Annotated in this window: 39 protein-coding genes; 8 read left to right on the forward strand and 31 right to left on the reverse strand. The window is 40.4% G+C overall.

The window, feature by feature from the left end; translation table 11 throughout:
• Positions 1-104: 104 nt before the first annotated feature.
• The 15 genes from H5203_RS17605 to rppH all read right to left on the reverse strand — a co-directional run bounded on the left by H5203_RS17605 (position 105) and on the right by rppH (position 14972).
• A complete protein-coding gene (locus H5203_RS17605; RefSeq protein WP_145240951.1) occupies positions 105-764 on the reverse strand; it encodes a FlgO family outer membrane protein in 660 nt (219 codons plus the stop codon).
• A gap of 8 nt (positions 765-772) precedes the next feature.
• On the reverse strand, positions 773-1453 hold the full coding sequence (locus tag H5203_RS17610; RefSeq protein WP_145240939.1) for a FlgO family outer membrane protein: 681 nt from the start codon (positions 1451-1453) through the stop codon (positions 773-775).
• A 12-nt stretch (positions 1454-1465) separates the two neighbouring features.
• Positions 1466-2059: a FlgO family outer membrane protein gene (locus H5203_RS17615; RefSeq protein WP_145240937.1), complete on the reverse strand. Its 594-nt coding sequence runs from the start codon at positions 2057-2059 to the stop codon at positions 1466-1468.
• Between the two features lie 51 nt (positions 2060-2110).
• Entirely contained in the window at positions 2111-2776 is a 666-nt protein-coding gene (locus tag H5203_RS17620) for an SPOR domain-containing protein (RefSeq protein ID WP_145240935.1), read from the reverse strand.
• 10 nt (positions 2777-2786) lie between these two features.
• Entirely contained in the window at positions 2787-5732 is a 2946-nt protein-coding gene (locus H5203_RS17625; protein WP_145240933.1) for a hypothetical protein, read from the reverse strand.
• A gap of 25 nt (positions 5733-5757) precedes the next feature.
• Positions 5758-6552 carry a molecular chaperone gene (locus tag H5203_RS17630; RefSeq protein ID WP_182757983.1) on the reverse strand — a complete coding sequence of 265 codons (795 nt, stop codon included), beginning with the start codon at positions 6550-6552 and terminating at the stop codon, positions 5758-5760.
• 8 nt (positions 6553-6560) lie between these two features.
• A complete protein-coding gene (locus H5203_RS17635) occupies positions 6561-7031 on the reverse strand; it encodes a DUF4402 domain-containing protein (protein ID WP_182757982.1) in 471 nt (156 codons plus the stop codon).
• Between the two features lie 10 nt (positions 7032-7041).
• The gene (locus H5203_RS17640; protein WP_145240927.1) at positions 7042-7635 is read right to left on the reverse strand and encodes a DUF4402 domain-containing protein; all 594 of its coding nucleotides are present in this window, start codon (positions 7633-7635) and stop codon (positions 7042-7044) included.
• 119 nt (positions 7636-7754) lie between these two features.
• The gene (locus H5203_RS17645) at positions 7755-8387 is read right to left on the reverse strand and encodes an SPOR domain-containing protein (RefSeq protein ID WP_257326304.1); all 633 of its coding nucleotides are present in this window, start codon (positions 8385-8387) and stop codon (positions 7755-7757) included.
• Positions 8388-8508: 121 nt separating this feature from the next.
• Complete coding sequence (gene galU / locus H5203_RS17650) at positions 8509-9387, reverse strand: UTP--glucose-1-phosphate uridylyltransferase GalU (protein WP_145240925.1); 879 nt, start codon at positions 9385-9387, stop codon at positions 8509-8511.
• A gap of 35 nt (positions 9388-9422) precedes the next feature.
• Positions 9423-10274, reverse strand: a complete 852-nt coding sequence (locus H5203_RS17655) for a thymidylate synthase (RefSeq protein ID WP_182820041.1) — start codon at positions 10272-10274, stop codon at positions 9423-9425.
• 15 nt (positions 10275-10289) lie between these two features.
• Positions 10290-11093, reverse strand: a complete 804-nt coding sequence (gene lgt / locus H5203_RS17660) for a prolipoprotein diacylglyceryl transferase (protein ID WP_145240923.1) — start codon at positions 11091-11093, stop codon at positions 10290-10292.
• Between the two features lie 12 nt (positions 11094-11105).
• A complete protein-coding gene (locus H5203_RS17665) occupies positions 11106-11915 on the reverse strand; it encodes a sulfite exporter TauE/SafE family protein (RefSeq protein WP_182820042.1) in 810 nt (269 codons plus the stop codon).
• A gap of 244 nt (positions 11916-12159) precedes the next feature.
• On the reverse strand, positions 12160-14433 hold the full coding sequence (gene ptsP / locus H5203_RS17670; RefSeq protein ID WP_145240921.1) for a phosphoenolpyruvate--protein phosphotransferase: 2274 nt from the start codon (positions 14431-14433) through the stop codon (positions 12160-12162).
• A 17-nt stretch (positions 14434-14450) separates the two neighbouring features.
• The gene (rppH, locus tag H5203_RS17675; protein ID WP_145240920.1) at positions 14451-14972 is read right to left on the reverse strand and encodes an RNA pyrophosphohydrolase; all 522 of its coding nucleotides are present in this window, start codon (positions 14970-14972) and stop codon (positions 14451-14453) included.
• Positions 14973-15399: 427 nt separating this feature from the next.
• Between rppH and mutH the strand changes: the two genes are divergently transcribed.
• Entirely contained in the window at positions 15400-16071 is a 672-nt protein-coding gene (gene mutH, locus H5203_RS17680; RefSeq protein WP_145240919.1) for a DNA mismatch repair endonuclease MutH, read from the forward strand.
• Between the two features lie 14 nt (positions 16072-16085).
• On the opposite strand, the gene H5203_RS17685 is transcribed toward mutH, so the two are convergent.
• The 6 genes from H5203_RS17685 to rlmD form a co-directional block, all read right to left on the reverse strand.
• A complete protein-coding gene (locus H5203_RS17685; RefSeq protein ID WP_182820043.1) occupies positions 16086-17060 on the reverse strand; it encodes a 2OG-Fe(II) oxygenase in 975 nt (324 codons plus the stop codon).
• Between the two features lie 191 nt (positions 17061-17251).
• Positions 17252-18550: a phosphopyruvate hydratase gene (gene eno, locus H5203_RS17690; RefSeq protein WP_182768047.1), complete on the reverse strand. Its 1299-nt coding sequence runs from the start codon at positions 18548-18550 to the stop codon at positions 17252-17254.
• A gap of 111 nt (positions 18551-18661) precedes the next feature.
• Positions 18662-20296, reverse strand: a complete 1635-nt coding sequence (locus H5203_RS17695; protein ID WP_145240916.1) for a CTP synthase — start codon at positions 20294-20296, stop codon at positions 18662-18664.
• Positions 20297-20434: 138 nt separating this feature from the next.
• On the reverse strand, positions 20435-21247 hold the full coding sequence (mazG, locus tag H5203_RS17700; RefSeq protein WP_145240915.1) for a nucleoside triphosphate pyrophosphohydrolase: 813 nt from the start codon (positions 21245-21247) through the stop codon (positions 20435-20437).
• Between the two features lie 8 nt (positions 21248-21255).
• A complete protein-coding gene (gene relA, locus H5203_RS17705; RefSeq protein WP_182731179.1) occupies positions 21256-23412 on the reverse strand; it encodes a GTP diphosphokinase in 2157 nt (718 codons plus the stop codon).
• A gap of 8 nt (positions 23413-23420) precedes the next feature.
• Positions 23421-24746 (reverse strand): 23S rRNA (uracil(1939)-C(5))-methyltransferase RlmD, encoded by a 1326-nt coding sequence (gene rlmD / locus H5203_RS17710; protein WP_182820044.1) that lies wholly within the window; start codon positions 24744-24746, stop codon positions 23421-23423.
• Between the two features lie 98 nt (positions 24747-24844).
• On the opposite strand from rlmD, the gene barA reads away from it, so the two are divergent.
• A complete protein-coding gene (gene barA / locus H5203_RS17715; RefSeq protein ID WP_145240910.1) occupies positions 24845-27610 on the forward strand; it encodes a two-component sensor histidine kinase BarA in 2766 nt (921 codons plus the stop codon).
• Here barA and H5203_RS17720 read toward each other — a convergent pair.
• Complete coding sequence (locus H5203_RS17720) at positions 27607-28536, reverse strand: hypothetical protein (RefSeq protein WP_182820045.1); 930 nt, start codon at positions 28534-28536, stop codon at positions 27607-27609. The genes barA and H5203_RS17720 overlap by 4 nt on opposite strands.
• A gap of 127 nt (positions 28537-28663) precedes the next feature.
• On the opposite strand from H5203_RS17720, the gene H5203_RS17725 reads away from it, so the two are divergent.
• Positions 28664-29131: a YcxB family protein gene (locus H5203_RS17725; RefSeq protein ID WP_145240906.1), complete on the forward strand. Its 468-nt coding sequence runs from the start codon at positions 28664-28666 to the stop codon at positions 29129-29131.
• Positions 29132-29157: 26 nt separating this feature from the next.
• Here H5203_RS17725 and csrA read toward each other — a convergent pair whose 3' ends face one another.
• The 5 genes from csrA to ribA all read right to left on the reverse strand — a co-directional run bounded on the left by csrA (position 29158) and on the right by ribA (position 34613).
• Positions 29158-29349, reverse strand: a complete 192-nt coding sequence (csrA, locus tag H5203_RS17730; protein ID WP_004587515.1) for a carbon storage regulator CsrA — start codon at positions 29347-29349, stop codon at positions 29158-29160.
• A 689-nt stretch (positions 29350-30038) separates the two neighbouring features.
• On the reverse strand, positions 30039-32639 hold the full coding sequence (gene alaS, locus H5203_RS17735) for an alanine--tRNA ligase (protein WP_182820046.1): 2601 nt from the start codon (positions 32637-32639) through the stop codon (positions 30039-30041).
• Between the two features lie 19 nt (positions 32640-32658).
• Entirely contained in the window at positions 32659-33111 is a 453-nt protein-coding gene (locus H5203_RS17740; protein ID WP_182718042.1) for a regulatory protein RecX, read from the reverse strand.
• An 11-nt stretch (positions 33112-33122) separates the two neighbouring features.
• Complete coding sequence (locus H5203_RS17745) at positions 33123-33911, reverse strand: BPSS1780 family membrane protein (protein WP_145240902.1); 789 nt, start codon at positions 33909-33911, stop codon at positions 33123-33125.
• 78 nt (positions 33912-33989) lie between these two features.
• Entirely contained in the window at positions 33990-34613 is a 624-nt protein-coding gene (gene ribA / locus H5203_RS17750) for a GTP cyclohydrolase II (RefSeq protein ID WP_145240900.1), read from the reverse strand.
• A gap of 255 nt (positions 34614-34868) precedes the next feature.
• On the opposite strand from ribA, the gene H5203_RS17755 reads away from it, so the two are divergent.
• Positions 34869-35951, forward strand: a complete 1083-nt coding sequence (locus H5203_RS17755; RefSeq protein WP_145240898.1) for an energy transducer TonB — start codon at positions 34869-34871, stop codon at positions 35949-35951.
• Between the two features lie 74 nt (positions 35952-36025).
• Here the strand turns inward: H5203_RS17755 and H5203_RS17760 are convergent, their stop codons facing one another.
• The 4 genes from H5203_RS17760 to H5203_RS17775 all read right to left on the reverse strand — a co-directional run bounded on the left by H5203_RS17760 (position 36026) and on the right by H5203_RS17775 (position 38167).
• Entirely contained in the window at positions 36026-36478 is a 453-nt protein-coding gene (locus H5203_RS17760; RefSeq protein ID WP_182820047.1) for a low molecular weight protein-tyrosine-phosphatase, read from the reverse strand.
• 72 nt (positions 36479-36550) lie between these two features.
• A complete protein-coding gene (locus H5203_RS17765; RefSeq protein WP_145240894.1) occupies positions 36551-36766 on the reverse strand; it encodes a TIGR02450 family Trp-rich protein in 216 nt (71 codons plus the stop codon).
• 306 nt (positions 36767-37072) lie between these two features.
• Positions 37073-37591: a hypothetical protein gene (locus H5203_RS17770; protein WP_145240892.1), complete on the reverse strand. Its 519-nt coding sequence runs from the start codon at positions 37589-37591 to the stop codon at positions 37073-37075.
• 69 nt (positions 37592-37660) lie between these two features.
• Positions 37661-38167, reverse strand: coding sequence for a DUF3087 domain-containing protein (locus H5203_RS17775; RefSeq protein WP_182718023.1), 507 nt, complete (start codon positions 38165-38167; stop codon positions 37661-37663).
• A 152-nt stretch (positions 38168-38319) separates the two neighbouring features.
• On the opposite strand from H5203_RS17775, the gene H5203_RS17780 reads away from it, so the two are divergent.
• The 4 genes from H5203_RS17780 to H5203_RS17795 all read left to right on the forward strand — a co-directional run bounded on the left by H5203_RS17780 (position 38320) and on the right by H5203_RS17795 (position 41775).
• Positions 38320-38958 carry an energy transducer TonB gene (locus H5203_RS17780; protein ID WP_182731172.1) on the forward strand — a complete coding sequence of 213 codons (639 nt, stop codon included), beginning with the start codon at positions 38320-38322 and terminating at the stop codon, positions 38956-38958.
• A 26-nt stretch (positions 38959-38984) separates the two neighbouring features.
• Complete coding sequence (locus tag H5203_RS17785) at positions 38985-39536, forward strand: RNA polymerase sigma factor (protein ID WP_182731171.1); 552 nt, start codon at positions 38985-38987, stop codon at positions 39534-39536.
• Positions 39523-40149, forward strand: a complete 627-nt coding sequence (locus H5203_RS17790; RefSeq protein ID WP_182820048.1) for a hypothetical protein — start codon at positions 39523-39525, stop codon at positions 40147-40149. Before H5203_RS17785 ends, H5203_RS17790 begins: the two co-directional genes overlap by 14 nt.
• Positions 40150-40551: 402 nt before the next feature.
• Complete coding sequence (locus tag H5203_RS17795; protein WP_182820049.1) at positions 40552-41775, forward strand: PoNe immunity protein domain-containing protein; 1224 nt, start codon at positions 40552-40554, stop codon at positions 41773-41775.
• Positions 41776-41864 lie beyond the last annotated feature (89 nt).

Consider the following 41864-nt stretch of genomic DNA (forward strand, 5'->3'; position numbering starts at 1 on the left):
TAGGTGCTAGGTGCTAGGTGCTAGGTGCTAGGTGCTAGGTGCTAGGAAATTATAACGGTTTATCCTATTTACAATCAAGCAGTTAAATGGATTTTATAACGATGCTAGTTAATACTCGCGCGTTGTAGGTGAATATCGGCGTTGTTGAGTACGTAATAAGGCAGTATTTTGTTGCTACTGGCAACTACGCGTTTGCTGGTGATATCAATAATACGGGCGTTTACTTCAACACCGTTGCTGCGGTAGATCAAGGTGCCTGATAACACATGACTGGCGATGCGTTGATCCGCTAACTGCTCTATATCGCGTGAAAATACAAAGTCACCCCGTGGGTTCATAGTTATTTGGTCGGTGGTTTTAAAGTCAACAATACCATAACCAAATTTTTGCAGTTGATGAATAAAACTCTCTGATAACTGGTTGCCTAATTGGCTGCTGTTATTAAGGCTGGCATCTAAATCTACAAATGAAGTAACGGCAATCGAGGTATCAAGCTCTGTTTGCATTGTGTCGACTAAGTCTAACGCCATTTGCTCTACATAATTAACCAGTGTTTTATGGTGTTTGTTAGGACTAAACTGCGCTGAGTTATCAAGTGGCTCGGCACTATTCATTTGTACTTGTTTTAGCATTTGAGTAAGGTCATATCGGCTAGTCGTACTTTGTACAGGCTCAGCCGTATTATTGGTCATACTGCATGCGCTGAGAATGCTGATCACACCCCCTACGGTTAATAATTTAGCGCTGTGGATTAGCTTACTCATCATTGGCCTCACTTACTCACTTGTTTTAGCATTACGCCATCAGTGCGATAGCTACTGTCGAGTGCATCAACAACGGATTGCGGAATAAACCCTTGTGCAGAGCCAACTACTGCCTTACTTGTTAAACCAATAATTCGGGCATTGACTAATACACCACCTTGGTGATTTACCATAGTGCCCGCCAGTACGTAGTTGAAGTTTTGATCTTTACTTAGCTCTAAATAATCGCGACTAAATACAAAGTCGCCAGAGGGAGTAACACGCATATAGTCGGTGGTTTTAAAGTCGATCACCGGTACACCAAAACTGTGTAGCTCGTGCATAAAACTTTCGGCGATTTGATTACCTAACAATGTGCCGTCGTTGTAATCATCATCTAAAAAAATAAAGCTTGATACGGCCAGCGGCGTTTTGGTATTTACGTATTGTAAATTTTCAGCCATATCTTGCATTATGCCACGTACATAATGATTAATATTTTTACGTGTTGGGACTGTGACTTGGCTGCTATCGTTCATCACTGGAATATTGTTTTGATAAAATGTATTATTTTGCCCAGGAGCAGCAACCATTCTTTGATCACCCTCTAACTGCGCAGAGTTATCAGTTTGTGCTGTTTTGCCCGGTTCCATCATTTGCGCGCAACCAAAACCCAGTGGCAAACATAAAGTTAATATTAAGCGTTTCATGAGAGCTCCTAATTAGTATTCGCTGCGGTAAATATAACCGTCGCGCTGTTGTATTTTTTCATCGCCCCACATCACATTTATGGGGATCTCTGTACTGGCGGCAGATACAACGCGGCTATCTTGCGTATTTACCATACGGGCGTTAACTATATAGGCATGTTGTTGCCGTGTTAAGGTACCCGTGATAACAAAGTCAATATTCTGACGTTGGCGTAATTTGCTAATGTCGCGACTTAATATACCATCTGCGTTGCTGGCTAAATTAAGGTGTTTTTCAAGGCGATATTCAATAGTGTTATAGCCAAGTTGGGTAAACTGAGTAAGTAAGCTTTCTTGAATTTGCTGACTCAGCCCAGCGCCCTGCCCTTGTGCCAGCTCACTATCTAGCGCGTTGGCTAAGTAAAAGCTAGTAACGGCAATCCGTGCAGAGCTTTTAAACGGCCCTTGCACATGGCTCAATTGACTACTCAAGTCGCTCACATACTGATGCACAGTATAAGGTGCCATTGTTGCTTTTGGGGCATTGGTACTTGGTGCTGGCGGTTTTTCTTGCGTTAAACTACACGCAGTTAGACTCAGCAATAATAAACATAACAAAAGGCGCATAATTGCCATCCTCACTAAACATGGCAATAACAAAGCAAGTATTATGCCTATTTATAATTTTATTGGGTTATCGGTGTAGTGAGTCACCATGCAGTTGAGCTGTTGTAGCTTTAATTTATCACAATCAGCTTGGGCGTTTTTTTGATATTGGTATGCCCCGATTTTTAAGCGGTAATAAGTCATGCCTTTTACCTGAGCAGTTTCGACATTGGTGGTAAATTTATCTGACAATAAACTCGGTACTTTTTGTTGAATTGTTTGCCAGCTTGGAGCTAATTGCGATTGTTGAGTGACCGCAATAATTTGCAGCGCAAAAAGCGCGTTGTTAGTTATGTTTGACTGTGTTGCTATAGATTGCGCAGGCCTATCTAACGGTACTTGCTGTGATGCCAAGGCAGCAGATGAATGGCTATTGTTACCTGTATTCTCGTCATCATTTGCTATCGCGGTTAACTGTGCTATCAATAAATTCAAATCACTTTCAATCAGTAATAACCGTTCGAGATCGGGTTTAATCGCTTGCCACTGTGCAGAGCTAGTTTGTAACTGTTGTAGCTCTTGTTGCGTGATCTGCACATAGGTTTCATGATTAGTTTCAGCTGTGCTGCTGGTACTTTTTTGCGCGCTATCCGTCGTGCTGGTACAGCCAGATAATATAATTAAACTCATTATTAATACGGCTGATTGAATTACACTAAACGATTGTTTGATATTCATTGCTATTCCTTTAATGAAGTATTGTTCGTTGTTCAATATCACACTTCAATCTTTGTTTTATTAATGACTGACAAAGATCCGTAAATTCAGGCTGTACTTGCTTAGCGTATGCTAAAGCGAGTATGTACTTACTTTGCTGTTGGTCATGAATATAAAACACGTCTTGCTGTTGTAATTTTAAGCGCGGGCTTATCAAACGTAAGTATGCCTTTAACATCATTAACGATGAAAAATTCCCCGCATTAACAATAGTCCCCGACACTTCTTCGAGTGATTTTAAAGTAAAATCAACCCCAACCAACACATCCCCTTTTGCTGATAAATCAACTGTTACTTGCTGGGTGTTTTTTAATGCTTTACGTTCTTTAAAGCTATCGTCAACCACAGCCCGATACTGCCCTGGCCGTAGGTCGGTAAACAAATAATAGCCATCATAAGCCGCTTGGGTGTTGGCAACTTCTTTATCGTTTTGATCTAATAGGGTTATTTTTGCATAAGGCTGCACATAAGTGTGATCCCCTTGCTGCTGATACACCACCCCTTCAATTTCGCTGGCGTTATTTAGCGGGTAATCCATGTATTCAATAAATCCTGCTCTTGGCGTGATTGAAAAGCCCTCATTGGCAGGCACAAAAAACGGATCGGGGAAGCTGTCTCTATCAAGCACAATATCTGTGGTGCGATTAGCTGGCATTGAGGTTAACAATGCAATGCCATTTTCATCGGTTATTGCTTGGCGATAATTTTGCAGCCCTTTTACTTTTATACCAGCAACACCATGCTCGTCAGGATCCATAATGCCGTTGTTATTTTGATCTAAAAATACTTTAACCAGTAGACTACCGGTACTGGTTAGACTGCGGTTTGACATAAAGGCGCGATTATTTTCAGCGTCATAACCAAAACTAAAACGGCTATATAAACTAAAAAGCCAATTATCATTACTGTCGTAGTTAATGGTGCTGCTTAAATTAAAATCATCATTTTGCCAATTAAGGCCCAAGTCCGCTGATTGGATATTCTCATTTAGGGTATTTTTAAGTGTGAGCTCGGCTTGTAACTTTGCAGTAATACTGCGATTAAATTCAGCTTGGTAACTTAAAATATCACTGTCTGGCGATAATAAATAATCAAAACCAAAACGGCTATATAAACGCCCTATTCGTCCTTGCACACGGGTTGCCCCATATACTTTGCTTTGCTCATTTACATTTTGCCATTGCAATAGGTTGTTCACAGAGAAGCCTGAGTAACTATAATTAAAACGATTATAAGCTTGTTGTAGGTCGCGACCTGAGCTTGAATGCTGCAATAAAAAGTTGTTTTGATAATTAAGACGACCATAACGATTTTGCATCAACTCACCCGACATATCGAATTGATAACTTTGCAAGTCTTGCTGTTGATCCGAGCGATCTGTAACGGTAAACAGCAGTGATTGATCGGCCAGTTGGGTTCTTGCTGTGAGTTCTAATTCATTTTGTTGTTGGTTATTTTGCTCGTAGTCTAAATTAATCAACATTCTTTCAAACAAGTTGATATTAGTGCCAAAAGCAAATTGATAAAATTCATCGTCCTCACGCTTTTGCGCCATAGCCCCGGTGTAAATCGCGATATTATCAGTCAAACCACGTTCGTATCGCCCTGCCGCTAACCAGCCACTTTGTTGTGAATTACTTTCACTTCCTAGTAATCGTTTACCTTGCTCTGATACTGATATTTCGTATGCAGCTTCTCCTTGCGCCAATTGATTACCGTCAATAAAGTAATATTCTGTTTTGCGTTCAACTTGCCCTTGAGGACCATAAAAGATCAACTCAAAGTTATTTTCACCATACAGTAAATCAATACTATCGAATATATAACGGCCATCTGCAAGGCTTAACTGTTGTTCAATTAAAATGCCATTACGATAAAGCTCAACATCCCAACCAGGCTGGATAGCGCCTGTGAGATTAATCCGATTGTTATCTATTTTGCGATCTAACTGATAATTTGAAAACTTAAAACCACGGCCATATTGACCGTTATAACGACTACCTACTTGCGTTGCAGTGATATCACCAAACTCCAACTCGCTGGCTGCAAAAACACCGAGTAAGCTGTTATTAACATCTTGTTTAGAGAATGTCAGCCGAGAGTCAGTCAATAAATCTTGTTCACGTCCTGCTAAAAAATATTCTGCTGAAAGGTACGCAAAATCTTGTGCGCCTAATAATGAATAACTTGTACGGCTGCTATCATTATCACGACGATAATTTAGCTGTAAATCAGCCACTGGCATTGAAACCGCCTGATAGGGACTAGCCTTCCAAGGTTGTGTAGGTTGGTTATCCCCTTTACGCTGGTTGTTAAACAAACGCTTTTGCCTTTGTTGTTGCGCAGCAACAGGAAACAATTGCTCCGTTGTAAGCTCTAGCGTTAAATTCGCATAATCAGGGATAATAGCAACTGAGAAGGCGCGCTGTAAAACGGCCGCATCAATATAAATATCATCATCAATTAGTAGTTGCTGCGAAGATAGCGTAACGACTTGATTATTAAAAATTAATTGTTTAGGTTCAGTAGCATTTAGTGTAAATAAGTTTGCTTCATTGATAAACCAACCTGAAGCGGTGCCATTTACAATATCAACATTAATAGCCAGTTGTAATATTTCGACTAAACCCGATAACCCCAATAACACACCTTGTTCGCTTTTAATCGCAAATGCTTCACCAAGATATTCACCGTTTAAGTGCAGCGAAAAGAGTAAAAATTCACCGGCGGCAATGCGCTGTGCTGCAGGTTGCCTGTGTTCGGCTATAACGGGCTGCTGTGCACTCACTTTCGGGTGCGGTTGATTTAATTTAGTTTGAATAGCTTTAAGTGTGCGCAACACATCAGCAGTTTGCACAGCACTAGCAAAACTCATTGAGCTTAAAAATAAAAGCCCAAGAGTAAATATACGGATCACTTTATTCGCTTAATAACGCTTAAGATTATTTCCCAATAGCGAGTGTGTATGAAGCAAAATCAACCCCTTTATATTCTTCAGCACCTTGATAATCTAGGAAAATACTGCCCTGTGTTGGCAGCTGTTTATCTTTAAATAGGCTCAGTGTTGCAATGGTAGTATCAACTTCTGGATACAGGCTTAAATTGCTAATTTCAGCCACTTTCTCATTCTCGCCTGATGCTGTTTTTATATAAGCGCTGAGTTTTCCATAACTACTAAAGTTGTTATGTCGTTGCAGTTGAACTTGAATTTTTGGCTTGGTCTGATTGGCATTTTTTATAATCTTTGCCTGAGTGATCGTAACATTAGGTTGTTCTGGCTGCTCACGGTAAACAACGGGAATACTAAAGCTCATAATCATGTTGATCTGTATTCCTGATTTTTGCTCTTTATTTTCGTTAGGTAGAGCTTGAAATAATAAGTGCGAGCGGTATTCGCCTTGCTGCAAATCTTTTGGCTTTCGAATTGCAATTTTAACGGTTTGTTTTTCACCTGCTGCTAAGGTCACTTGCTTAGGGGATAAACGTGTCATTGGCGATAAACTGTTTTCGGTCACTTGCGCTAAATTATTATAACCCCCACCTGGTAAAGCTTGTTTTTCACTCCAAACTACTCGATACGTTCGTTGTTCATCAGAATTATTGATCACCGTGACTTTAGCACTACGCTGGCGTTCATCAAAAGTAACACGGGTAGGTGAAATCAATAAGTTTGCCATGGCCATTTGGCTAAAAAATGCTGTTAGTAGCACACACATCACTGTTAATTTATTGAACATATCAGTCCTTAGTAGTCAATCGAAATTTCTAGGTTAGTAGTTGAGGAGTAGTCGCCATCTGAATAACTTTTACTACTAGGTTTTGTTATTAATGTGCCGCCAATAAACACTTTCGCCTCACCTAAATCATCAGTGATGGTAGATTTTGGAAAGCCATTAAGACGTACTTCAAAATCGGCGCTGCTGCTACCCTGTGCGTTGTGCTGTAAGGTTACAGAATTAACTAATTGCATAGTTAATTCTGTATGTGCAGGAAAATTGGTTAGTAATAGCTCAGCAGGTCGTCCTTTCTCTAGTACATAAATTTTACCCATAGTATTTATGTCACCGTTCGCTTTGATTATCACGGAACTAACATTACTGTTACTTGGTATGACTAACGTGCCAAAATCAAGCGACTGTTGCTCTATGGTATTTGCGAAATGGTTAGGGCTGTAAATTAAAATACTTACAGCCACTGCATAAGGTAAAAGTCGCACTAGAAGCGATTTAATAAGCGACTTCGATTTGGAAAGTACCTGTGTATTCAACATCTTTGTAAGGTACTGTTGTTACTAAGTTATCTGTAGACAATGTGGCACCAATAGCAAATTCAACTTCACCTTTTTCACTGGCGATTAAGTTTGGCGTTGTCTCGTCATAAGCCGTGTTTATGTTTGGTCCACTAGTAATAAAGAACTTCCAACCATCAATTGAGAATTGCGGCTCACCCGCTCCTTTTGATGCAGATTCAAGCCTTCCTGTGCCTGGTTTAGTAATAGTAAGTGCCGCATTAGGTACTACATCTGACACTGTAAAAGTAGCAGGTGAACCTTCTTCAATGACTGAAATTAAAGCATCTCCGTCATCATTTTTAGTGGTTTTAATTGCTGCATTAGGGTTGGGGTTAATTGTCAGTGTCGCAAATTTGACGCCATCAGCTTGTGCTACAGCACGTATAGTACCAAAACTAAGATCTTCCCCCTTACTTAAAACAACAGTGTTTTGTACTTTAACTGTTGCAGAAAAGTCAGCGCTTGTCGCTAATGTAGGAAAAGAGTGAATTAAAGAAAAAGCGCTAATAATAGCAAGAGATCGTTTCATATTAAATCCTTATAAAAATGGGGCATTACCATAAAGAGCCCCTATCATAAGATTTATCGGCAATTAGAACAATTACTTTAAGATTAATTACATAAAAATCAGATAAATAATTGGCTTAGTTAAAGTGGCTCACCAACAAACGGAGCACTCAGGCATTTTTGGCCTAAACTTTGCGCTAAAGAACAAAATAGATTGGCCTCAGTATAATTTTGAAATGGCCCAACTCGTAACCCATACATGGTAACACCTTTATTTTGACGCTCAGTCATTACAAAATCTAATTGGCTAAATGCCTGTGGATATTGCTGCTGTAACTTTGTTATTTGTGTTCTCACTCTTTGCGGTTTTAAATACAGCCCAAGTTGCGCGCCTGGCAGTGAATTGTTATACAGTGGCTGGGGGCGGTTTTCGATAGTTTTTGAGGAGTTAGCAGTATCAGGGGTCTGTATTTTTTCAGCATAATGAGCCACCGTAACATTATCTTCGCGAAGCACCGCTGGGTTTTCTGCAATATCAGTTTGAGAGGAAAGTGCCATTATTAATAGTTGCAAGTCTTCCTCCATCGCAGCTAAACGAGTAATACTCTCTTGTTGCGAGTGCCATTGCTGAACATACTCTTTGACTTGTTGATCAGAAATTAATGCAGGCTGCTGTTCCACCGGGTTAGCATTAATACTACTGCACCCACTAAGCCAGACAGTTGCTGTAACCAACACTGTGGTATACCAAGCTTGCTTTTTAAAACACATCATCTGTTAGCATCAAAAATAAATAATGCCATATTATAAGCAAAGTCAGTGCCAGTTTCAGGATTTTTAAGCAATAAAAAAGTGCCACTAAGGCACTTTTATAAGTTAGGCTCAATAAATGAGCTTAAACTAAGGTTTTAATAAAATCACTTAGTTCATCTTTAAATTCATCACGACGCAGTGCAAATTCAATAGTAGCTTTTAAATAGCCCAACTTACTACCACAATCATGACTACGCCCTTTTATCGCATAAGCAGCAACAGATTCTTTTTCCATCAACATAGCAATTGCGTCTGTTAACTGAATTTCGTCGCCGGCGCCTGCGGGAGTTTTTGCAAGTAATGGCCAAATATTTTTACTTAGCACATAACGACCTACCACAGCCAAATTTGATGGTGCGCTATGCACAGGAGGTTTTTCAACCATATTAAGGATCGCTGCGCTTTGCCCTTGTTCAAGCTTTACGTCGCCTAAATCGACCACACCAAACTTATCAACATCCTGCATAGGCACAGGCTCAACCATTATTTGGCTTTCGCCGTTTGCATTAAAGCGAGTAATCATTTCAGCTAAATTATCTTTTTGAAGATCGCTTTCAACGTCATCAATAATTACGTCTGGTAAAATAACCACAAACGGTTCGTTACCAATAATCGGCGCAGCGCAGTTTATTGCGTGCCCTAACCCTTTTGCTTCACCTTGGCGAACGTGAATAATTGTCACATCTTTTGGACAAATAGCTTGTACTTCAGCAAGTAACTGACGTTTAACCCGCTTCTCTAGCGTTGCTTCTAACTCAAAGCTGGTATCAAAATGGTTTTCAATAGAGTTTTTACTAGAGTGAGTCACTAATACAATTTCTTTAATACCCGCAGCAACCGCTTCATTAACTACATATTGAATCAAGGGTTTATCTACAATCGGTAACATCTCTTTTGGAATAGCTTTAGTAGCTGGCAACATACGGGTGCCAAGTCCTGCAACTGGGATCACTGCTTTCATTATTCTCTCCTTAAAACTATGATGCTTATTAATTGTTACACTGAAAACGGGTATTTAATTGCATCGTGGCATTGATAGCCATTTACCTCAAAGTCATCACGGGTGACCCACGTTTCGATATCTTCGAGTGATTTAATATTTGGATTAATCGTCAACGTAGGTGATGCAAATGGCTCACGCTGTAACTGCACATCGCGCATTAATTCCAGTTGGTTCTCATAAATATGGGCATTAACGATTTTATGATAGGCCTTACCTGCTTTGTGGCCAGTGATCTGCGCGACCAGTGCAAGCAATACAAAACATTGAATTTGATTGAAGTTCAAACCAAGTGGCACATCACAACTACGCTGATACGAGGTTAAATAAAGCGTATCGCCAAGAAGCGAAAAAGTATGCGTGTGCATACATGGGCGCAAACACCCTAACTCAAATTCACCCGGATTATAAAAAGTGATGATCTCGCCTCTGTCATCCACACCATTTTTTAAATTATCAATGACTTTTTTCAACTGATCTAACGCAGTGCCATCAGGGCGTTGCCAATCACGAGCTTGTACGCCATATACTCGGCCCATGTCATCCTCACCTTGGCGGTTCGGATTATTTAACCATGCTTGGTTTTCATTGGCATTAGCATCCCAAGTCATGCAACCTATGTCACGAAATTGCGCAGCGCTACTACAACCACGTAAATAACCTAACAATTCAGCTATCGCCGCCTTGTAGTAACTTTTACGGGTAGTGATCATTGGGAACTTATTATTTGCCACATCATACTCAAGCTCGGCATTGATAACCGTTAAGCAACGAGTTCCTGTACGTTTATTTTCAACCCATACGCCTTCATCAACGATGCGCTGACATAATTCTAAATATTGTTTCATTGTTAACTTCTTTTATTAAGCTTTGCTGGCAACAGCTGGCTGTGGCTTTTTATACGCCCATATTATCAAACCTAGGCCTGCGATGACCATCGGCAATGACAATATTTGCCCCATTGAAATAAAGCCGCCAAATAAACCTAAATGCGCATCGGGTTCACGTACGTACTCAACGCAAAATCTAAATACCCCGTAGCCTAGTAAAAATAATCCGCCTACGCTGCCCGCTGGACGTGGCTTTTTTGTAAACACATACAGAATAATAAACAGCACTAGGCCTTCTAAAAATGCCTCATACAACTGTGATGGGTGACGCGCCAGTGGACCACCAGTTGGGAATACCATAGCCCATGGTACATCGGTAGTTCTACCCCATAATTCGCCGTTAATAAAGTTACCAATACGCCCTGCTAAAAGGCCAACCGGCACTAGCGGAGCAACAAAATCCCCCACTGCAAGTAACTGTTTTTTACGTGTCCAGGCAAACACACAAATAGCGGTTATCACCCCTAAAGTGCCACCGTGGAAAGACATACCACCTTGATCGATTCTAAATAAATACAGTGGATTTTCTAAAAAATAACTAAATTGATAAAACAGTACATAGCCAATCCGACCACCCAGAATGACTCCCAACATACCGTAGAACAGTAAATCACTGACCTCTTCTTTTGTCCACCCCGAGTTAGGTTTAGCCGCTTGCCTATTTGCCCACCACATCGCAAAAGCAAAACCAATTAAATACATTAAACCGTACCAACGTACGCTGAGAGGACCGACAGAGAAAATAATCGGATTGATGTCTGGAAATTCAAGAGCCATAAAAATTAAACCTTAACTAAAAACCATTTGAAGCGCGATAATAACCAGTAACACCGCGAACACTTTTTTTATCGTTGAAACAGGTAAATAATGCGTTGCTTTGGCTCCAATTGGTGCCATAAACCACGAAGTTATTACTATACCTAATAATGCTGGTAAATACACAAAACCTGCAAAGCCATGTTGTAAATCGGTTACTTGCCAACCAGCGCAGATATACCCCACAGAGCCAAATAACGCAATCACAATGCCACATGCTGCCGCGCAGCCTATGGCTTTTTTAATATCAACTGAAAAATAATGTAGTAGCGGCACAATCAATGCGCCGCCACCAATACCAATCAAACCTGATAATCCGCCCATCACTGCACTAATAGCGCCAATAATTGGGCCTCTTGGCATAGGTTTGACCGCGACAGGTTTATTACGAGCAGACAACACCATACGAGCAGCAATAAACACCACACTAACAGCAAAAACGATGCGTAATAACTGTTCTGGAATTAAACTCGCGGCAAAACCACTGATCAGAGCACCAAGTCCAACGCCAGACATAACCCAAGGCGCAATTTCCCATGGCACATTTTGATTCTTATGGTGCGCTAATGCAGATGACGTTGAAGTGAATAAAATAGAGGCAAGCGAGGTAGCAATAGCAATAACCAGTACATGATCAACCGCAACAACATTAAAATGCACTAATAATGAACTCAGTACTGGCACAATAATTAATCCGCCGCCAATGCCTAATAACCCAGCTAAAAAACCAACCACACAACCTAATAGCGCGCAGCTGATAATCAGGATAACTAAATCATGCATCGTACACTCTTATAAAATTGAATTTATTATATGCATATACTAATCGATTATATCGAATCTTTACAGCACTCGTTTTGGTAATACCAATCGTGTTAAGTTATTAGCCATTTATAGCGACAGATAAATAGAGTGATAACAAGGCATAAATTTCGACATGTAGTTGTTCTACTTGAGAAATTTATAACGCAGTTAGCGCTTTATTTGGCACGCTAGAATGGTTAAATATTTAAGTCGATTGGTATAACTAAGAAGCCTGATTTGGGGTATAAAATAATTCACCAAGTTGATGCTCAATCATAAAATTACGCGTTAACCTAAGCACTTGTTTTGCAGTAGATTGTGCTAAACACTCCGCCAGTAATGCTTCCATATCGCTGGCTTTTAAACGTCTTAATACCCATTTAACTTTACTTAATGATGAGTAGTTCATACTCAAGCGTCGATAACCCATCGCAATCAGCAGTATTGCACCTTCAGGATCGCCACCTAATTCACCACATAAACTAAAGGACATTTCATATTGCTGACACTCTTTTGCAACTTTTTGCAGTACTCTTAATACCGCAGGATGATAGGGATTAAATAAATCAGCAACACGCGCATTAGAACGATCGACGGCAAGTAAGTATTGCGTCAAATCGTTACTACCCACAGAACAAAAATCTACTTTTTTAGACCATTCAGGGAGCATAAATACACTTGAAGGGACTTCTAACATTACGCCAATCTCTGGGCGTTCAATGGCTTGCTCTGGGTATTTTTCTTCCAGTTCAAAATAGGCTTGCTCTAACAACGCTAAAGATTCATCAACCTCTTCGGTACCGCTTATCATTGGCAGCATAATTTTTAAATTACCTAAACCAATATTTGCTCTAACCATGGCTTTGAGCTGATCTAAAAAGATCTCTGGGTGGTCCAATGTGACACGAATACCCCGCCAGCCTAAAAATGGGTTTTCTTCAGTAATATCAAAGTAATCAAGTGCTTTATCACCACCAATATCAAGCGTACGCATCACTACAGGTTCTGGATGATAACTGGCTAATACTTCGCGATACCAATTCTCTTGTTCTATTTGTGATGGAAACTGGCCTTTTTGCATAAACCAGGCTTCAGTTCGGTATAAGCCAACGCCATCACAGACTTTGGTGTTAGCTTTTTCAGTATTGAGTTCCAAACCAGCATTGAGCAACAAGCTAATATGCTCGCCATCTAATGTCACTGCATCGCATTCTTGCTCAGCCACAAACTTGTCGTTTAATAGACTTTCTTGGTGCTGTAATTGTAAATACTCATCTTGTAGCATTTGCGAAGGCGAAATATATAATCGCCCTGCGTATGCATCTAAAATCATTGGTTTACCATCAAACTGCAATAACGGTAAATCTTCAATACCCCAAATTGCAGGGATCCCCATGGCACGGGTTAAAATTGACGCATGACTATTTGCCGCACCGTTAACACTCACCACGCCAACTAAATGGCCTTTAGGCACTTCTGCAAGCATGGCTGGGGTTAAAGTATTAGCGATCAGTACTGTATCTTTAGGATAACTTTTTACTGCGTGTTCAGTATTTACGAGGTGGTGCAGTACGCGCAGGCCGATATCTTTAACATCAACCGCACGCTCTTTGATATAAGGATCCTGCATGGCATTGAATTGGGAGATCAATCGTTCGATCACTATTTTCAATGCACTTTTTGCACACCAGCCCTCTTGCAGCTGTGCTTCAACATTCTGCCCTAAACTTTTTGCATCCAGTAGTTGCTGATACACCTCAAATACTGCCAACGCTTCTTTAGGGATGGAATCGCTAAGAGTCATCGACAAGGTGTTAAATTCTTTGCGGGTTGCAGCAACAGCTTGAGTAAATAAGCGGCGTTGCTCAATACAGTTATCGTCTTTTTTTAATTCTATCGATTTAAAGTCAAGTTTCGGCAGAATAACAAACGCCTGCCCTATCGCAATTCCTGGCGCGCTAGAAACCCCTTTTAGCACCGAGGTCTGATGAGAAAACTCATCTTGGCGAAGAACTTCTTTGATTTCTGCATGGGCTAATTGCGACGCTAGTTGCGCAGATAACGTAATTAAAAAAGACTCTTCATCTTGACTAAATACACGGGCAATTTTCTGTTGTACAACAATAACGCCCAGTACTTTTTTTTGATGAACTACAGGCACAGACAAAAATGCGTTGAAGCCTTCTTCGTCCACTTCAGGAGAGAGTTTAAAACGGGGGTGAGACTTGGCAAAGGCAATATTAATAGGTTCTTCTCGTTGTGCTACTAAGCCAACTAAACCTTCGGTAAAACCGATTCTAAACTTACCCACGGCTGCGGGATTAAGCCCTCTGGTTGCCATTAATACAAAATTATCTTGACTGTAATCAGCAAAATAAATGGAGCAGCACTCAGTTTTCATGGCATCTTTCACCATTTCAACAAAACATGCTAGCGCACTATCCAAACTCGCTTGTTGCGAAACGGACTCGGCAATAGCTCTGAGTGTAGCCAGCATAATACTGCTCCTTTATATTATTTACCTTTATGGCGCCAAGTATCTTTGGACTGTTCACGTTTATTAAAAGGCATCGCAAAGGGTGCGAATTCTTTCATAACACGGCGATAAACATCGCGTTTAAACGATACAACTTGCCTTACCGGATACCAATAACTTACCCACCGCCAATCATCAAATTCCGGATGATGTGTTTTTAGTAAGTTGACGTCTTCGTCTTTACAACGCAGTTTCAATAAAAACCATTTTTGCTTTTGCCCAATACACACCGGACTGGAGTCTCGGCGGATCAAACGCTTGGGCAATTTATAACGTAACCAATGTTTTGAACTTGCGACAATTTCTACATCTTCAGGACGCAAGCCGACTTCTTCGTGTAATTCACGAAACATGGTCTGCTCTGCTGTTTCGCCACTATCAACACCACCTTGAGGAAACTGCCAAGAATGCTGACCATAACGTCTGGCCCAAAAGACCTGTCCCTGATTATTGCAAATTACAATTCCGACATTGGCACGAAAACCTTCGGCATCAATCACCTTAGTGCCTCATTTGTAAGTCGATTTTTAATGATTGTTCCACATTACCTGCAATACGGCAAACAATATTCAGAGTTTTACGCATCTTACTCACAGCTTGTGCATAACTTTAATTTATACAGCTCATTTTGCAAACAAATCCACAATAACAGATCCAATAACTTGCCTTTTCCACAGTTTCTGTGGATAACATTGTTCATAGTTATGTATTTATCCCAACAAGTTTTCAACACAGCTTAAAGGCTTTGCAAATTTAACAGTTAAAAACCATTAAATTCAATACATTAAGCTTAAAGTCAGCAAGTTTCACCTTGCCTAAAAACACAGCAAACTATCACTGAACAAAAAACACCCAAACGCAAAGATATCCACGGTTAAACTCTTTTGCTATCATGAGTAGTGAATTTATACAACCAAATAACTCGCTATGAAACCGATAAAACCACATTCAATCAATGAATTAATGCAACGTGTTAGCAACATTTCAGGGCTGACATTAGGCCAATTAGCAAGTCATTATCAGTTTAAAACACCTGAGCATTTATTAAAGGAAAAAGGCTGGACGGGACAATTGATTGAATATGCATTAGGTGCAACGGCAGGTTCCAAACCAACCCCTGATTTTGAAGAGCTCGGGATTGAACTTAAAACGTTACCAATCTCATATAAAGGCAAACCATTAGAGACCACTTTTGTGTCTGTGACACCGTTATTGAATGTCACAGGTATGACATGGCAGCAAAGTAATGTGCGTAAAAAACTCAATCATGTCTTGTGGCTACCCATTCTAGGCGAGCGAGACATTGTGCCATTTGATAGGACCATTGGCAGTGGCTTTTTATGGCAACCCTCCGCTGAGCAAGATGCGCAGTTACAGCGAGACTGGGAAGAGCAAATGGAGTTGATTGCACTGGGACGTATTGATGAGATCTCAGGGCATTTAGGGGATGCGATGCAAATTCGCCCAAAAGCAGCTAACAGCAGAATAGTCACCGATGCAATCGGTCCAAACGGGCAAATTATTAAAACCCTACCCCGTGGTTTTTATTTAAAAACCAGCTTTACAGGGCAGATTTTGAAGCAGCAATTTCAGCTGTGATCATCCGTTAAATGTTAATCTTTATGCCATATAGATGCGCGTAGCCAAAATGGCTTCTCTCGCATCCACAGCGTACATATCCATTTTTCCCCCGATAACACTGGTTTACCGCTATGTACTGACTTTTTGTCCACTTTATTATCAAACATATTATTGAACTTAATAATTTGCCCTTGTTTAGCTTTTACGCTTATATTCCAATCTTTAAAGGCCGTTTCTCCGCCGCCAAACCCCTCATTTAAATTAATAATACGTGTACGTTGCCTTTGCCCGAAAAAATTTAGCTCATTTTTAGCATCTTCGTTTGAGGGAGTTATAAAATCATAGTGCCACTTATATTGTTGGCCTTTAACATAACGGTAAACCACCATAGGTTCAGCATAAGCTAAATCAGTATAGTCATCAGAGCACATGAGGCGCTGTAGTATAGCAACCGAAATATCATCTACAGGTAATTGCGTTATAAGTTGCTCGTTATCCCTAATATCTGCAACTCTCTGTCTAGTAGATGCCTCTGCATAGACAGCAGCTAAACTTAAACTCTTCGCAGCAAACTTAATTATCTCGTTGGCCAATTCTTCCGTTAGCATACTTTCTATTATCGTCACGGGTGTTGATTGCCCACTAGATTGAGGCACTGCTGGGGTAATTAAGCTAGACCACAAATTTATCAAATCAGGTTCTGCATATTGCCTTATAACATTAGGCATACTCGATAAATGCTTTGCAAAACTATCAACTGTATCATGGTTAACTATTCTCTTTGGCCAAAAATGAGTCAATATCTGAAGCGCTTTAATTTCATGGTGCTTAGCTAAACACAAAACAATTGCGAGTTCTTGTGGACAGCTTGAGCATGACACAACATGACATAACCAATGATAGACAAATTCGGAATCTGTAAGAGCAAAATCTAAAATTCTTTGTTGTGGTGGGAGCTCACCATGATACTTTGCATTAAGTAGATGAGTAATCTTGTTATTTTTCATAATCTGCTAACTGTTATTTTTTACACCAATAAAATAACAATTAAACAACAAAAAAAGAACCTTAAACCCCTATTAAATTTAAACTTTACACACCTACAACCTTATTGCATAAAATATCATCTAACAAAACAAAAAAATCCCCGCATTTGCGAGGATTTTTCAAAAGTTTAAATCAGCTTCTTATAAAAGAATTACTGACCTTTAACTTCTTTAAGACCATTAAAAGGTGCTTTAGCGCCTAATTGCTCTTCAATACGTAGCAATTGGTTGTACTTAGCTACACGATCAGAACGGCTCAATGAACCTGTTTTGATTTGACCAGCTGCAGTACCCACTGCTAAATCAGCAATCGTTGAATCTTCAGTTTCGCCTGAGCGATGAGAAATAACAGCAGTGAAACCAGCGTCTTTAGCCATTTTGATTGCAGCTAACGTTTCAGTTAGTGAACCAATTTGGTTAAACTTGATTAAGATTGAGTTAGCAATACCGTTGTCGATACCACGCTTTAAGATCTTAGTGTTTGTAACGAATAAATCGTCACCAACTAATTGGATCTTATCGCCAAGTAATTTTGTTTGGTGTGCAAAGCCGTCCCAATCAGACTCATCAAGGCCATCTTCGATAGACACGATTGGGTACTGTTCAGTTAGATCTTTTAAGAAGTAGTTAAACTCTTCTGACGTGAATTTTTTACCTTCGCCTTTAAGGTCGTAGATATTTGCTTCTTTGTCGTAAAACTCAGACGCAGCACAATCAAGTGCTAGAGTAATGTCTTTGCCTAACTCGTAGCCTGCATTAGCAACAGCAACTTTGATTGCTGCAAGTGCCGCTTCGTTAGAGGCAAGGTTTGGTGCAAAACCACCTTCATCACCCACTGCGGTTGAATGACCATCAGCTTTAAGTACTTTGGCAAGGCTGTGGAATATTTCTGCACCCATGCGAAGCGCTTCACGGAAGTTGGCAGCGCCAACTGGCTGGATCATGAATTCTTGAATATCAACTGAGTTATCAGCATGCTCACCACCATTGATGATGTTCATCATTGGTAACGGCATAGAATAAACACCTGGTGTACCGTTTAAGTCAGCAATGTGCTCATAAAGCTCTACTTTTTTAGATTGTGCAGCAGCTTTTGCAGTTGCTAATGACACTGCTAAGATTGCATTTGCACCTAGTTTTTCTTTATTTTCGGTACCATCTAAATCTAGCATTACTTGGTCAACAGTGCTTTGCTCTAGTGCATTTTGGCCAGCTAAGGCTGTCGCGATTTCATTATTAATAAAACCAACCGCTTTTAATACACCTTTACCTAAGTAACGTGCTTTATCACCATCACGTAATTCTAGTGCTTCGCGAGTACCTGTTGATGCACCTGATGGTGCAGCAGCGCGGCCCCTTGAACCGTCAGCTAAATGAACATCAGCTTCTACAGTTGGGTTACCACGCGAATCCATAATTTCGCGACCGATCACTTTTACGATATTTGACATCTTGATTCCTCTTTTCCCAAAATGGTGAGTCTACTCCGACTTTATTAATTTTCCTTAATGCCGTCGGCTTTGAAAACAAATAAGCCGTGCATAGTGCACGGCTTATTCATATTACGATGACGCTTTTTGATGAATATGCGCAGCGGCAACAAACCCTTCAAATAGCGGATGACCATCACGCGGTGTTGAGGTGAATTCCGGGTGGAATTGAGCCGCAATAAACCACGGGTGATCTTTATTCTCGATGATTTCAACTAGCTTCTTATCTTCCGATAAACCAGTGAAACTCAAGCCAGCTTTTTCAAGCTGTTCAACAAAATTATTGTTTACTTCGTAACGATGGCGATGACGTTCAACAATCTCATCACTACCATATACTTCACGTACTTTTGAGCCTGGTGTTAAATGACATTTTTGTGCGCCTAAACGCATAGTGCCACCTAAATCAGATTTTTCGCTACGTGTTTCAATGTTGCCTTCCGCATCTAACCATTCAGTGATCAAACCAACCACAGGGCTTGACGAGTTAGCATTAAACTCGGTTGAGTTTGCATCTAATAAGCCTGCAACATTACGTGCATACTCAATTAGCGCAACTTGCATACCTAAACAGATACCAAGGTAAGGTACTTTATTTTCACGGGCATATTTTGCCGCTAAAATTTTACCTTCAACACCGCGACCACCAAAACCACCAGGAACTAAAATAGCATCAAGGTTAGCTAGTAACTCAGTACCTTTACTTTCAACATCTTGTGAATCAACATATTGAATGTTTACTGTTAAACGATTTTTAAGACCTGCATGTTTAAGTGCTTCGTTTACAGATTTATAGGCATCAGGTAGTTCAATGTATTTACCAACCATACCGATAGTCACTTCACCCGTTGGGTTTGACTCTTGGTATAACACTTGTTCCCACTCAACTAAATCAGCTTCAGGGCAATCAAGATGGAAGCGACGACATACAAAGTTATCAAGCTCTTGCGATTTTAATAGCGCAGGAATTTTATAAATGCTGTCTACATCTGGTAATGAAATAACCGCTTTTTCTTCAACGTTAGTGAAAAGAGCAATCTTTGCACGTTCGTTATTTGGTAATTTACGATCTGAACGACAGATAAGAATATCTGGTTGAATACCAATCGAGCGTAACTCTTTAACAGAATGCTGTGTTGGTTTGGTTTTCACTTCACCCGCAGGGCCTAAGAATGGCACTAACGTTAAGTGAATAAACAATGCGCGCTCACGGCCAATCTCTGTGCCAAGCTGACGAATTGCTTCTAAGAATGGTTGTGACTCAATATCACCAACCGTTCCACCAATTTCAACGAGTGCCACATCATGGCCTTCAGCACCGTCATAAACACGTTGCTTAATATCGTTGGTAATATGTGGAATAACCTGAATTGTTGCACCAAGGTACTCACCACGACGCTCACGACGCAGCACATCTTCATATACACGACCTTGTGTGAAGTTGTTACGGCTTGTCATTTTGGTACGGATGAAACGTTCATAGTGACCTAAATCAAGATCGGTTTCAGCGCCGTCTTCGGTGACAAATACTTCACCATGTTGAATTGGGCTCATTGTGCCTGGGTCAACGTTGATATAAGGATCCAGCTTTAAAATGGTAACATTTAAACCACGGGCCTCTAAAATAGCTGCCAACGATGCTGCTGCAATACCTTTACCCAACGAGGAAACAACCCCGCCGGTAACGAAGATAAATTTTGTACTCATGCGAACCCTAGAATATCAGGAATTAAAAGGAAAAATATAGAATCAAGACGGGGCGAAATTATAGCAAAGGCACTGCCATCAATCCAGCGAAAGTTAGTAATTCTCTGCACAAAAAACGCACTCAGCGTTTCGCATTATTTACTGCTGCTTTTTTATCGCATCCCATGCGGCATCCATTTCAGCAAGGGTTGCTGTATCAAGCGATTGCCCACGCTCACATAAATAGGCTTGTACTTTTTCAAATCGCGCTGAAAACTTATCATTGGCGCTACGTAATAATTGCTCTGGGTCACGTTTAATATGCCGTGCTACATTAACTGTAGCAAACAATAAATCGCCGATTTCTTCTGCGCTGTGTGCTGAAAATGGATCAACGGCTAACGCTTCTTTTACTTCATCAACTTCTTCAGCCACTTTATCTAATGCACCATGATAACTAGGCCAATCAAAGCCTAATCCTGCAACCCGCTGCTGAATTTTTTTGGCTTTACTCAAACTAGGCAGATTTGCAGGTATATCTTGCCATAATGTGTTGCTCTGCGGTTCAGCTTTTGCTGCCCGCTCCTGTGCTTTTATGGTTTGCCACTGCTCACTGAGTTGTTGTTCAGTCAGCCCTTGCTGATCGGCAAATACATGTGGATGGCGACGCACTAACTTATTATTTAGCCCAGCCATTACATCATTAAAATCAAATAACCCTTGCTCTTGTGCCAATTGCGCATAAAAAATCACTTGAAAGAGTAAATCACCCAGTTCATTTTTGAGCTCACCGAAATCACCTTTTTCAATGCAATCGGCTACCTCGTATGCTTCTTCTAAGGTATGCGGTACGATGGATGTAAAGTCTTGCTTTAAATCCCACGGGCAGCCTGTTGCTGGATCACGTAATTTAGCCATAATGGCTAATAACTCAGTTAAGGTATTCGTCGAGGTATTAGTTGTCTGGTTCATTTACATTCCTAGTGACTACGTTTTGCTTCATGCACGCCTTCGATTTGATCTAATTTTGATAGTAATCGATTGGTACTTGATAAATCATGTACTTCCACTTGCATGGTAAACAACGCTAATTGGCGGTCGTCCACGGTTTCCATATTCATATTCAGCACATTAACTTTTTCATTGGCCAGTACCGAACTAATATCACGTATAAGCCCAGCTCTGTCACTTGCTTCAATTTTAATACACAGAGCATAAGAGCCGTTAATTTCGTCTGACCAACTAACCGCAATAACACGCTCAGGATGTTGTGTTCTTAGATTATTAAAAGAATCACAATCAGTCCTATGCACACCTATGCCACGCCCTTGCGTGATATAACCGATTATTGACTCACCAGGAACTGGGCGGCAACATTTAGCCACATGGCTCATTAAACTACCAACCCCATCAACCACGATACCATTTTTATCACCGCTGATTTTAGTCGGGTTCTTAAAGCGGATGACGGGCTCGTCATCAGAGCGATCCGTGATAAAATTCAGCAACTGATTTAAACGCACATCGCCGGCGCCAATCGCAACCATTAAGTCATCTAACTCTTTAAAGTTATAGCGAATAATAGCCGGCTCTAAGTTTTTGTAGGTCAAATCGAGCTTTTGCAATTCATTATCTAGAATTTCTTTACCAGCACTGAGATTTTTATCGCGATCTAGTTGTTTAAACCAGTGGTGTATTTTCGCTCTCGCGCGGGATGATTTAATATATCCCAGTGATGGATTTAACCAATCACGGCTAGGATTAGGTTGTTTTTGGGTTAAAATTTCAACCTGATCGCCAGTGTGTAATTGATGGGTAAAAGGCACTATTTTGCCAAATACTTTTGCACCAATACAACGATGACCGACATTTGAGTGAATATAATAAGCAAAATCCAGTGGTGTTGCGCCCAACGGTAGATCAAAAATATCGCCACGGGGGGTAAAAATATACACCCGATCTTCGACCACTTGATTTTTTAGCTCTTCGGCTAAATCGCTGCCATCAACCACTTCTTCTTGCCATTGCAATAATTTACGCAACCAGCTAATTTTTTGCTCATACCCAGAGCCACGCCCAGGTAACGCCCCTTCTTTATACATCCAGTGCGCAGCGACTCCGAGCTCAGCATCTTGGTGCATCGCGTGGGTACGAATTTGGATTTCAACCGTTTTGCCTTCTGGGCCAAATACTACGGTATGAATAGATTGATAACCATTTTGTTTAGGGGTGGCAATATAATCATCAAATTCTTTATTTAGATGACGCCAATTGGTGTGCACGATCCCCAGCGCACCGTAACAATCTTGCAATTCATCCACCACAATACGCATGGCGCGAATATCAAATAACTGGTCAAACTCGTAATTCTTTTGCGCCATTTTTTTGTAAATACTGTAGATATGTTTTGGCCGACCATATACCTCGCCTTTAATACCTGCTTGAGCCAGTTTGGTTTTAACTTGCTCAACCATGTCTACCATATAAGCTTCGCGACCTAAGCGCTTATCATCCAATTGCTTGGCAATATTTTTATACACATCAGGGTGCAAATAGCGAAACGATAGATCTTCCAGCTCCCACTTTAATTGCCCAATCCCTAACCGGTTAGCAAGTGGCGCAAAGATATCAGCGGTTTCTTTTGCAGCAATCACTCGCTCTTCTTCGTTGGCGTTTTTAACCTCTCGTAAATGACATACCTGCTCAGCAAGTTTAATAACCACAGCGCGCACATCTTCAACCATCGCCAATAACATACGGCGTATATTATCAACTTGAACGGTGCCAGTACCTTGATGAGCCAAAGTGCTAATAGTAGCCATTTGTGCAACACCCGTTAGCAGAGTTGCCACATGGCTCCCCATCACATCGCTTACTGTATCGATGTCGATTAGATTAGCCAAAAAACTCGGCGTAATATATGCGGTAGCGAGGGTGTCTGCATCGAGATTCATTTCCACCAAAATTTCGACCATTTCCATGGCAATATTTTGTTGCTGATGATTATGTAGTTCAGCGCAAAGGGTATTCGCTTTACTTAATAGTTCGCGCTTTTCTTGCGTTAAGTTAAGTAAACCAAGTCGTGTGCTAAAATCACCCGGTTTGTCGTGTTGATGTGATTGCCGAGTAGCTACCATAATGCGCTCTACCTCCGTTGAAATAACGCCATCGTTTCGATATGCCCCGTGTGTGGAAACATATTCATTAGCCCTATTTTTTCAAGTGAAAATGCAGCTTGCGTAATAATTGCGCTGTCACGGGCTAAAGTCACAGGGTCGCAAGATACATATAAAATCGTTTTAAATTGCTTCAGAGGCAGTTGCTCTAAAATAGCTAAGGCACCGGTACGTGAAGGGTCCAGTACTAATACATTCAACTCTTTACTAAACCACGGAGCTTGCTGCATTGTTTGTGTTAAATCAAAACAATGAAAATGAGCATTGGCTATATGGTTAGTTTGCGCATTTTGCGCCGCCATTGCAACCGCAGAAGCCACTCCTTCAACACCAATTACACTTTTTGCGTTGTTTGCCAGCGCTAAAGCGAAGTTACCAATCCCACAAAATAGGTCTAGTACCTGTTCGTGCCCTTTTAAATTCAGCCAGCCAACCGCTTGAGAAAGCATCGCTTGATTTACCTGCGCATTGACTTGAATAAAGTTTTCCAGCCCAAACGTAAATTTTAGTCCAAGCTCAGGTAAGCTATAAAACGGCATAGGTAAATGGCTGTGGTTAATTTGCTGAGTATCTCCTTGCCATATTATTTGCCACTGATGATCAAGCCCCAGCCGCTCAATAGTTGCTTTTAGCTTATCACTGATGCTTTTAGTGTGGCGGATCACCACAAAATTTTGCTCATCTGCTTGGCATAATTGTATATGGCTAACACTGCGAAGTTCGCCATATTGGTTTAATAACTGATCAAAAACAGTAAAAATTGCGGTAAAATCGTCACTCAGTACTGCACACTGCTGCACACTGATAATTTGTTTAGAACCTTGCGCGCGATAACCAACCCGCATTTTTTTTGCGGTTTTATCAAACATCACCGCTAACCGCGCACTGCGACGGTAGTGCGTCGGCTCGCTCAATAACGGGGCTTGCCAGTTCATTGCATCAAGCTTGGCAAACTTTGAAAACAGCTGGCTCACCGCCACTTGCTTTTCAACTAATTGTTGGTCAAGTCGCAAATGCTGTAATTGGCAACCACCACATTGTTGATAATGTTCGCAAAACGGTTTAACCCGTGCTTCACTGGCCTGCTCAACTTTTATCGTTTTAGCCGCGCTATAACGAGCTTTATCTTCGGTTAGTTTGGCCTTAACCGTTTCACCTGTCAGTGCACCGCTAACAAAGCACACTTTATTATTATGCTTGGCAATCCCCCGACCTTGATGATCCATTCCTGAAATGGCTAAAGTTAACGACTGCCCAGAAAGGGTTTTCTTTTTTGCTTGGAAAAACTGCGCCATCGGGTAACACCTTAAATATTGATTCTACGAGGGTGATTGATTACTAGCTTATAAGTATATACTCTTTAACTAACTAATAATGATAACAACGTTCACTTATGACTAAACTTGGTTTGCGCGACTCAGTTTTAACGCTAACACTTATTCCCACAGTGATTATCGGATTACTACTTGGCGGCTATTTTACAATAAATCGTTACATTGAGCTTGATGAAATTTTATATCAGCAAGGTGCGACTATCTCAGAGCCACTGTCGATTGCCATTGAGCAGCCATTATTAGCAAAAAATAAACAGCTACTAAACCGTTTGATCAGCCATGCGCATAATAAACACTCTCCAGCAATTAAAACCATCGCAATTTTTGACGAGCATAATGAACTGGTATTAACCAGTAACTATCACCGTGACTTTGATGATCTACTGCACAATGAATACTTGCAAGCAGGAAAAAACACCAAGGTACTGCCCAGCGATCACCTAATTACATTTTTTACGCCGATCATCAATCACTCAACGCCAGACGCTCAATGGAATAATGCAGCGTTTCAAACATCTCTTGGCACTGTGGTGATTCAGCTCAACAAAGACCAAGCGATTATTGGTCAGCAACAAGCATTATTAGTCAGCGGTATCGTGATTATTTTAGCCTTAGTGTTAGCGGCTATTTTAGCCATCAGGCTTAGCCATATGTTTATGACCCCATTAAATAAGTTAGTACTGGCTACTGACAAATTAATCGAAGGGAAAAGAGAAACCGGCCTAACCGCTCCGATGATGGGCGAGTTTGAGTTATTACGCCAAGGGCTAAACACCATTTCTGATACTATGGTGATGCAAAAAGATGAAATGCAAAAGCACATCGATCAGGCAACCAGTGACTTGCGCGAGTCGTTAGAATTATACGAAACACAGAATATTCAGCTCAGTATTGCTAAAACCGATGCCCAAGACGCCAACCGCGTAAAATCGGACTTTTTAGCGAAAATGAGTCACGAATTACGCACACCACTCAATGGTGTCATTGGCTTTACTCGTCAATTACATAAAACACCGCTTAATAAACACCAAAAAGATTACCTCGATACCATCGAACTATCAGCCAATAGTTTAATGACTATCATCAGCGATATTTTAGATTTTTCAAAGCTTGAAGCGGGCGCTATGGAACTTGAGTCCATTCAATTTCAACTACGAGACACAATAAACGAAGTACTTACACTACTGGCACCTAGTGCGCATGAAAAACAATTAGAGCTATCGATTTATATCAACTCACTAGTGCCTGACAACATAACAGGTGATCCAACCAGGTTTAAGCAAGTCCTGATCAACTTGATTAGTAATGCAATTAAGTTTACTGAAAAAGGCTCAATTAAAATTGATGTTGGCCATCGTTTACTTGATGAAGAACGTACCTCAGTGTTAGTGTCAGTAACCGATACTGGCGTTGGCATTCCAATGGATAAACAAGATGCTTTGTTCACTCCTTTTGGCCAAGCTGATTCAAGCATTACCCGTAAATTTGGTGGCACAGGCCTTGGCTTAATTATTACCAAGCACATAGTTGAAACCATGGGTGGCCGTATTACTTTAAACTCAGCGCCGGGTAATGGTACCTGCTTTACTTTTAATGGCGTATTTAGACTACCAAGCCATATTTATAATAGCGACTTGCCAAGTAAATCTCTCGCAAATAAACGTATTTTATACCTAGAACCCCATGAACATACCCATCATGCAGTGCTCTCTTTACTCACCGAGTGGCAAACAAAGGTCACAGCGTGCTTTGATCAAGAAACTTTTTTACAAGAGTTAAATAAAGAGTTTAATTACGATATTTGTATTATCGGCCATGTTGCCGCAGTTGACGAAATGCAACGCTTAAAAAGCTATATCAAAGCAGTCCGTGAATCGACTGACTATCTGTATTTAATGCTTAATTCGGTATCGCACAATATGCGCGAAGCTTATATTGGCTGTGGTGCAGATGCGTGTTTAAGTAAACCGCTCAACCATCGCAAGCTCTGTGAAGTGCTTGCAGCACCTTATCGACTCGATCATCCCGTGCATAATATTGAAGAAAATGACGAGAAATTATTACCACTAAAAGTATTAGTCGTTGATGATAATGATGCCAATTTAAAGTTAATTTGTACTTTACTAGAAGAGCAAATTGAAACTATTGATACCGCTCATAATGGCTCACAAGCCTATAGTTTGAGCAAAAGCCATAAATACGACATTATTTTTATGGATATTCAAATGCCAATTATGGACGGTATTACCGCCTGTAAACTGATCCTAGAATCATCCTTAAACGAAGATACTCCTATTATTGCTGTCACAGCGCATGCCTTAGCGGGCGAAAAAGAGCAACTTATTACCGATGGTTTTAAAGGCTATTTAACTAAACCTATTGATGAAGATATGTTGAAACAGATTATTAGTGATCATAGCCCGCAATCACCGCTGCGACGTGACAAAAGCCGTAATGACCTGATTGCTAGTGAGCCTCCTTTTGTTAGCTCATCACTAGATTGGCCATTAGCATTGCAACGTGCCGGCGGTAAAAACGAACTGGCGCTTGAAATGCTTAATATGTTGTTACTCAGTGTGCCAGAAACTCTGCGATTACTTGAAGAAGCGACCGCCAGCCAAGATTGCGAACATGTGCTAAGTATTATTCATAAATTTCATGGTGCTTGCTGCTACACTGGCGTACCCAAGCTAAAAACACTTGCTGAAGCACTGGAAACCGCGTTAAAAGGCGATTGTGATTTAAGTTATATTGAGCCAGAGCTTTTTGAGCTGCAAGACGAACTTGAAAACTTGATGACCGATGCCGGCTTAGCCGAAAATTAACGGCAGATCCGCTTGAGTGGTTTACCACTTTTTAAACTGTTGATCTGCCAAGTTACATCTGTATCTTGTTGCACCAAACTCACTTTGGCAATGTCACTAAACATAAAATCACCGGGTACATTGAGCCGCGTTAAATTTTCGGATAATGGTTGCTGACAATAAGGGCCTGTATCACCGTGGATCACTAATACCGGCTTTTTTACTGTGTTTGCAAATTCCGCCAAAGCATCGCGATACACTTTAAAACCATCACACTGTTCTGGCTGAGTTTTACTGCATGCCGGTTGTGCTGTTCGATGGGTGTAAATATCTGCCTGAAAAGCAATCACATAACCTTTGGCTGTTGGATTTGCTTGCGCTAACCAGTTAAGGTTGTTGGCATCTCTTGTGTCAGCTTGTTGATAAGCAAGTTGTTTATCACTTTTTAGCACCTCTCGACGGCCATTGTGGGTGCCTGCAATATGCAGCGTTATAAACTCTACATCAGCGAACCGCCAACGCGCATTTTCGTGCATGCTAGGCTGTTGCTGAAAATCAACTAAGGTATTGGCTTTTTCAAGGTATTTATCATCAAACATCAAGGTTTTTAAAAATACCAAGCGCTCTAATTCATCATAACGAGGAGTTAAATTTTTGCGGTCGCAATCAGCCCATTCATTGTCACCGGGGGTGTAAATAAATGGCTGCGTAGTTAAAGAGGTTAGTAACTGTTTATGCTTCTCAAGCAACTCATTGGTGCAAGGCTCAGAACCGGATTTCATATCGCCAACATGGATCAAAAAAGCATGCTCAGTCGTTTTTATTTTTTTACCCAAAGCCCCTGTTGGCGCTAAATTCATTTCATCAATTGGAGTATATGGCATATCCCCCATCACCAAAAACGCATTACTGGACAGTGCCCAAGTCAAACCAATTAAACTAAACATCACCATCCCCTATCACGCAAATAGATCTTAAGCTCTCATAGTAACAAACAAATGAACAGTTAAAAGAACGGCTTTTTGCGACTAAGCTTGCTAAAATAACCGCACAGTAATCCCGAATTTGTAAATCATGTCATTTAGTACCACTTATACATTAGATAAACCCTACTTTTACGAATGTTTTGATGAGTCTCTGCCTTACAGCGCACAAGCAAAGCCGAAATATGTTTTTTTAGTCTTATTGGTTAGTTTAGGACTTACAGCTATTTATTGGTTAGAAAAACACTATTTAGGAAATTTCTTGATCATGGCCGCAGTACTTGAATGTGTTGCTTTTTATTATCGCAGGCCTTGGTGGGTAACGCGGCAAATGCTTAGTCGAGCATCAGGCTCTGAGGCAACTTTAACTATTGATGAAAGCGGTTTTAAAAGCGAAAACCCACATAAAAGCTATCAGCTAGCATGGCAAGATATCGATGAAGTAATTTTTACTGTTCGCGGTATTATTTTAAAAAGTCGTCGCGGCATGCAGTACGTTTCAAACAGCGTACTGAGTGATGAGATTATTGAATACATAAAAAAAAGAGCCACTAAATAGTGGCTCTTTCATATCAATTAAATTGATTAAGCATTGCCCGGATTCGGGTTAGACTTTTCAGCTTGAATACGCATGTAAATTTCTTCACGGTGTACCGAAACGTCTTTAGGTGCATTAACACCAATACGTACTTGATTTCCTTTAACACCTAGTACAGTGACAGTTACTTCGTCACCAATCATTAGGGTTTCACCTACTCGACGAGTTAGTATTAGCATTCTCTTGCTCCCGTATTCCAATAAATTAAAAGATTCCGCGTCTGTATATTAAAGAAAATAAGCCTTAATAGTAAGTAAAAACTCTAAATCGATTCATTTTCTGTTAAAAAAACTCTTTATAATGCGCCTATTGCCAATTCTAAGTATGTTTCATCTATTCAAACTAATATTTTAATATCAGATCTTGATACGTGTTTACGTTAATGTATAAAAACAAACTTACTACACTAGGATATGATTTCATACTCACTGCCTCAATGGCGACTTTAGCAACTGAGCAACCAACAGAAATCTCTTTACTGTTAATATAATGGTGGCTGTCATCTAATACTTCAAGTAGTTACTAAAATCTTTTCTGTGCACTATAACGGTAGTCGATATAAGCATAGCCTATTTTTTCAAAGTTATGATTAATCTTAACTATTTGGATGCAGTTATCGAGAAAAAGTTTCAATAAAAATTAGTTTTATCATCGCTGTAAAGAATTTATGGAGATGGTTCAGAGTTTTTTCGTAATTAAGGTAAATCCAGTGGCAATAAAAAATGCGGTAGTGTGTATTTAGTAAGGTATGCCGTTTTAGCCATAAATTTAGGACGTGACTTAGTTGTTAAAGCAGATTTAGAATAAACACTTTAGGAGACTCAATTGAGCCTCCTAAAGTGTTAAATCAACTTTACGTACTGAGCTATTAAGTACGCTCAGTTAACCAAGCGGTTACGCTATCAAGTGCTGCAGTTAAGTTTTGCGGCTCAGAGCCACCAGCTTGCGCCATATCAGGACGACCGCCGCCTTTACCACCAACTTGTGATGCCATGTGATTTACCAGCTCACCGGCTTTCACTTTGCCAGTTAAGTCTTTAGTCACACCAGCAATTAAGCTTACTTTGTCGCCATCAGCAACACCAAGTGCAATAACACCTGAGCCAATCTTGTTTTTAAGGTCATCAACCATGCCGCGTAAGGCTTTTGATTCAGTGCCTTCAACGTTTGCCACAAGTAATTTAACACCGTTAATTTCAACAATTGAATCAATTAATGATGCACCCGCAGCACTGGCTAGCTTGTCGCTTAGCTGTGCTATTTGTTTTTCAAGCCCTTTTGACTTTTCAAGCAAGGCTGTTACTTTTTCAAGTACTGATGCGCTGTCGCCTTTAACAAGAGCCGCTACGTCGTTTAGGTGTTGCTCTTGCTCACTTACATAAGCAATTGCATCAGCACCCGTTACCGCTTCAATACGACGCACACCGGCAGCAATACCGCTCTCAGAAACTATTTTGAATAAACCGATATCACCAGCACGATTTACGTGAGTACCGCCACACAGTTCTATAGAGTAATCACCAATAGTCACTACGCGAACTTCATCATCGTACTTCTCACCAAATAACGCCATTGCGCCTTTTTCTTTGGCGGCATCGATTGCCATCAGCTCAGTATTTAGCGCAAAGTTACGACGGATCTCGTCATTCACAACTCGCTCAATTTCACGTAGTTCAGCTTTCGTGACTGCTTCAAAATGCGAGAAGTCAAAACGTAAACGTTCAGGGTCTACGAGTGAACCTTTTTGCGACACATGATCGCCCAATAACTGACGTAGTGCTTCGTGTAAAATATGCGTCGCTGTATGATTCTTTTTAACACGATCACGGCGCTTATCATCAATGTTAGCGTCAACTTTATCATTCACACCAATACGGCCCATCACTGTTCCGTGATGCGCGAATGCATTACCAAATTTAGTAGTATTAGTTACTGTAAACTCACCGCCAGCTACCGTTAATGTGCCGGTGTCGCCAACTTGGCCACCAGATTCAGCGTAAAACGGTGTGCGATCTAGTACCACAATGCCTTGTTGGCCATCTTCAAGTACTGATACAGCTTCACCTTGCGCGAACATTTCAATCACAGTGCCACTATAGTGCGTTGCGTCATAGCCTTTAAAGTCAGTGTGTTTGTCAGACTTTAATTGCTGGTTATAGTCAGCACCAAATTTACCAGCTTGTTGTGCAGTTTTACGCTGTACAGCCATGCACTCTTGGAAGCCTTGCTCATCAATCGTCATAAAGCGCTCACGCGCTACATCTGCGGTTAAATCGGCAGGGAAACCATAGGTGTCATATAATTTGAATACCAATTCACCTGGGATCACATCGCCAGTTAAATCAGTCAGGCTTTCTTCTAAAATAGCTAAACCACGCTCAAGAGTTTTGCCAAACTGCTCTTCTTCAATACGCAGTACTTTTTCGATGATTTCTTGCTGTTTTGCAAGCTCTGGATACGCTTGACCCATTTGCTCGATTAGCGCAGCAACTAACTTATAGAAGAACGAACCTTGTGCGCCAAGCTTGTTACCATGGCGAACTGCACGACGAATGATACGGCGCAGTACATAACCACGGCCTTCGTTTGATGGCATAACCCCATCAGAAATTAAAAACGCACATGAACGAATATGATCCGCCACTACGCGCAGTGATTTATCATCCATATCTTGTGCATTGGTAACTTCTGCAGCAGCTTTAATTAAGCCTTGGAATAAATCGATTTCGTAGTTTGAATGCACGCCTTGTAAAATTGCAGCAATGCGCTCAAGACCCATACCTGTATCAACAGACTGCTTAGGAAGCGGCTCCATCGTACCGTCGCTTTGACGGTTATACTGCATAAATACCAGGTTCCAAATTTCAATGAAGCGGTCGCCATCTTCTTCAGGTGAGCCTGGGGGTCCGCCCCAAATCTGTTCGCCATGATCATAAAAAATTTCAGAACATGGACCACACGGGCCAGTATCACCCATTGACCAGAAGTTATCTGAAGTAGCAATACGAATAATGCGATCTTCAGGCAAACCAATTTCGTTAGCCCAATAACCAAATGCTTCTTCATCATCATGATAGATAGTAACAAGCAGTTTTTCTTTCGGCAGTTTTACAACGTCAGTCAAAAACTCCCACGCAAACTTAATCGCGTCTTGCTTAAAGTAATCACCAAAGCTGAAGTTACCTAACATTTCGAAAAATGTATGGTGGCGTGCTGTGTAGCCTACATTTTCTAAATCGTTATGCTTACCACCGGCACGCACACAACGTTGTGAGCTAGTTGCGCGGTTATAAGGGCGGCTTTCGGCGCCTAAAAATACATCTTTAAATTGCACCATGCCGGCGTTATTAAATAATAACGTCGCATCGTTACCCGGAATAAGCGAGCTTGATGGAACAATTTGGTGTTGTTTAGAGGCAAAAAAATCTAAAAACTGTTGCCTGATCTGTGCGGTAGTCATGTGCTGCATGTGAACGTCTCACCCATTTTTACTGTGCTTGCATTGCAAAATCTATTTGTTCGTAACTGAACCCTCGATACATTAAGTAGCGCACGCGCTTAGCTTTTTCTTTGTGATCGAAGTCGTCCTGTGAATTTGAATACTTCTTTAAATACGCATCCTGCGCTAACCCAAACCAATCAATTTCGAATGATTCAATCACACTTTCTAACAGTGCTCGGTCAATCCTTTTGCCCATGGCTTCGCTTTGAATACGTTTTAAGCCATGTTTTTTAGCAATGTGGCGACGTACAAAACCTTCAACATAACGCTGCTCATTTATAAAATTGTGCTCTTCACACCAATCTAATAAAGCTTCGATAAATTCAGGCGTCGCCTCTTTTTGCTGTAATTTTTGGGTTAACTCTCGACGCGAATATTCTTGGCGCCCGAGTAACCAAAGTACATAATTTTTTAACTTCTTTTGTAATGCTTCATCCATTTCTTCAGCCATTATGCGTCAAAACGACCGCTTTGATCATTATGCTGCGGCGCAACAGGCTCTGCCTCTGCAGGCGGTACGATCGGCATAAAAATAGCTTGATAAGAAACAAAAAAGCTAATGTAGCAAATTGGCATTAAAACCAACAGCGGCAAGAATGATAAAAACATTGAAAGCATCATCAAGCCTGCAATAATTGCCCCATATACACTCAATGGTGCCATGTTGTGGTAAAACACCATAAATGAACTTTTTAGCACCTCAAAAATACGTTTTTGTTGATTAAAATAAACCAACGGCACCGCATAAGAAAAAGCCGTTAAATACACCGATAACGCAATTAAAAACAGCGCAACATTTGCCATCGAGATGCTATCAATTACTTGCTGCAAGGCAATGTTAGGATCGACATTCGGATTACTCATAATCGCAATCGCTTCGGAAAATAAACCCCCAGCTAGCAAAGCCATCAATACACCGGCCGCCATTTGATAGAGCGCTAAACGTAGCAGCCCCATGCGATTACCCTTGGCGGTAAACGGTTTTAGGATATCGGCCAACATAATTTTGCCGCCTTGCTGTTTGGTGATCACCGCTTGATAAAACCCCGCAGTTAAAAATGGCGTGGCAATGGCTGCTATAATTTGTAAAAAAGGTAAAAATAGCGATAGTAAACCAATAATACCTATAAATAAGTGCATAAAAATAAAGGTAAAAGGCTGAGTTTTAAAAATAAGCCAGCCTGCTTTAAACCATTTCAGCCCTGCATCGGCCTTAAATACTCGTAATTCAATTGACATACTTGCTCTTAAATTAACAACAAAACACGCCGAGTATAACTCGGCGTTGGATGGGATTACATAGACGACAGCTTAAAATTACGGTTTTTTAATCTTCTTTATATCTAACATATGCGCACCATGCTTAATTTTCGTCTCTAGGTATGCTTTATTGCCGGCTAAACCAGCTTTAATGTGTGCATGCGTGCCAACCACTGATTCAACTTCAATACCTGCATCTTTCAAGGCATTAAGCTTTTTAGGATTATTGGTCATCAGCTTTACGTGAGCCAACCCCATCGCTTCTAGCATTAATACCGCGTCAGAAAAGTCACGTAAGTCATCAGCAAAGCCCAAATGATTATTTGCTTCATAGGTATTCATACCTTGTGATTGCAATACATAGGCGTCAATTTTATTGTATAAACCAATACCACGCCCTTCTTGGCGTAAATAAAGTAAAATACCACCTTGTTGATGCATCATTTCAATACATTCGTTGAGTTGTTCACCACAATCACACCGTGATGAATGAAATACATCACCGGTTAAACATTCAGAATGCATACGAATAAGCGGCACAGACTGCTCGCTATCAGCACGATTAAACACCAAAGCAACATGCTCTTGGCCATCTTTTAAATCGCTAAATGACACGATTTCTGCGGGTATATCACTGTTTTTGCCAACATTTAGCTGGACTCTAGCTCTTACTTGCGCCACGACAAATCCAAAATTAAAAAGTAATGCGATAATGCAAACGTGATAATATCACAAAAATAAACTGCATTGAAAATAATACAACACCGCAATGAGTAATAACTATATTGAGGCAGTTACTCGCAATTCAAGCATTGCCTTGCGCTAAATCGACAATTCCACCCCACCAAAAACAAAATTCTTACCCGATACTCTAAATCAATGACATAGTTGTACCTATTTGGTATAATTTAATTAAACATAATAATAAGGAACATTATGAAAGCCTCCTCTTTACTACTTTGTCTTGCCATCGCCTATTCTGGTTATAGTCACGCCGATGAATCTATACATAGTCAATTTAAAATAGTTTACCAGCAATACCTTGATGCACAGCAACAAGGCAAAGGCGCAGAAGATAAAGCTGAACAAGCCTATTTGCTAGGTAAGCAAATCTATGGAGATAAATCAGATAACACTGCAAATTTAGCCATAAACTATGCTAATGAGCTTCATCAATACCCTGCAGAAAACAAACAAAAACGTTTTACCTTGTTTGAGCAGGCTTACACTATTTTAGCGGCTAATCATCCAGCAAGTAGCATTGAACTCATCGATGCATTGCTTGGTATGGCAACCAATACTGATTCGGTAAATAGAGCCGACGCCCTATACAAACAAGTTATTGAAATCGCTGCAGTCCAAAAAGTCCCCAAATTAGTAGCAGATATGAAACTGGCTGCTGCACAAGGATTAGCGTATGGCTTTCAAGGGAAGAAATACAACCAAGCCAAACGTTACCTACTTGAGGCAGACGAGTTTTACAGCCAAAACTTACCTGAGAACTCAGTAGAGCGGATCAAAGCTGACTTTTTAGTTGCCGCTTTTGCAGAAGGTAAAAGACAATATTCTAAAGCGATTGAGCGTTTAAATCGAGTTGTAAGTGTATTTGATGATGCGCTTAGCTTCGATCATGAAACAGAGCTTAGCGCTCACTCTAAATTAGTTCACCTTTATGAAAAAACAGGTAAAAGTGACGAAGCGACCAAACATTGTTTAGCTATAGCTAAAATGGTGCCGTGGCAAGAAAACCAGCAACAAACCCCACTCTATCGTCAAGAACCTAACTACCCAGATAGTAAAGCAAGGTTTAGGCAAGATGGTTCAGTGCAAATGGAATTTGACGTTAACACCGCTGGCTTTGTAAAAAATATCACTATCATTAAATCTGAAGGTGGTGAAGCATTTGAACAAGAAGCTATTAAAGCAATGGAAAAGTGGCGTTATGCCCCTAAGTTTGAAGACGGAAAAGCAGTGGTTGCAAAAGCTCAAGTGCAGCTAGACTTTAAAATTGGCAGGTAAATACACGTAATTACTAATAACATCAGTGTTTGTAATACTGTTTATAAACACGTTTTAAGCCCAGCATGACTGGGCTATTTTTGTAAGGTATCGAGTATTTTGTCACTGGCATCCTCGATTAAATCAAGTACCTGTTCAAAACCATTTTCGCCACCATAATAAGGGTCGGGGATCTCATCAACGCAGTTTCCATAAGCTAAAAATAACGACAGCTTATATTGCAAATGCGCCGGACAAAGTGCAGTTAGATCAGCTAAATTGGCTTTATCTGCAGCGAGGATCAAATCAAAGTACTCAAAGTCATGAGCGTTGACTTGTCGTGAACGTATCCCCTCAAAGCTATAGCCACGTTTAAGTGCCGCCGCTTGCGAGCGTTTATCGGGAGGATTACCAATGTGGTAGCCTGCGGTACCCGCTGAGTCAATTTCAAACTGTGATCCACGCTGTAATGCTTTAGCCTTTAACACCGCCTCCGCAGTCGGTGAGCGGCAAATATTACCTAAACAAACGATCAGTATTTTTTTCATGTTTATATTTCATCCACTAGCATCAATATGCATTCATAAGATACCAATAAAATTAAAACCTGCATACCTAGGTCACTTCCAACCTTGTAACCAGCGCTGTTGATCTTTTAAATCATGCCAATTTATTTCCATCGAACGCTTTGACATCACCGCTTCAATAACACAGCTGATAACAACGCCCTCTTCGTCAAACTCCATTTCCGTAATCATAAAATGCTTTTCTTTATTGACGGGGGAAACTGCCGTCCATTTACTGTTTAATAGTTTTCTGTGGTTAATTTTATTCATATGATTCCTATCTAACATCATTACGTATTGATCATCGTGATACGTAAACACCACCCACTGCGTTTACATTTAGCTGAATAAAATGTGATTTTACAGCTAACTAATCACAGCTGCATAGAGGTATAAGTCTGGCTCGACCATCAAGTGGGTTGTCTATTTTCAGGTAGTATTTACCAAGCAGGGTTGGAATTTTCGGTGCTAGTAAGAGGAATTAAATAACCAGTTACATCAGATGACTCACTATGTATTACAAGGTAGAGGTAGGCTTTAATTTATCACTAAAGCCTATATAAGCTAATGCAATTATTAAAATTCGTAACTAATACTCACGCCACCATCAGCGCGTTTTTCATTACTGTTGCTGCCTTCACCGTAGCCTAATTCAAAACGAACGCGCCAACCGCCTTCATTTAAACCACTAAAAAGATAACTATAACTCACGCCTACACCGTTGGTCGTTTCTGTATCAAACATACCTGATAGCGCACAGCCAAAAATATTACCAAATGTCTCACCAATGTCTTTATCATCAGTATCCGGACACTCACGACCATCATCTTGTGCACCAATGGCGCCAACAACTAAGCCTAAAGCATGCTTTTTATCGCTCGTTAGCGCATGTTCAAACCCGACAGAAAAACCATCATCTAAGCCTATTTTATAGTTAGCATACCAGCGCTGTGTACCTTGTGCTGCTGATAATGATACCTCTGGTATAACAAAGTAAGGGTAGCCGCCACCGATTGAAAAATTAACATCGTTTGCATTAGATGAAAAAGTACAAATCGTTAGCAAAGCACCTAGGCAAAGCTTGTTTAATGTCATTGAAGTTCCTTTTAAGTTTTTTATTATAAAGCGAATGCTACTTTACACATTCTAGAAACAAAAAAGCAACTAAAATTGCTTTAAAATAACATCATCATAATCATCAACGTTTAACGTCACATTAAACTTAGCCGCCACATTATCAAGCTCAGCTTGCTTAATAGCTAATTCATCCATGGTGATAGTGTTATCGTCTAGTTGCCATAATAACCGCGAGCCCGCATAACTATAATGAATTGCTAACAATGCTTGAGGATTCCCCTCTCGCCCCGCCGCTTTTAATTTTGCCATTTTACGGGTGATTTTATTCAATGCTTGTTTGAGATCCCACACATACACCACTTCGGTCATATAATCATGCGTGCGGTATTTATTCAGCGCCCAGCCAATTGTTAGGCTAGTAATAACTACACCTATTAAATTCCAATGAAAATGACTGCCACTTTCATCAGGGAATAACGCGATTAGTAGTTGTGAGATTGCTAAACTGCCAATAGCCAACGCCAAGCCGCAGCCGATAATAACGCGGTTTAAATGCTTACGATAACGAGCTTTATCAATTTGAATAAGTTGCATAACTGCCTAATAAAATAAAAACCAAAATTCACAGCCGCCATTGTAACCAATGCCCATAAGCAAACACGAAACTTTTTAAAAATATTTCACCCCTTTTTAATCTAGCGCACGTTTTAGTGATGAATACCACTTAACTTATCGAGGATTTGCTTATGCAAACAGTAGCTTTACCACACACTAATCATGCTTTAAAAACATCAACGGCCATTGTTGGTGGTGCAGCCATGACCTTTGCGGCATTTGCATTTATGCAGTACTTAATTAGTGGCGAGCAACGCGCGCCAAGCTTTATTGATGACAGCATCATTGTAGAAATATTCCAAGCACCAGAAGATTCTAAAGTGCAGCACAAGCAAACCTTGCCGCCGCCACCTAAAATGCAAACGCCGCCTAAAGTGCCGCCGCGTACACCGCCAAGTACTGATACTAATATAGTAACAACCGCAATAACGCCAGATATAAGTATTGATAAAATAGGTGGCGATATAAAAGCTAACTTACAGCGACCAACCGGTGATGCGACCCCCATAGTACGTATAAATCCTAAATACCCGCCCATTGCCGCACGAGAAGGCATTGAAGGCTGGGTACAATTAAGCTTTAATGTATCTCAAACCGGTGAAGTAATAGATGCACAAGTAACAAACGCAGAACCAAAACGCATTTTCGACCGTGAAGCACTACGGGCAATAAAACGCTGGAAATACCGCCCAAAAGTGATTGATGGCGTAGCACAAATGCAAACGGGGCAAAGCGTACAACTTGATTTTAAGTTAGACCAAACGCAATAAAAGCTCATTAATGGATAAGGTTGCCTATGCTTACAAGCTTAAAGTCATGGTTTATCAGTCAGCCCAGTAACGACTACTTGGCTGACTACGCAAAAAGTGGCGACAATCGCCACTTAACTAAACTCGTTACCTTGTTTGGCAACGATTTGTATCATTACTTAGTCACGCAAAGTAATGAGCAACTCGCCTTTGATATAAGCCAACAAACATGGTTAAAAGTGATGGAAAAACGCCATTATTATCAACCGCAAGACAACCCGAAAGCCTGGTTGTTCCGCCTTGCCCGTAATGCGTTAATCGATGAGTTTCGCAAACAACAGCGTTTTGTAGAATTAGCAGACGATACTGCAATTGCAGCACCTAATACTCAGCAAAGCTTTGATTACGAAGCCTTTAACCACGCTTTAATGCAACTAAGCTTTGTACAACGCGAAGCGCTCAGCTTACAGCAAGAAGGCTTTTCGCTTGAAGACATACAACAGATCACCCAAAGCAATCATGAAACCGTAAAAACGCGGCTACGTTATGCAAAACAAAACTTAAAAACATTATTAGGAGGCTACCATGAACAAGCATAACGAACAGTTTGAGCAGCAACTTAACCAGCATTTTAGTGAGCGTAAAAAACGCCACACACTGACGCCAGAACAACAGGCATTGTTTACGCAAATGCCGAATCAAAAAGCTAATAAAAAGCCGACTCGATTTTTATTACCCCTGCAAATGACTGGCCTCGCCTGCGCTTTAGTGGTGTTGGGCTTTACCATTTTTAACACCACAGATAACAACACAGAACAACAACACACACTTAACAACACCTTTGCCGTAGAGCAAAGCAGTTACCACTTTATAGAAGTACACCAAGTAGATAATGCGGGCAGTTATTCAAGTGAGATCACCAGCCAAAAACAACAACTCGACGATAAACTCGCCGCCGACCTGCGCCTACACCAACAACGCTATATTGAATACGGCCAATTAGTCAAAGTAGATAACGACTGGTACATCGCCAGCTGCCACAGCGAAGTGCTCATTCAAATAAAAGACTCGCTATTGAATAACTTAAAAACCAAACACGCTATAGAGAGCAATATAATGAAAGGCGACATGCTCGCCATGGCCCACAACAGCCAAGGCCAGATTATCGCGCTTAAGCATGCGGGAGATGGGGTAAAGGTGTGTAGGGGGTGACGAGTTACCCATAACTAAGGAATGAGCCAAAAAGCATACTTAAAAATAAAAAGCCTATTAATAAGTAAGTAGTACAGCTTAACTATTAAACGATAGAATTACCGATATGCACGCAAAATTAGCAAGAGAGATTGATGGTGAATTTTTTTATCGCAGAGTCACAGTTTAACTGTAGTAAATATAGTACCTGTAATAATATAAGACAAATGAGTGAAAGCTGGATATACAGCAGGCTTAAGAAAACAAATCTTTCAGCATCAAAAAAGACCCAAATACTCTTGAATTACACTCCTGTCTTAGCACAAATTACGAAAAGTGGAGTTGTAACTTACAAAAAGCTTAAGCCTGACGGCTATGTAGATATAAGTGTTAAGTCATTTGCAGATATTTTCGGTGATTAAAATGAGAATTAGAGACTTACAAAGTAACGAGCAAAAATTAAATGAACTGTTATTAGACAGGACGGAGCAAATAACTGCCTATGAAGAGTTGTTCAATAGTCAAAAGCTTAGTGAAGAAGGAGAGAGAAGGTTTAAATATGCTCTTTATTCTTGCTATTTTGAATTGGCTTTATCAAAATATTCTTTAGGTTTTTCTTTATTTGATATTGAAAGTGATGTTGAAGCGTCATTTTCATTTTTCATGAAGAGATATGAAATAGATGAAGTGTTTACTTCTTTAGACGGTACAGATAGGTTTTTAGGCTTAATCTCACTTTTAATTTTATTAAATAAACTTGATGATAAAAAGCCACAACTACTTGCTAAATTAAATGAATATAATAAACGATTTTCTCTATGCGATTATATTTTAAGTAGCACTCCCATTAGTTTAGAGCAAAATAAATACAGCGATTTAGAACTAAAGTATGCCGAATTAATTGAAGCAGCCTCTTCTTGCGATAAAACTCACTCTTTAATTAAATTAGAAGAATACACAAAAGGATGGTATCAATCACGACGTTCTGCTCATTGGTGGGGACAACATAAAAGTAACAAAACAACAGGCTATTTTGGCTATTGGTGTCTTGAAGCCGCAGCTATTGCGAAGTTAAAAGGGTTAGAACTAACCAATACGAACTTAGGTGAATTTTTCCCATACAGCTTTTTTGGTCTGCCAGAGCAACTACCGAAAGCACAAAGTACTATAAAAAAGGGCAATTCGAATCAATCGAACACGGTTGCTTATCCAGCCTTAGAGTCTTTGACTTTTGCGCTTGAGGATATTTGGCTAAATGAAAGTGAGCAACGCTTATCATTAATCACCCATGATGAAGGTTTGGAGTGTGCCGGTACTGTGTATCTAAGTGACGAAAATACTTTAGACTCGTTTGCGTCAGGGAGGTATGAAGCATTAATGAAGCATATGCCATGGTATAAACGGGTTGGAGTTGAAAATGAACGAAACCTCCCTATTGGCATTGTTAAAGAACAATTGATGCAAGGCGTTTGGAAAGGCGAAACTGAAGTCACTTCTTACTTGGTATACGCTTTAAAATTTGATAAATATTTTATGGGTTTAACGTTTACCTTTATGGAAAAAGATAAAACACACTGCTTACCTATAATAGAGCGTTTGCTGGAATCGATTCGTTACCCCCTGTGTCAGGATAGTTGTCGCCTCTAACTTTTAATAGAGGCAGATAAAATGAGACGTCGATTTACTCAAGAATTTAAAGTTCAAGCTGTTGAAAAAGCATTATCTCAATGTGATGA

Origin of the sequence: Pseudoalteromonas sp. SG41-1 (assembly GCF_014164575.1) — a bacterium.
In the GTDB taxonomy this organism is placed as follows: Bacteria; Pseudomonadota; Gammaproteobacteria; order Enterobacterales; family Alteromonadaceae; genus Pseudoalteromonas; species Pseudoalteromonas rhizosphaerae.

Bases quoted from the DNA above. Each gene is read 5' to 3' on its own strand.
- galU (WP_145240925.1), bottom strand. From the start codon at position 9,387: ATGAAAGCAGTGATCCCAGTTGCAGGACTTGGCACCCGTATGTTGCCA.
- barA (WP_145240910.1), top strand. From the start codon at position 24,845: ATGACTAAACTTGGTTTGCGCGACTCAGTTTTAACGCTAACACTTATT.
- H5203_RS17695 (WP_145240916.1), bottom strand. From the start codon at position 20,296: ATGAGTACAAAATTTATCTTCGTTACCGGCGGGGTTGTTTCCTCGTTG.
- H5203_RS17795 (WP_182820049.1), top strand. From the start codon at position 40,552: ATGAGAATTAGAGACTTACAAAGTAACGAGCAAAAATTAAATGAACTG.
- rlmD (WP_182820044.1), bottom strand. From the start codon at position 24,746: ATGGCGCAGTTTTTCCAAGCAAAAAAGAAAACCCTTTCTGGGCAGTCG.
- mutH (WP_145240919.1), top strand. From the start codon at position 15,400: ATGAAACCGATAAAACCACATTCAATCAATGAATTAATGCAACGTGTT.
- H5203_RS17785 (WP_182731171.1), top strand. From the start codon at position 38,985: ATGCTTACAAGCTTAAAGTCATGGTTTATCAGTCAGCCCAGTAACGAC.
- H5203_RS17685 (WP_182820043.1), bottom strand. From the start codon at position 17,060: ATGAAAAATAACAAGATTACTCATCTACTTAATGCAAAGTATCATGGT.
- H5203_RS17755 (WP_145240898.1), top strand. From the start codon at position 34,869: ATGAAAGCCTCCTCTTTACTACTTTGTCTTGCCATCGCCTATTCTGGT.
- H5203_RS17630 (WP_182757983.1), bottom strand. From the start codon at position 6,552: ATGTTCAATAAATTAACAGTGATGTGTGTGCTACTAACAGCATTTTTT.
- H5203_RS17740 (WP_182718042.1), bottom strand. From the start codon at position 33,111: ATGGATGAAGCATTACAAAAGAAGTTAAAAAATTATGTACTTTGGTTA.
- alaS (WP_182820046.1), bottom strand. From the start codon at position 32,639: ATGCAGCACATGACTACCGCACAGATCAGGCAACAGTTTTTAGATTTT.
- H5203_RS17770 (WP_145240892.1), bottom strand. From the start codon at position 37,591: ATGACATTAAACAAGCTTTGCCTAGGTGCTTTGCTAACGATTTGTACT.
- H5203_RS17610 (WP_145240939.1), bottom strand. From the start codon at position 1,453: ATGAAACGCTTAATATTAACTTTATGTTTGCCACTGGGTTTTGGTTGC.
- H5203_RS17760 (WP_182820047.1), bottom strand. From the start codon at position 36,478: ATGAAAAAAATACTGATCGTTTGTTTAGGTAATATTTGCCGCTCACCG.
- H5203_RS17720 (WP_182820045.1), bottom strand. From the start codon at position 28,536: ATGTTTAGTTTAATTGGTTTGACTTGGGCACTGTCCAGTAATGCGTTT.
- ptsP (WP_145240921.1), bottom strand. From the start codon at position 14,433: ATGCTGGCTACACTCAGAGCTATTGCCGAGTCCGTTTCGCAACAAGCG.
- H5203_RS17765 (WP_145240894.1), bottom strand. From the start codon at position 36,766: ATGAATAAAATTAACCACAGAAAACTATTAAACAGTAAATGGACGGCA.
- H5203_RS17790 (WP_182820048.1), top strand. From the start codon at position 39,523: ATGAACAAGCATAACGAACAGTTTGAGCAGCAACTTAACCAGCATTTT.
- lgt (WP_145240923.1), bottom strand. From the start codon at position 11,093: ATGGCTCTTGAATTTCCAGACATCAATCCGATTATTTTCTCTGTCGGT.
- H5203_RS17745 (WP_145240902.1), bottom strand. From the start codon at position 33,911: ATGTCAATTGAATTACGAGTATTTAAGGCCGATGCAGGGCTGAAATGG.
- H5203_RS17620 (WP_145240935.1), bottom strand. From the start codon at position 2,776: ATGAATATCAAACAATCGTTTAGTGTAATTCAATCAGCCGTATTAATA.
- eno (WP_182768047.1), bottom strand. From the start codon at position 18,550: ATGTCAAATATCGTAAAAGTGATCGGTCGCGAAATTATGGATTCGCGT.
- mazG (WP_145240915.1), bottom strand. From the start codon at position 21,247: ATGAACCAGACAACTAATACCTCGACGAATACCTTAACTGAGTTATTA.
- H5203_RS17605 (WP_145240951.1), bottom strand. From the start codon at position 764: ATGAGTAAGCTAATCCACAGCGCTAAATTATTAACCGTAGGGGGTGTG.
- H5203_RS17665 (WP_182820042.1), bottom strand. From the start codon at position 11,915: ATGCATGATTTAGTTATCCTGATTATCAGCTGCGCGCTATTAGGTTGT.
- H5203_RS17780 (WP_182731172.1), top strand. From the start codon at position 38,320: ATGCAAACAGTAGCTTTACCACACACTAATCATGCTTTAAAAACATCA.
- H5203_RS17640 (WP_145240927.1), bottom strand. From the start codon at position 7,635: ATGAAACGATCTCTTGCTATTATTAGCGCTTTTTCTTTAATTCACTCT.
- csrA (WP_004587515.1), bottom strand. From the start codon at position 29,349: ATGCTAATACTAACTCGTCGAGTAGGTGAAACCCTAATGATTGGTGAC.
- H5203_RS17725 (WP_145240906.1), top strand. From the start codon at position 28,664: ATGTCATTTAGTACCACTTATACATTAGATAAACCCTACTTTTACGAA.
- H5203_RS17775 (WP_182718023.1), bottom strand. From the start codon at position 38,167: ATGCAACTTATTCAAATTGATAAAGCTCGTTATCGTAAGCATTTAAAC.
- H5203_RS17615 (WP_145240937.1), bottom strand. From the start codon at position 2,059: ATGCGCCTTTTGTTATGTTTATTATTGCTGAGTCTAACTGCGTGTAGT.
- H5203_RS17645 (WP_257326304.1), bottom strand. From the start codon at position 8,387: ATGATGTGTTTTAAAAAGCAAGCTTGGTATACCACAGTGTTGGTTACA.
- relA (WP_182731179.1), bottom strand. From the start codon at position 23,412: ATGGTAGCTACTCGGCAATCACATCAACACGACAAACCGGGTGATTTT.
- H5203_RS17655 (WP_182820041.1), bottom strand. From the start codon at position 10,274: ATGAAACAATATTTAGAATTATGTCAGCGCATCGTTGATGAAGGCGTA.